Origin of the sequence: Sphingomonas sp., from assembly GCF_019746665.1 — a bacterium.
In the GTDB taxonomy this organism is placed as follows: domain Bacteria; phylum Pseudomonadota; class Alphaproteobacteria; order Sphingomonadales; family Sphingomonadaceae; genus Sphingomonas.
In genome coordinates this window covers 1-54,548 of record NZ_JAIERS010000006.1, presented here as the reverse complement: position 1 = coordinate 54,548, position 54,548 = coordinate 1, and the positions used below count along the sequence as shown (strand labels likewise).

The following is a 54,548-nucleotide window of genomic DNA, read 5'->3' as shown; positions in this document are numbered from 1 at the left end:
GCGCCTGTTTGCCGCCCGCATAGGTTTTGGACAAGCCCTGGATCGAAATCGCTGCATCGGCGGGAGCGTCGGTCATGCCCGCCGCTTAAGCCGCAAACGCGGTGCCGCCAATTATTTTTGTCCCGGCGGTGCCGGGGCGGGGCCATGCCCGATGAGCGCCGAAGGCCAGCCGACCCGGACCAGCAGGCCGTCCGGCCCGGCGATGCCGACTTCATAGAGCCCCCATTCGCGGTGGCGCAGCACGCCGCCGGGCCGAATGATCAGATCGTCGACCCGCGCCGCGATCGCCTCCACCTCGGGCGTGCGGATGAAGACGCCGAACGGATTATGGTCCGCCGGCACTCGCCATGGCCCGCTCCCCGCCTGGATCAGATGCACTTCGCATCCCCAGCCGGTCATGATGACATACTCGTGCGATCCGCCGGTGATGGCGAAGCCCATGCGCCGCCAGAACGGAAGCGCGTTTGGCAGATCATTGCTCGGGACGATCGCGAAGGCGCCGACGGATGGTGTGGCCGACATGGGAAGGCTTGCTCCTGCGTTGGCTTCGCGGTGAAGGGCGGCCCGTCTCGCGTCGATCCGGGCGGCGCCAAAGTCAACTTGCCTCGGTCGCGCCATCATTGCTATCGCCGCGCGCATGAGCCTTCCGCCGCCCCAGATCACGCGCGTCACCGCGTCCCGCGTCAGCTGCGACGGCGCGCATGACGGTATCCCGACCGCGCTCGGCCATCCGCGCGTCTATCTGCAGATCGACGAGCATGGCTATGTCGATTGCGGCTATTGCGACCGGCGCTTCATTCTGGTGGGCGGGCCGGCCGATCTGCCCGACGGCGCGGCCGGCACGGATATCGCCTCGGGCGCGAGCCGTTAAGGTGGCACGGCGCCAGGCTTTGGCGCTGGCGCTGCTCGTCACCTTGACCGCGGCGGCACCGCAAAGGAGAAGCCCCGTGCACCACGCAACCGGCACGTTCGAGGTCAGCATCACCCCCGAGGCTCAGGCGCCCGCCACCGAGGGCGCGTTGCCGACCAGCCGGATGGGGCTGGTGAAGCATTTCTCCGGCGGGCTGACCGGCACCGCGCATGGCACGATGCTCGCCGCCGGCGCGCCCAAGCCGGGGGCGGCCGCCGCCTATGTCGCGATCGACCAGTTCCAGGGCAGCGTCGATGGCAAGGCGGGCGGCTTCGTGCTGCTCCACCAGGGCACGATGACCAAGGCGGGGGGTGGCGATCTGACGATCACCGTCGCGCCCGATACCGGCACCGGCGCGCTCGCGGGCATCGCGGGCACGCTCGGCATCACGGTGGAAGGCGGCGTCCACCGTTATGATTTCGCCTATACGCTGCCCGAATAGACCGCGCGAGTTTACATCGCCGCCGCGCGCCCTACCTTGGTGGGATGACCGTTGATCCCCGCGCGTTCCTCTACGCCAGCCTCGACCCTCAAGAAGCCCAGCGCCTGACCGCCGCCGCGCTCGCCCGCGCCGACGACGGCGAGCTCTACCTGCAATATCGCAAGGCCGAGGCGTTCGGCTTCGACGATGGCCGGCTGAAGACCGCGAGCTATGATACGCACGCCGGTTTCGGCCTGCGCGCGGTGGCGGGCGAGACCACCGCCTTCGCCCATTCGAGCGAACTGACCCCCGCCGCGATCACCCGCGCCGCGCAGACGATGGCGCTGATCGACCCGAGCGCCGCCGCCAAGGCACCGCCGCCGGTCGGCACCAACCGCCATCTCTATACCGGCAGCGATCCGCTCGATCTGATGCCGTTCGCCGACAAGGTGGCGCTGTGCCAGACGATCGACGCCGCCGCGCGCGCGCGCGATCCGCGCGTGGCGCAGGTGTCGGTGTCGCTGTCGGGATCGTGGAGCGTGGTCGAGATCGTGCGCGCCGATGGGTTCGTCGCGACCGATGTGCGGCCGCTGGTGCGCCTGAACGTCTCGATCGTGGCCGAGCAGAACGGCCGGCGCGAGACCGGCAGCTTCGGCATTGGCGGCCGCTATCTCTATGATCGCATCACCAGCCCCGAGGTGTGGAGCCGCGCGATCGACGAGGCGCTGGCCCAGGCGCTGGTCAATCTGGAGTCGGTCGCCGCGCCCGCCGGCGAGATGACCGTGCTGCTCGGCCCCGGCTGGCCGGGCATCCTGCTCCACGAAGCGATCGGCCACGGGCTGGAGGGCGACTTCAACCGCAAGGGCACCAGCGCCTTTTCGGGGCGGATCGGCGAGCGCGTCGCGGCACCCGGGGTGACGGTGATCGACGATGGTTCGCTGCTCGATCGGCGCGGCTCGCTCTCGATCGATGACGAGGGCACGCCCACCCAGGAAAATATCCTGATCGAGGACGGTATCCTCGCCGGCTATATGCAGGACCGGCTCAACGCCCGGCTGATGGGGGTGGCGCCCACCGGCAATGGCCGGCGCGAGAGCTTCGCCCATGCGCCGATGCCGCGCATGACCAACACGTTCATGCGCGCCGGCAATGATGATCCGGCCGAGTTGCTCGCCCGCGTGAAGAACGGCATCTTCGCCAAGAGCTTCGGCGGCGGGCAGGTCGATATCGTGTCGGGCAAGTTCGTGTTTTCCTGCACCGAGGCCTATCGGGTGGAGAATGGCCGGCTCGGCGCCCCGATCAAGGGCGCGACGCTGATCGGCGACGGCCCGAGCGTGCTCACCCGCGTCGCCGGCATCGGCCACGACTTCGCGCTCGACGAGGGCGTCGGCATGTGCGGCAAGGGGGGGCAGAGCGTGCCGGCGGGCGTGGGCCAGCCGACCTTGCTGGTCGAAGGACTCACGGTGGGCGGGACGGCGGTGTAAGGGGTTTGGGCTTGGTTCAGCTTCGCTGAAAAAAACCCTAAAAGCCGCTGATCAGTATGTCGAGCGCGGCTTTGATCATAAAATCGTAGTCGCGGAGCATCATTTCCGTCGGGCCGATTTGGCGAGCGGGCACGGTGGCGGCAAGATGAACGGCGATCAAATATTGCCGGCCGTCGATCGTCACGATCGGATTGAGCCGATCGACCTTGCTTGGCGCCTCATCGATCGGAACGAGCGGCGCGACAAGGCGAGTCGGCAGATAATCGACCAAATCGGATTGCAGTACGACCACGAATTCGCCGCTACGCAGCTTCACGGCATCGAATTGCGCCATGGTCCTTCAAAACATCCGATATTTTTCAAGCGGCAAACCGTTTTTGTCGATCCAGTCGTTCCAAGCCTCCATAGCGTGGCGATTCTCGGCGCGCCAACGCTCCTTAAGAACCTGCTTGGTCGCTTGCTGTATTGCCGCCTCGCACACCTGGCTAAGGTTCAGCTCGACGTCCCGCGCCGCCTGGACGATGCCGGTGTCGAGCGATAGGTTGACCGCCTTGCGCTTGCCCGAGGCGATGGTTTCTTGTTTCATGCGCATATGATATGCGCATGATCATTGCGCGTCAATGATGGGGACAGGGAATGGCCGAATTCTTCCCCACCCTTACCGACGACCACATCGCCTTCATCGCGCGCCAGCCGATGTTCTTCGTCGCGACAGCGGCGGCGGAGCTGCACGCAAGGGGGATGACGTGATGCGCGTGCCAACGACTCTGTCGGTAGTCGCGCTATGACCCTGGTCGAGCTGGGGCGCTATTCCCGCAACGAGGCGCATATCATCGTCGGCGCGCTCGAGGCGGCGGGCATTCCGGCGGTCGCGTTCGATGGCGGCGCGTCGCTCGCCGATGGCAGCCAGTTCCTGATTCCGGTGCGGGTGATGGTCGATGACGAGGATCTCGCCGAGGCCCGCGCGCTGATCGGCCCTGCCTAAATTTCGGGCAGTTGTTCGCGGGTGCACAAAAACCAAGCGGCGAATGCAACGATCAATCGCCACGACCCCATGAATTAAAGCTTCGTTACCTCTGGCACGCCTTTTGCGATGCAACATTGCAGGGGGTCCGCCAATGAAGCTCATCATCGCGATCATCAAACCGTTCAAGCTCGACGAGGTGCGCGAGGCGCTCAACACGCTGGGCGTGACCGGGATGACGGTAAGCGAGGTGCGCGGCTTCGGCCGGCAAAAGGGGCAGACCGAAATCTATCGCGGCGCCGAATATGAAACCTCGATGGTGCCCAAGGTGCAGCTGGAGATCGCCTGCGCCGACGATCTCGCGCCGCGCGTCGTCGAGACGATCCAGGCCGCGGCGCAGACCGGGCAGATCGGCGACGGCAAGATTTTCACCATGACCATCGATTCCGCCGTGCGCATCCGCACCGGCGAACAAGACGATCACGCGCTGTGACCAGAAGGGGGGAGACCGTGCGCATCCTGACTTATTCGTTCGCCGCCGGGCTCGCCGCGCTGGCGCTTGCCGATCCGGCGCTCGCCGCGCCCGCGCTGGTGAAGGCGCCCAGCGCCGAACAGGCGGCGGCGATGATCAACAAGGGCGACACCGCCTGGATGCTCGTCTCCTCGGCGTTGGTGCTGCTGATGTCGGTGCCGGGTCTCGCGCTCTTCTACGGCGGGCTGGTGCGCACCAAGAACATGCTCAGCGTGCTGATGCAGGTGTTCATGATCGTCAGCATCGCCGCGCTCGTGTGGGTATGCTGGGGCTATTCGCTCGCCTTCACCGGCGGCTCGCCCTATATCGGCGGCTTCGGCAAGGCATTCCTGATCGGGGTGACGGCGGCGAGCCCGGCGGCGACCTTCTCGAACAATGTCTATATCCCCGAACTCGCTTATTGCGCGTTCCAGATGACCTTCGCGTGCATCACCCCGGCGCTGATCGTGGGGGCGTTCGCCGAGCGGGTGAAGTTCACGCCGCTGATGCTGTTCGTCGTCGCTTGGCTGACGCTGGTCTATTTCCCGATCGCCCACATGGTCTGGTACTGGGCGGGACCGGACTTCCTGCCCGACGCGCCGACCGATGGCGGCTATCTGTTCAACCTGGGCGCGCTCGATTTCGCGGGCGGCACGGTGGTTCACATCAATGCCGGGATCGCCGGGTTGGTCGGCTGCCTCGTCATCGGCCCGCGGCGCGGCTTCCTGAAGGACGCGATGCCGCCGCATTCGCTGACGATGACGATGATCGGCGCCTCGCTGCTGTGGGTCGGCTGGTTCGGCTTCAACGCGGGCTCGAACCTGGAGGCGAACGGGGTGACCGCGGTCGCCTTCATGAACACCTTCGTCGCGACGGCGGCGGCGGCGGTGAGCTGGGCGCTGTGCGACCAGGTGATGCACGGCAAGCCCTCGCTGCTCGGCGCGGTGACCGGTGCGGTGGCGGGCCTCGTCGCGATCACCCCGGCGAGCGGCTATGCCGCGCCGATGACCTCGCTGGTGCTGGGGCTGATCGTCTCGCCGATCTGTTTCATCTTCGTCAGCCGGGTGAAGAACGCGCTGAAATATGATGACTCGCTCGACGTGTTCGGCGTTCACTGCGTCGGCGGGATCGTCGGCGCGCTGGCGACGGCGGTGTGCGCCGATCCCAAGCTCGGCGGGCAGGGCTATTTCGATTACACGAAGTTCCCCGCCGTCGCGGTGACGCCCGAAGGCTATTCGATCGCCGAGCAACTGGTGAAGCAGGCGACGGCGGTCGGGATCACCCTCGTCTGGTCGGGCCTGATCTCGGCGGTGCTGTTCTTCGCGCTCAAGGCGACGCTGGGCCTGCGCCCGAGCGCCGATGTCGAAGCCGAGGGGCTCGACATCAACGAGCATGGCGAGCGCGCGTACAACTACTGATTTTGCAGAGGCTTGCCCTCTGACACGGTGTTCCTCCTGCGGAGCTACTAGGCCGGTACAGCGATGTACCGGCCTATTTTTGTGGCATCGGCATCGCGCCGCGACAACTTGCACCAGCCATGTCATTATGATCTGCTCGTTCCGCTTTCGCACCGAAAGCTGTGGGAGGATCGTGATGAAGCTGATTCGCACCGCACTCGCCGCCGCGCTGCTCGCCGGCACTGGTTTCGCCGCCCCCGCGCTTGCCCAGCAGGCATCGGCGCCCCGCAATTATGAACTCGGTCCGGTGGTCGAAATCCGCACCGTGAAGGTCGAGCCCGGCCAGTTGAACAATTACATGGCGCTGCTCAACGGCGTCTGGCGCAAGCAGCAGGAGGAGCGCAAGAAAGCTGGCGAAGTGCTCGATTACGGCATCTATCAGCCGATGGCGGGCAATGACGGCGACGGCAATCTGCAGCTGGTCGTCGTGTACAAGAACGCGGCGGCGATGGACACCTCGCTCGATATTCTCGACAAGCGGCTGAACGCGCTGGCGGGCGGCCCCGAGGCGCAGGCGCGCGGGATCGTCGAGCGCAACAAGCTGCGCACCTTTGTCGGCACCACGCTGCTGCGCGAACTGCGCTTCACCCAGCCGCCGCAATAAGCCGGCGACGGCGCGGCCGGCGGCGTGGGTCGCGGGTCGCGCCAGTTCGCCTTAGGCTTGAGGGTCGGGCGCCATCGCCACCGCCAGCGCCTCGAACTCGGCGGGGGCGAACACGGCGATCCCGTGCGCGCGGAGCAGCGCGGTGGTGACGCCCATCCCCTTGTGCCGCGTCCCCGAAAAGCTGCCGTCATAAACGAAGCCCGAGCCGCAGGACGGGCTGCCATCGGTCAGCAGGGCGAGGCGGCAGCCTTCGCGACGCGCGAGATCGAGCGCGGCCTCGGCGCCGGCGCGATAGGCGGCGGTCACGTCGCGTCCGTCGGGCTCGATGATAGCCGCCCGTCCGTCGAGCACCGCCACGCCATCCGCGCCGTTCGTGATCTCGGCGGGCGGGCGCGGTGTCGGCAGGCCGGCGGCGACTTCCGGGCAAAAGCCGATCGCCCGCCCTTGCGCGACCCAATCGGCGAGCCGCGCGCTATCGAACGCACGGTGGCCGCCATCATAGCGCACCGGCCGCCCGAGCAGGCACGCGCTCACCAGCAGCCGGGGCGGTGCGCTCAAGCCGCCAGGTCCGCCGCGACGAATTCGGCGGCGCGCTCGCCGATCATGATCGACGGTGCGTTGGTGTTGCCGGAGATGAGCTTGGGCATGATCGAGGCGTCGGCGACATACAGCCCGTCCACCCCGCGCACCCGCAGCCTCGGATCGCATACCGCCGCATCGTCCGACCCCATCCGCGCGGTGCCGACCGGGTGGTAGATGGTGTCCGACCGGGCGCGGATCAGCGCTTCGATCGCGGCGTCGTCGTCCAGGTTCACGGGATGACGGTCGCGGCCCCGATAATCGCTCATCGGCGGGGTTTCGAGGATGCGGTACATCGCCCGCACCCCCTTCTTCATCAGCGCGAGATCGCGCGGGTCGCTCAGGAATCGCGGGTCGATCAGCGGCATCGCGCGCGGATCGGCGCTCGCGAGCGTCACCCGGCCCTTGCTCTCCGGGCGCAGCACGCAGACATGCCCCGAATAGCCGTGCGCGCGCACTTTCACCCGGCCGTGATCCTCGAGCGCGGCGATCACGAAATGCAGCTGGACATCGGGGCAGGGCGCGTCCGGCTCCAGCTTCAGAAAGGCGCCGCTTTCGGCATAGGGCGTCGTCATCACCCCTTCGCGCCGGCGGAACCATTGGACCATCGCCTTCAGCGCGTTGAGCGAACCGGCGAGGTTGGTGCCCAGGAAGCGCGGATCGTCGCATTCATAGGCGGCGACATAATCGAGATGATCCTGCAGATTTTCGCCCACCGCCGCGCGATCGACCCGCACCGCGATGCCATGCTCGGCGAGATGCGCGGCGGGGCCGATGCCGGAGAGCATCAGCAGCTGCGGCGTGCCGAACACCCCCGCGCTCAGCACCACCGCGCGCGCGCGCAGCTCGGTCCGCTTGCCGCCGCGCAGATAGCTGACGCCCACCGCGCGGCCGCCGTCGAACAACAATCGCTCGGCGGTGACGCCGGTGATCACGCGCAGCTTGTCGTCACCCTGCTTGGGATCGAGATAGGCGCGCGCCGCGCTCCAGCGCTCGCCGCCCTTCTGCGTTACCTGGTAGAGGCCGATGCCCTCCTGACGCTCGCCGTTGAAATCATCGTTGCGCGGGATCTGGAGCGAGGCGCCCGCCTCCACGAAAGCGATCGAGCCCGGGTTGGGATGGCGCTGGTCGCTCACCCATAGCGGCCCCGCCCCGCCATGATAATCGTCGCCGCCGCGTTCGTTATGCTCGGCGCGTTTGAAATAGGGGAGGACCTCGGCATAGGACCAGCCGGGGCAGCCCATTGCTTCCCAATTATCATAGTCCCAGGCGTTGCCGCGAATGTAGATCATCGCGTTGATCGCCGAGGAGCCGCCCAGCCCACGCCCGCGCGGCTGGAAGCCCCGCCGCCCGTTGAGCCCGGCCTGGGGGACCGTCTCGTACCGCCAGTTGGTCGCCCCGGTCTGCATCGCCAGCGCGCCGGGCATCCGGGTGCGCCAGCCCTGATTCTTGCCCCCCGCCTCGAGCAGGCAGACCTTATAGCCGCGCTCGACTAGCCGGCCGGCGACCGCGCTCCCGCCCGAGCCGCCGCCGATGACGATGATGTCGGCCTGTTCCACGCTAACTCTCCCTGTTCTTGGCCCTCGGCCCGGGTCTCCGCCCAGCGTTGTTTGATCATTTCGGATGTCTCGCGGCTGCCGTCATGGCTCCAGCCCGGCGGCATCAGCAGATAGCCGAGCTTGTTGCGCAAGCCGGGTGCCGCCCACATGTCCCGCGCGATCCCCACCCATTCGTGGAACGCCGCCCAGAGCAGGTTGAAGCTGCCGAGCTGCTTGACGATGCCGTAGCGGATCGCCTCGTCATCACGCTCGGGCTCGAAGGTGCCGAACAGCCGGTCCCAGACGATGAACACGCCGGCATAATTCTTGTCGAGATAGCGCGGGTTGGTCGCGTGGTGGACGCGGTGGTGGCTGGGGGTGTTCATCACCCCCTCGAACCAGGCGGGCATCCGCCCCACCGCCTCGGTATGGATCCAGAATTGATAGACGAGGTTCAGCCCCGCCACGAAGAACACCATCGCCGGCGGAAAGCCGATCAGGAACAGTGGCAGGCGGAAGATGAAGCCCGCGCTGAAGAACCCGGTCCAGGTCTGCCGCAGCGCCGTCGACAGGTTATAGTGCTGCGAGCTGTGGTGGATGACATGGCTCGCCCAGAACCAGCGCACCCGGTGCGCCGAGCGGTGGAAGACATAATAAGCCAGATCGTCGAGCACGAAGGCGACGGCGAACCAGTACCAGGCATAGCCGATGTCGAAGAGGCGATACTGGTGCACCCACATCGCCATGCCGAACACCAGCCCACCCGAAAGCAGGCCCGCGACCGTGCTCCCCAGCCCGAGCGCGAGCGAGGTGAGCGTGTCGCGCGGTTCATAGCGCCGCCGGTCACGCGCGCGCCACACCAGCATCTCCGCCAGGATCAGCAGGACGAAGCCGGGAATCGCGTAATCGACCGGATTGGGCAGTTCCATATAGCCTTACTTACACGGCTGTCAGCGTCGCACCAAGACGGTGCCGAACCGCGCGTCGCCGGTTTCGACGCGCGTTCCTTCCGCCGTTTGGCGCAGCTGGTCCGGCGTCACGCGGCGACCGGCGGGGTGGACGCCGTGGCGCTTGAGGATGACGAAGCTGCCATCGGTTCCTTCGACCAGCGCCGATGCGCCGTCGCTGGAGAGCGTCGCGCGCGCGGCGCGGAACCCCGCGAAGCTCGCCTCGGCCTCGGCGCGGGCCTGGTCCTCGCTCGCGATCCAGCCGCCGGCGCCAAACCCCAGCCAGCGCGCGAGCCCGGCGAGCACCAGGATCGCGATCAGCGAGCCGACCAGTTTCAGGATCATGGCTGCAGCGACTGGAGCAGGCCGTAAACCGGCGACAGATCATAGCCCGCCTGCGCGGCCGTCTGGGCGAGCGCTTGCGGATCGTCGCCCCGCGCGGCGCGGGTGAGCGCCCAGAGGAACGTGCTGCGCGTGCCCGATCGGCAGAAGGCGAGCACCGGCTCGCCGCGATCGAGCACCACGCCCAGCGCTTCGATCTGCGCGTGCGAGAAGCCCGCGTGCGTTACCGGAATCTCGACGAAATCGAGCCCCGCCGCCTCTGCCGCCGCGCGGAGATCGGCATTGGCCGGCTGGCCCCATTCCTCGCCATCGGGGCGGTTGCAGACGATGGTCTTCACGCCCTGCGCGGCGATGGCGGGAATGTCGGATGCGTCGATCTGCGGCGCGACGGCGAAGTCGGGGGTGAGCGGGTACATGCGGGGAGGCTAGCGGGTGTGGCGAGGCAAACAAGCCCCTCCCCCTTGGGGGAGGGGTGGGGGTGGGGGCTTCAGGAGCCCAGCGTTGCTCCCGGATCATCCCCGCCCCAACCCCTCCCCTGAAGGGGAGGGGCTTAGAGAGGGGTCAAACCCCCTCCCGGATCACCGCCAGGAAGGCATCGCCATAAGCCTCCATTTTCCGCGCCCCGATGCCGCTGATCTGCGCGAGCGCGGCGCGGTTCTGGGGCTTCAGCGCGGCCATTTCGCGCAGCACCGAATCGTGGAAGATCACATAGGGCGGCACCCCCGCCTCCTGCGCCAGCGCGCGCCGCTTGGCGCGCAGGGCGTCGAACAGCGGATCGTCCGGCATTGCCTCGGCGCGGCGGCGTTCGCGGCGCTTGGGCGGGGGCGGGGCGACGATCGCCACCGCCTCCTCGCCGCGCAGCACCGCGCGCGCGCTGCCAGCGAGCTGGAGCGCGCCATGCTCGTTGCTGGTGAGCACCCCGCGCGCCTGCAAAGCGCGGGCGAGCGGGCGCAGCAGTTTCGCCTCCTCGCCCTCGACGATGCCGAACACCGACAGGCCGTCATGCCCCAGCTTCTCGATCCGCTCGTCGCGCGCGCCGGTGAGCACCTTCTCCAGATGGCCGACGCCGAAGCTCTGCCCGGTGCGGTACACCGCGCTCAGCAATTTGCGGGCGAGTTCGGTCGCGTCGAGCACCGCCGGGCGGGCGAGGCAATTGTCGCAATTGCCGCAAAACGCTTCCGGCTGCTCGCCGAAATGCTTGAGCAGCACCGCGCGGCGGCACCCCGGCGTCTCGACCAGATTTTGCATCGCCTGAAGCTGGGCGCGCACCGTCTTTTGCCGATCGGGCTCGGCCTCGCTCACCCGGCGCCACCCTTGCGCGAAATCCTCGGCGCCCCAGAAGAGATGCGCGACGCTCGGGTCGCCGTCGCGGCCCGCGCGGCCTGTTTCCTGGTAATAGGCCTCGATCGATTTGGGGAGCGCGGCGTGCGCGACGAAGCGGACATCGGGCTTGTCGATGCCCATGCCGAAGGCAATCGTCGCGCAGATCACCATATCCTCGCTCGCGACGAAATCGGCCTGGGCGCGGGCGCGGATCGCGGGATCGAGCCCGGCGTGATAGGCGCGCGTCGGCCGCCCGGTGCGCACCAGTTGCTCGGCGAGCCGCTCGGTCGCGGCGCGGGTGGGGGCATAGACGATGCCCGGACCCGGGTTCGCGCGCACCAGCTCGGCCAGCTGGCGCCCGATCGTCTCGCGCGGCGAAATCGCGTAGCGGATATTGGGTCGATCGAACCCCGCGACGATCAACCCCGCGCGCGGGATGCCGAGCTGCTCCAGGATATCGGCGCGGGTATGCGCGTCGGCGGTGGCGGTGAGCGCGAGGCGCGGCACTTCGGGAAAGCGATCGAGCAGCGGTTTCAGCAGCCGGTAATCGGGGCGGAAATCATGCCCCCATTCGCTGACGCAGTGCGCCTCGTCGATCGCGAACAAGGCGAGCGGCGCCTGCCCCAGCAGCGCGCGAAACCCCTCGTTCGAGGCGCGTTCGGGCGCGACATAAAGCAGATCGAGCGCCCCCGAGCGGAAGCGCGCCACCGTCTCGGCCTGGTTGGTATCGACCGAGGTGAGCGTCGCCGCCTTGAGGCCAATCGCCTCCGCGGAGCGCAGCTGATCGTGCATCAAGGCGATCAGCGGCGAGACGACGACGCACGTTCCCGGCAGCGCCACCGCCGGCAGCTGATAGCAGAGCGACTTGCCCGCCCCCGTCGGCATCACCGCGAGCGTGCCCTCGCCGCCGAGCACCCGGTCGATCACTTGGCGCTGAACGCCCCGAAAATCGGGAAAGCCAAACGTCTGGCGCAGAATGGCGAGCGGGTCGGTCACCCGCGCTCGCCTAGAGCGCATGGGCGGCAATTGGAACCCGGGCGCGCCTAGCGATCGATCACCGCCGAGCGCGATCGTTCCGGCGCGAAACCACTAGCGCCGCTTGGCATCGGCGGGGTAGCTGATCGCGACGTGGGAGGAGAGAGCCCGATGAAGCGCCGCCTGATGCTGGCCTGCCTGCCGCTGCTGATCGGGGCCACGCCCGATCCGGTGTTCGTCGTGCGCGGCGACGGGGTGGTGCCCGTGCGGCTCGGCGGGGCGCAGGGCAAGCTATTGTTGAGCCCCTGGGCGCCCGCCGCGCCGACGCTCAACCCCGGCTTTCGCGAGCGCAGCGGCCTCCATGCTGGGCTGTTCGGGTTCAGCGTGAAGGTTGGTCCGGTGAAGGTGCGCGGCGATACCTCGGTCGCGCGGCTCGATTTCGAGGGGCTGAGCTATCGCCGCCGCGTGGTGTGGTTCGAGCGCGATTATGCCCAGGGCGCCGACGCCGCGATCGGACCCGGTGGTATCCCCGCCCGGATCGTCCGCTTCGATCTGCGCCCGGCGCGCGGCGGCGAGCGGGTGACGACGCTGCCGCTGGTGCAGCAGGCGTTTCGCCCCAGCTATGCCCGGGTGATGCTCGGCAAGCGGCCGCTGATCCTGCTGTTCGATCCGCAGCACCCGCGCTCGCTCGCGACCGCCGGCGCGGGCGCCGCGCTCGCCGAATTCCTGGGCGGGACGTTGCAAGGCGCGCCCATCCCGGCCCATGTTGCGTTTGGCATCAACCGGCCGGCGCGTGTGTTGCGATTCGCCCGGCCGCTGGTGTTTGGCGGGATACAACTCGACGAGGTGCTGGTGCGGATTTCGGACAATGGCTCGGTCGCCGGCATCCAGGACGCGGACGCCGATCCCGAGGAAGTGGTGGTGAGCGCCAAGCGAGAGGGCGAGCGGCGCGACGTGGTGATCATCGGCCGCGATGTGCTCGATCGCTGCGCCGCGATCACCTTCGACAAGCCCGCCAAGCAAATTCGCCTCGCTTGCGTGTGAAGCCGCTCTGGCCGGTCCTCGCGCTGCTTGCCACGCCAGCCGGCGCGCAGTCGCCCGAGAGCGCACGGTCGCTGATCGTGCCGATGACGCTCGCCGAGCGCCCCGTGCGCGTGCGGATCGACCCCGCCGCCACCGCCCAGCTCACCTGCAACCCCAATCTCGTCAAGAAGCTGGGCCTCGCGACCGAGCCCGGGCAGATCGACTTTGGCGGGGTGGTGAAGACCGTGCTCCAGGCGTGGGCGCCGGTGCGCGGCGGCACGCGCGACGGGTGGCAATGGATCGTGTTCGCCGATCGCGACGGGCGGGACGGCGCCGAGTGCGAGATCGGCCCCGATGCCTTCGCCGATCGCGTGCTCGATTTCCCGCTGCGCCCCGCCGAGCCCGGCGAGCGCGAGGTCGCGCTGCCCTGGACGCCGGGCAAGGACCCGCGCCTGGCCGACTATAGCTTCGGGGCGCTGCCGCTCGGCGGCGAGATGCTGCGCGTGCGCTTCGATCCGCGCGCGGCGGAAAGCTTCGCGACCGCCGCCGCCGCGCGCATCATCGCCGCGAGCAATGGCGGGGAAATGAGCGGCGCACGGCGCGACGTGATGATCGCTTATGGCGTCACCCGCCCGGTGCGCGAGCTGCGCCTGGCGACCCCGCTTTCGATCGGGCCGCTCGCGATCGATCATCTGCCGGTGCGGGTGCAGGATTGGGGGAGCACGGTGCGCATCCCCGAAGCGGGCAAGGCCGCCGAGCCCGATGACGATGGCGGCGGCGAAGTGCAGGTGACCGCGCGCACCAAGCCGCGCCGGCTCTATTTCCTGCGGATCGGCCGCGATTGGCTCGATCGCTGCTCGCGGCTCACCTATGACGGGCCGCGCGGCGAGATCCGGCTCAGCTGTCGCTGACGGGCGGGGCTAGCGGCGCCTCGTCGGCTGGTCGCTCCGCGGCCTTGGCCCGCGCATGGGCCTTGCGCTTGCGCAGATTGTCGCGCAACGCCTGGGCGAGCCGCTGGGCGCGTTCCTGGTCCATCGCGCACGCCTAGGCGCGCCACGCGCTGCTTGACAAGGGGGGCGGGTGCGGACATAGGCGCGCTCTCCGCGGACCCGTCCGTATGCTGCCGTAGCTCAGTGGTAGAGCGCATCCTTGGTAAGGCTGAGGTCGCGAGTTCAATCCTCGCCGGCAGCACCATTTTCCTTTTAAGACAACGCGTCATGTTTCCGCTGCCCGGCACATCTGCGGCCTGGGCCGTGAGCAGCCCCGCCGGTCACGGGTAGGAACAGCAAGTCCTGACCGCTGTTTGCATTTCCGCGGCGACGTCCACGACATTTTTTAAGCGCATCAACCGCGGGTCCGAGGGTAAATCCTTCGCGGCTGTCGGCATGGATCGGAATCGGCGGACCTGTCCGCGATAAGATAAGGTCCGCTCTCCACTGCGCCGATGGATAGGGTGGAAATCGCGCTGCCGCACGGCCGCGCGGCGCCTTGCACCACTAGGTCAAATGCCGTTTCGGCCCGCAGGGTGACCCCGGGGGGTCACCCTGCGGCAAAGTCACAACGCGCCTTGTTCGGGGAACAGCGTCCGGGTCGGGTTCATCGCGTCGGTGTCGACCAGCCTTTGCTGCACGCGACCATTGACCAGCTCGACGATATAGACCGAACCCGCCTTGCGCGCGCGCAGCACCAGCTGCCCCAGGCGCGGATCGATCGTCACCCGTACGTCGCGGTCGAGCCCGGTATTCGCCCAGGCGGTGACCAGCCAACGATCGGCACCACGCATCTTGCGGGCAAGCACCCGCGCGGTGTGATATTTGGAATCGGGGTTCCAGGGATCGTTGACCTTGGTTTCGCCCGCCACGTCGAACTCCATCGCCGGGGTGGTGATGTCCCACGAATGGAAGGCGTGGTTGCCGTCTCCGGGCAGCAGGTCGCCGTTGCGCAGGAACGGCTCCAGATAAGTGAACAGCGCGTGGACCTTGGCGGTGTTGATCAGCCCGCGCACCTGGGTGGGGACCTGTGCGCCGACGACGCCGTTGGTCCGCATCGCCTGGAACGGCGCGCCGTCGCAGGTGAAATAGCCGACCACCGCGCCGGCGGCGCCCGACGTGTAGATCGCCTTCATCGCGCCGATGAACATGTCATCGTCGGAGATGCCGCCCGAATCGCCGCCGTCCCAGCCCTGGCTTACCCAGGGCAGGATAAGGCTCTGGCCAAGCGTGCGGATGCCCCCGGCATTGCGGAGCAACAGCGTCAACCCATCATAGGGAATGCCCTGCTGGCCGTGCAGGCCCGACCAGCCGCTGTTGTGGAAGCTGTAATACATTTCGGGGGAGGCATAGTCCGAGACCTGCGGCCGGCCGTTGCCGTCGATATATTCTTCCCACAGGAAGTTGTACCACGGCCAGCCGGCCCAGCGGCCGCGTTCGGTGCCAAAGCCCTCCCCATACCAGCTATAGGTGCGCGGCTGGCCGAGCTGGAGCGAGGCATAGGCGGTTTCCTTAATGATCCGTTCCTGCCGCGCCTTGTTGCGCGCCAGGAATTTCCACCAATCGCCTTCCCGGGTGGGATCGAGCCCCGCCGCTCGCAGCGCCTGCGTCACCTTGGGGTCGCGCCCCCATTTATCCCACGGCCAGCGGTCGATCGTGAGCCACAGCCCCGATTCACCGTTGTTGATCACCAGGTCGGTCTTCTGCCCGGTGCGCTCCTCGACCTGTCGCATCGCCTTACCCATGTAAGCGCCGATCTGGCGGAAGGCGGCATCGGGCGCGATCGGGCTGACGATCGGGTTGCCGCCTTCCAGGATGATCTGACCATTGGCATCATGCAGATAGGTATCTGCCGGCAGCACCGGATAGCCGGCGTTATGCCCATCATAATTGTTATAGATGCCGTAGAAACTCGCCTGGCTGAAGACGAGCGGATATTTGCCGGGATTGTTCTTCACCTCGGCGAAGACCAGATCCTCGCCATAGTTGGTGCCCTCATTGAACTGGGCGCCGAAGCCCCAGTTGCGCACAAGTTCGCGGGTGACGGAGCTCGAGACGGCGCAGCTCGACATGCTGAGCGGCACCATCGTGTTGCCCGCGCGCATCGCCGGCCGGTTGAAGCTCAGCACATGATCGAGCGGGGTCGAGGCGCTGCCGATTACCGTCGGATTGGCCGCCACCCGCACCACCACCGTGTCCGAGGTGAGCACCTTGCCGTTCGCGTTGTTGACGGCGAGGCGCAGCTTATAAGTGCCGGGCTTGTCCGCCATCACCGGGGTCGAGGGGTTGTTGGTGGCCAGAAACACCACCTTCGCGGGGCCGCTCAGCTGGGTCCATTGCGCGGTGCCCCCGCGCACGCTGCCTAACAGCGTCACTCGGGTATTGGGCAGCTTAACCGTCAAATCCGGCCCGGCATTGGCCGCGAAGGCCGGCGCCGGCTTGGACGTCGCCTGGCCGGTGACGATGCTGACCGTGCTGGCGAGCGTGGTCAGCACACTCGATCCGCCTCCGCTCGCCGCCAGCACCACGCCGCCGGCCAACAGGGCAGTCGCCGAACCGGTCGCGATCAGTCGCGATTTACCCCGTGCTAAGCTTACCATGTCATGCTTCTCCCTGCTGTTGTCGGCTCGGGTTAAGCAAAGTTTGTTAACCGGGGACGCAGGGGCATCGCTTGAACGGCGTTAACCTGTCCCATCACGCCGAGCGTCAGCGGGATGGACTCCGGGACACCTGCGGACGGTGGGCGGCTGGGGTATGGTCGTGCCGCTGGTCGGGAAAACAGGTGATAACCCTTTTCCCCGCGCCCCCGCCCAGAGTGGTCCCCGCCGCCGCTTGTGCCGGCTGGGGGGATTGGTTAGACCCGTAACATCGGGGATAAAACGCATCAGCCATGCTGCGGGAGCGATGACGGGCAGCGGGGACGGGGTTTCGGGACGGTGCCGACCATAAAGCCTGTCATCTAGCGTGCCAGCGCTCACCGGGTCGGTAACGGGTGCGTCGTGCCACCCCAGCTAAATTGAGGATCGATGCCGCACGTTATGATTCGCCGAGCCTTCGCCTTTACTCACGCGGCGCTGTTCCTGGCCCTTGCAGCGGCCCCGGGTCGAGCGCAAAGCTATGCCGATCCGGCCGGCTCCGGGCCGATCGTTGGCGCGGTCAATTGGCTGCAGGGCACGCTGCTCGGCACGGTCGCGACCGTGGTCGCGGTGATCGCGGTCGCCTCGGTCGGGTTCCTGATGCTCACCGGGCGGCTCAACTGGCGCTATGGCGCGACGGTGATCCTGGGCTGCTTCATCCTGTTCGGCGCGGCGAGCATCGTCGGCGGCATCCAATCGACCGCCGCGCTCGGCAATTGAGATGAGCACGCTCGATCGCGATCCGCTGTTCGTCGCGCTCACTCGGCCGCAGATGTTCGCCGGCGTCACCTACAGCTATTTCGTGATCAACGCGGTGGTCACCACCGAGCTGTTCCTGATCTTCAAAAGCACGTGGGTGCTGCTGGCCGCGCTGGTCGTCCATGCGGTGGGCTATCTCGCTTGCCTCGGCGAGCCGCGCTTCTTCGATCTGTGGCTGGTGAAGGCGTCGCGCTGCCCGCGCGGGCGCAACCATGCGATCTGGCGATGCAACTCCTACCGCGCCTGAGCGCGGACCCGCGCGCCTTCGCCCGCGAACGAAGCGCCGGCAGCCGCCTGCCTTATGCCGCGCAGATCGACGATCGCACGATCCTGCTGCGCGACGGCAGCCTCTGCCAGATGGTGCGACTTGGCGGGCTGATGTTCGAAACCGCCGACACCGACGCGCTGAATTATCGCAAGGCGCTGCGCGACGCGATGCTGCAGGCGATCGGCGGCTCGCGCTTCGCGGTGTATCACCACATCATCCGTCGCCGGGTCGAGCCGCTGATCGAGGCCGAGTTTCCCGACGGTTTCAGCGCGCGGCTCGATGCGCGGTGGCGCGCGCGGCTGGCGGGCAAGGCGCTCTACGCCAACGAACTGTTCCTGACGATCGTGCGCCGACCGCTGCAGGGGCGCGGCGGCCTGGCCGAGCGGCTCGCAAGCCTGATCGGGCGCGGGGTAGGCGCGGGCGAGCGCGCCGCCGCCTTCGCCGCCGAACGCCGCGCGCTTGATGCCGCCACCGAGCAGGTGCTCGCGGCGCTCGGCCATTATGATGCGCGTGTCCTGAAGGTATACGAAACCCCGCACGGGCCTTGTTCGGAACCGCTCGAATTCCTCTCGGCGCTCTACAATGGCGAATTGCGCCCGGTGCGCCTGCCGCAGGGCGATGTTGGTGAATATCTGCCCTATCGGCGGGTGAGTTTCGGACAGGAGGCGCTGGAGCTGGCGTCCGCCGGCGCGCTGCCGCGCTCGTTCGCGGCGATCGTGTCGATCAAGGATTATCCGGGCCGCACCACGCCGGGCATGTTCGACGATCTGCTGCGGCTGCCCTGCGAGCTGGTGGTGAGCCAGAGCTTCGGCTTCGTTGATCGCCAGGCGGGGCTTGGCCGGATGAACCTGGCGATCCGGCGGATGCGCGCGGCGGACGACGAAGCGGTGAGCCTGCGCGCCGACCTTGCCGCCGCCAAGGACGAGCTGGCAGCGGGCCGCGCCACCTTCGGCGAGCATCACATGACGATCACCATCCGCGGCGAGACGCCGGCGCAGGTGGATAACGGTGTCGCGGAGGTGCAGGCCGCGCTCACCGATCTCGGCATCATCGCGGTGCGCGAGGAGATCGGGCTGGAGCCGGCCTTCTGGGCGCAATTCCCCGGCAATTTCCCGTTCATCGCCCGCCGCGCGCTGGTATCCAGCCGCAATTTCGCGAGCCTTGCGAGCGGGCATAATTTCCCGATCGGTCGCGCCGAGGGCAACCATTGGGGCCAGGCGGTCACCATCCTGGAAACGACCGCCGCCGGCCCCTATCATTTCAATTTCCACCAGGGCGATCTGGGTAATTTCACCGTCATCGGCCCGTCGGGCTCGGGCAAGACGGTGGTGCTGAACTTCCTGCTCGCCCAGGCGCGCAAATTCCACCCGCGCATCATCTTCTTCGACAAGGATCGCGGGGCCGAGCTGTTCATCCGCGCGATCGGCGGCAGCTACGACATGCTGCGCCCCGGCGCGCCGTCGGGGCTCAACCCGCTGCGGCTGGACGATACCCCCGACAACCGCCGCTTCCTGATCGATTGGGTCGCGCGGCTGGCGAGCAGCGGCGGCGAGGCGCTGTCGGCGGAGGAACTCGGGCGCATCAAGGACGCGGTCGACGCCAATTTCGTCGCGCCCCCGGCCTATCGCCGGCTGCGGCATTTCGTCGAGCTGTTCCGTGGCCAGGCACGGCCCCATGCGGGCGATCTCTGGTCGCGGCTGCGCCCCTGGTGGGGCGATGGCGAATGGGCCTGGCTGTTCGACAATGCCGAGGACCGCACCGATCTGGCCGCCGCCACGATCGGCTTCGACATGACGCGCATCCTCGATGCGCCGACATTGCGCACCCCGGCGATGATGTACCTGTTCCACCGCGTCGAAGAGCGGCTGGACGGCACCCCCTCGATCATCGTGATCGACGAGGGGTGGAAGGCGCTGGACGACGACGTGTTCGTGCAGCGCATCAAGGACTGGGAAAAGACGATTCGCAAGCGCAACGGCATCGTCGGCTTCGCGACGCAGAGCGCCGAGGACGCGCTTTCGAGCCGTATCGCCTCGGCGATCGTCGAACAGGCGGCGACGCAGATCTTCATGGCCAACCCCAAGGCGCAGGCCCGCGATTACATCGAAGGCTTCGGGCTGACGCCGCATGAATATGAGCTGGTCCGCACCCTGCCCGACAATGCTCACGCCTTCCTGATCAAGCACGGCAACGACAGCGTCGTCGCGCGGCTCAATCTGTCGGGCGAGGCGGAGCTGTTGACGATCCTGTCGGGCCGCGAGCGCACGGTGCGGCTGCTCGACGAAATCCGCGAGCGCACCGGAGACGACCCCGCCGATTGGCTCAGCGAACTACTGAAGGTCGCCTGATGCCGGCCTGCCCCGCCTTCGATCCGCTCGGCCCCTATGTCACCGGACTGACACGCCTGGTCGATTGCCATGCCCGTGCCTTGGGGGAAGAGGGCTATCGCGCGCTGGGCTATGGCTCCCCGATCGCGCTGGCGCTTACCGGGCTACTCGTGATCTACGTCGCGCTGGTCGGCTACCGGATGCTGCTGGGGGATATGCTCAGCTTGCGCGAAAGCGTGGTCGGCGCGGTTCGCATCGGCTTCGTGCTCGCGCTGGCGAGCCAATGGCCGGCCTATCAGACGCTTGTCTATAACGTCGTGATCGACGGCCCGGGCGAGATCGCCGCGCGGGTGCTGGCGCCGGGCGGGCTGGGCGGTGGTGACCCCAATCTGATCGACCGGATACAGGCAGCCTACACCGCGATCGAACGCGCGGCGCGGCCCGAGCCGGTCACACCGCCAGCGGCTGGGGGGGCACCCGCGCCCGTGCCCGCGACCCCGCCGGGTGCGACCCAGCAACCAGCCACCCCCGCGCCGATCACCCCCACGCTGGGCGACTCGGGCGTCAATCCCACGATCAGTCGGGCGGGGCAGGTGATGCTGGTCGCGACGCTTGCCGGGGTGCTGTCGGTGCGGATCGTCGCGGGGCTGATGCTTGCGCTCGGGCCAATCGCGATCGCGTGTCTGCTGTTCGGTGCTTTGCGCGGGGTGTTCGAGGGTTGGGTGCGGGTGCTCGCCGGGGCGGCGCTGGGGGCGATCGGGGTGGCGGCGGTGCTGGCGTTCGAACTGGCGATCGTTGAGCCGCAGGTCGGTGCGCTGCTCGCCGCGCGCACGGCGGCGGACCCGGTGCCCGCGCCGCTGCTGCCCGGCCAATTGTTCGCGACGACCGCGCTGTTCGCGCTGGTGCTGTTGGCGATGCTGCTCGCGACCACGCGGATGGCGGCGGGCTTTCGCCTGCCCGACACGCTGCTGCGCGCGGCGCGGGACTGGATCGCGCGGGCCGGGACGGGCACGCCCCCGGTGCTCGCGCTACCGGCCCCGCGTGCCGATGCCGACCCGCGCGACGAGCGGCCGCGCGCGCTCGCCATCGCCGATGCGATCAGCGCGCGCGTGCGCCAGGAACAGCGTGGCGGTAGCGGTGCGCCCGCGTCCGTCGGACGGGGGGTGGCGTCGGCCGGCGCGCTGGATGGGCAAGCGGGAATCGCGGCGAGCGCCCCGCTCGGCCAAAGCTATCGCCGCACCGCCAGCCAACGTCGATCCGCCAGCGCCGGCCGGCGCGACGCAGCAGGATAAGTGATGAACAAGCAGACCGACGCCTATTTCGCACAAGCCGCCAGCTGGGCGGAGGACCGGCAGGCGGCGCTGCGCGCCTCGCGCCGCACCGCCTGGATCGTGGCGGGCGTGGCGGCCGGCGTCGCCGCGCTCGAGGCGGTGGCGCTGGTCGCGCTCGCGCCGCTCAAGACCGTGGTTCCCTACACGCTGCTGGTCGATCGTCATACCGGCTATGTACAAGCGCTAAAAGGCACCGGCGCCAACGACATCACCCCCGATGACGCGCTCACCCAGTCGCTGCTCGCGCAATATGTGATCGCGCGCGAAAGCTTCGAGATCAGCGGGATCAACGCCAATTATCGCAAGGTCGCCTTGTGGTCGGCCGACGCTGCGCGGCGCGACTATCTGGCGCTGATCCCTGCGTCTAACCCCAACAGCCCGCTCAACCGGCTGCCGCGCACCAGCACATTGGCGGTGACGGTGAAGAGCGTCTCGCCGATCGGCCCCGGCGCCGCGCTGGTGCGGTTCGAAACGCAGCGGATCGACCAAGGGCAGACCGGCGGGCCGCGCGCCGCCTTCGTGGCGGTGATCCGCTATCGCTTTTCGGGCGCGCCGATGGCGGTCGAGGATCGGCTGGTCAATCCGCTCGGGTTCCAGGTGGTGCGGTATCGGCGCGATCAAGAGGCGGTGACGCCGGCCGATCCACCCGCGCCCGCCACCGTAGCCGCGCCCGTCGCCGCATCGCCGGTCGTGGCGACGGCGCCCGTTGCGACGGCTCCCGCCGTTGCGGCGCCCGCCGTCGCGCCCGCCTTGCCAACGGGTCGCGCGGCGCCGACCACGGTGCCGGGCGCCCGGTCGACAAATGCGCCGGGACGGGCGCCGGGCGCTACGCTTTCGCCACCGGGAGGGCGGCAATGAAACGCGCGCTCGCGCTGCTCTGCCTGCTCGCCGCGCCGGCGGCGGCGGACGTGACGCCCCGGCCCGGATCGGGCGATCCGCATATCCAGTCGGTGGAATATGACGCCGAGCAGGTCGTGACGCTGCGCGTCGCGACCGGTTTCGCGGTGACGATCGAATTCTCCCAGGATGAGCGGATCGAAAATGTAGCGGTCGGCAACAGCGCCGCCTGGCAGGCCACCCCCAACCGCCGCGCCGATCACCTGTTCGTGAAGCCGATGCAGGGCGGCACCGCGACCAACATGACCGTGATCACCGATACCCGCCGCTATAACTTCGCGCTGGTGCCGGCCTATGGTGGCGAGCCGGACCTGCCCTATTCGGTGCGCTTCACTTATCCCGGGGTCGATCGCGCGCCCGATGTCACGGTCGAGGCGCAGGCGACCACTTATCGGCTGAGCGGTGATCAGACGCTGTGGCCCACCGCCATGTCGGATGATGGCACCTTCACCTCGATCATGTGGGCGCCCGAGGTGACGATGCCGGCGGTCTATAAGGTCGATGCGCGTGGCAAGGAGGCGATCGTCAACGGCACGGTGCGTGACGGGGTTTATGTGATCGAGGGGACGGCGCAGCGCTTCGTATTCCGGCTGGGCAAGGCAGTCGCGGTGGCGCGGCGCAAGGACAGCCGATGAGCGCGCCCGGCGAGGATCCCCGCGCCACCCTGCCACCGCCCGAGGATGTGCGGCCGGTCGTCGCGCTGCCCCGCGGCGGCCCGCCGGGGATCGTGATCGCGATCGGCTTCGCGCTGTTGGGGGTGCTGCTGTTCGTAGTGCTCGACGCCCGGCGGCGCGCGCTCACCGCGCCCGAGCGCGACCGGCCCGCCGTCGCCGCGACCGGCGCCTTCGCCCCCGCGCCGCCGCTCTCGCTGCCGCCGCCCCCGCCGCCGCCCGCGCCAGTCGTGATCGAACGCGTGATCCGTGCGCCCGCCGCGCCCGCGCCGGCGCCGCTGCCGGTCTATCGCCCGCCGCCCGCGCCGGTCGCCTTGCCGGTGACGCCGCCCGCCCCGCCGCGCCCGACGAGCGGCGGCAACGAGCCGGCGATGGTCGTCGACCTCTCGCCCGCCGACAATACCGGCGCCGCGAGCGGCGGGACCGCCACCGCCAGCGACGATACCGCCGTCCGCGCGACGATCATCCGCAATCGCGGCTCGCTGGTGCCGCAGGGGACGCTGATCGCGGCGGTGCTCGAGACTCCGATCGACAGCAACAAGCCGGGCCTCGCGCGCGCGATCGTCTCGCGCGATGCGCGCGGGTTTGATGGTTCGCGGGTGCTGATCCCGCGCGGCAGCCGGCTGATCGGCGAATATCGTTCCGATGTCGCGCCCGGCCAGCGCCGCGTGCTCGTCACCTGGACGCGGCTGATCCGGCCCGACGGCGTCGCCATCCGCATCGGCTCGCCGGGGGCGGACGCGCTCGGCGGATCGGGGCTGGCGGGCCGGGTGAACACGCATTTCTTCGAACGCTTCACCAACGCGGTGCTGCAATCGGCGCTGACCGTGGGCGTCAATCTGGCATCACAGCCGCGTTCGGGTTCGGTCTATGTCGGGCTACCGGCGCAAGCGGCCAATGTCGGCCAGTCGCTGCTCCCCAATGTAAGCCCCAATCCGACGATCAAGGTGCGGCAGGGCGCCGAAATCGCGATCTTCGTCGCGCGCGATCTCGATTTCGGCGGCGCACCCTCACGCGAATGAGCGACGCCGCCAACGATCCCGCCGGGGCGCCGCCGCGTTATCTCGACGCTTATCTCGGTCCGCTGCTGCCCGTGCTGGCGCGCGGCGACGTGACCGACATCTATATCAATCGCCCCGGCGAATTGTGGATCGAGACGCTCGGCGGCGCGCTCGAGCATCATCTCGCGCCCGAGCTGACCGAGGCTCAGCTGTGGCGGCTCGCGCGGCAGATCGCGGCGCTCGCGCATCAGGGCATCAGCCGCGAGCATCCGTTGCTGTCCGCGACGCTGCCCGATGGTTCGCGCGTGCAGGTGGTCGCGCCACCGGCGACGCGGGGCGATATGGCGATCGCGATCCGCAAGCATGTCGTCGCTGACCTGCGGCTGAGCGACTATGCAGCGGGCGGCGCTTTCGCGGGGACGCGAACCGACGCCGGCGCAGCGCTCGCTCCCACCGTGCCGAGCGATCCCGCGATGCTTGACCGCTTTCTCGCCGAAGCGGTGCGCGCCCGGCGTAACATCCTGGTGTCGGGCGGCACCTCCACCGGCAAGACGACGTTCCTGAACGCGCTGATCAAGGAAATTCCGCCGACCGAGCGACTGCTGCTGATCGAGGATACGCCCGAGCTTCAGCTCACCCATGCCAATGCTGTCGGACTGGTCGCGGTGCGCGGCGAATTGCGCGAGGCGCGGGTGACGCAGGAGGCGCTGCTCCAGGCGAGCCTGCGGATGCGCCCCGATCGCATCATCCTGGGCGAGCTGCGCGGGGCGGAGGCCTATACCTTCCTGCGCGCAGTCAACACCGGCCATCCCGGATCGCTTACCACGCTCCATGCCGACAGTCCGGAGGGCGCGATCGAGCAACTGGCGCTGCTGATCCTGCAATCGGGCGCGCAACTGCGGCGCGAGGACATCGTCCATTACGTGCTGAGCGTGATCGACATTTTCGTCCAGCTCGATCGTGTCGCGGGACGGCGCGTCATCAGCCGGATCACCACGCCCGCGCAGCTGCGGCGCGACGGCGCGCGATAAGCTAGCAGCCAACGAAAAAGCCGCCGGGCAGCCATCGCGGCCCGGCGGCTTTTCATCGTCTCGATCGCCGCGCCAATCCCCCGCGCGGCGGGGGATTGGCCGGCTGATCGTTACATCTGCTCGATCTGGCTGACGACCGAGCGCATCGCGGTGATGATGTCACCAACCCGCGCGCTGTTGCCAACCCGGCTTTGCAACGCCTGCGCCCGGGTGATCAGGCCAAGCAGCGCCTGACGGTACGCGGCACGCCCGGCGGCCGACATATTGTCGCGCAGCCACGGCCGGCCCCGGTCGTAGAAGTTGTAATAAGCCTCGACCAGCGAGTTCTCCGAATAGGCGTTGTTGAAGTACGCGTTTTCGGAGTCGATGAAGAGGTTGCGCAGCTCGTCGAGCGCGACGCTATCCACTGGCGCGTAGGTCTCGGTAAGGAACGCGTTCAGGTTCGCGGTCATGTCGCTCGCCGGATTGCGCTCATATTCCAGGAACATCGCCACCGAGATTTCATCGCCGGGATTGGCGAGCATGCGCATGAAGTTCTCGGCCGCGCGCCCGCCATCGGCATAGAGCCGCTTCAGGTTGGCGACGGTGCGCTGGAAGGTGGGCAGGAACCAGGACAGGCGATCGAAATGGACCGGCGCGATCGGCCCCGGATCGGCCTGCTGGCCGAGCAGTGCCGGAGCGATCGCGCGCACCAGCCGCGCACGATAGCCCGCGCCACCGCCAACCGCGGTGTCATTGATGTCGACCACGTAATCGATGTTGCGCGTGAATTGCTGCACGCCCGGCAGATCGTCGGGGTTGCTAAAGCCCGCGCCATAATTGGCGCTGCCGATGATCGCGCCCGGATACTTGCTGCGGATATAGGCACCGATCCGCTCGACGATAGCGGCGTGGTAGCGCACGTCGCTGAGGCCATTGGGATTGCCTTCGGCGCAGGTGCCCTGGTCGGCTGGCTGGACGGTGATGCCGTCGACCCCCAGGCTCATCAGATAATCGATGATCCGGTTCTGATAGGTCCACGAAAGCTCGACCGTGGGGTTCGCGACATAGGGGCTGTTCGAGCACCGCATCGAGGGGTTGGCCTGGACGATCTGGTCAAAGCCCCACGACATACCGCCCATGCCGGCCACGACCTTCAGCCCCTTGGCATGGAGGCCGTCGACGATCTGGCGGATCTGCTCGCGCCGCTGTGGGGTGATCGTGTTCTCGACATCGACCGAATAGCCCGGCGATCCCTCCGTACCGCCTGCGGCGAGACCCCAAATCTCCATCGAGGTACCACCATGCTTCGCCACGAAGGCGCCGGCCCGATCATAATCGCGGATCAGATCGTCGTCGATCGAGATGTCCGGCCAGCGGACATCGGGCGCCGAGGGACGGCTCGCGAGATCGCGGATCCAGCCCAGATAGCCACGCACCGCCCAGGGTTCGGTCGACGTCGGAGTCGGCGTGGGCGTTGGCGTGGGCGTCGGGGTAGGCGTGGGCGTTGGCGTTGGCGTCGGCGTGCCGCCGACAATGTCGATCGCCGCCGGCGGCGTCAGCGAATTGCCGGGGCGGAAGGCGACATCGCGGAAATAGTTGCTCGCCTGATAGGTCGAGGTCGGGAACTGGCCGATCTCGCCGTACAGCCCGTTCTGCCCGTCATTCGGCGCGGCCAGCCACGGCGAGGTGACCGGCGCGTTGTCGAACACGTGATAGCTGATCGGGAAGAAGCCGTTGCTGTTGACCGAGATCACATAGGTCTGGCCCGCGCGCACCGCGAATGGCGTCGGCAGGCGGACGGCGCGCCAGCCTTCGCCGGCTTCGCCGGTGAAATCGGCGGTGATCAGCTTTTCGCCGCTGCTGCTCCACAGGGTGGCGCGGTGCGATCCGGTCTCGCTCGGCGCGTTCCAGAAGCGGAAGCCGGTGATCATGCCATCGACCTGCGGGACGAAGCGCAGCCCGAGTTCATAGGCGGTGCCATTGTCCGACGCGTTGCTGAGCGTCGGCTCCTTGGTGCCGAACAGCGTCGATTCGGCGCGATAGGCCAGATCGACGAAATAATTGGAGTTCTGATAGCTGTTCGTCGGCAGCGTGCCCGGGGCGCCGAAGACTCCGGCGGCGCGATCGGTCGCGGTCGTCAGATAGCCGCGCGCGACCGGCTGAGCGAGATCACCCACCGCGATCGGGAAGTGGCTGTTGCTGTTGACCGAGACGACGACGCTTTGCCCGGCTTGCAGATCAAGCGGCGTGTCGAGCGTCGCGACCTGCCAGCCCGACGCCGTCTCGTTCTGGAAGGTCACGCTCGCCAGCTGGGTGCCGGTCGCGAGCGACCAGATGCGCCCGGTATGGGCGCCGCCTTCCGAGGGCGCCTTGAAATAGCGGATCTGCGTCACCTGCCCATCGGACGTGGGGGTGACGATCGTGCCCAGTTCATAGGGCTGGTTGTCGGTCGCATCGGCATTGGCGGGGGTGCGATCGCCGAACAGCGTCGAGATTTCGACCGCGCCCACCGGATTGGTGATGCAGCCCGGGGTGCTGGTGGTCACCGGAGCGGCGGCGTTGCTGTTGCCGGCGCGGAACACCGCGTCGACGAAATAGTTCGACTGGCCAAAGCTCTGCGCGGGCGCCACGCCCTGCGGCCCGAACAGACTGCCGACTGAAGTCAGCCCACCGCGCGAGATCGGCTCGGCGAGCCCGCCGACGCTGATCGGGAAGCGGATGTTGCTGTTGACCGAGACGATCACGCGTTGGCCGCTGCGCAACGCGAGCGGGGTGCGCAGCGTCGCCACCTGCCAGCCCGCGCTACCCTCGCGATAGAATTCAACCTGCGTCAGCTCCTGGCCGGTATTGGCATCCCAAACCCGGCCGATATGGCTGCCGGTCTCGGAAGGCGCGCGATAGAAGCGCAAATGAGTGATGATGCCGTCGCTTTGCGCCTCGACCAGCGTGCCGAGCTCATATGGCTTTTCGTCCGACGCGTCGGGGTTGGCCGGCGTCAGCCCGTCGAACAGCGCGGCCGGTGCGGCCCAGTTGGCATATTGGCTCGGGCAGCTTTGCGCCAAGGCAGGGAATGCCGTCGATGCGAGAAAGAGAAAAACAGCTTTTTTCATATTCTTATCTCCTAGACGCGCACAATGACCGTCGTTAGTGGCACCACGGGTTACAAAGCCGCCCTGTAAAACCTTGGTAAAAACACGACGATGGGCGGCAAAGGCTGTTTACGCTATGATTTCGATGCCGATTGCTATCTGTATCGACCGCTACGTTCTTTCGCTACACCGTTTTGGCACCGATACAAAGGTTTGAGAGCACCATCTGTGCCCCGATTTGGGCTCTGATCATGCTCTATGAGAATGAGCTGCCTCTTCACTTCTCTTTTGCATTCCCTATCGGCATGGCTTGGGCGAGCTACTGGTTAACGGTCGCCGGGAAAAAGGTCGTCCGCAGCAACAAATCGACAGACGAATCGAGCAGTTGGTTTTGTCGGTGCAACGACTCAGACGGCGGTATCATCAGCGCGCTCGCGCGGCGCACGATCGGCCTGCCACCCTCGCCTTCCGAACCGTCGATCTCGATGAGGGTCGCTCTCCGCGACGCCGGCACCTGATGCCCACAGGCATCATAGACTTTGCTTGTTACCGCGCGCACCCCGCGCAATAGGCGCGACCCCTGCGAATGACCGTCGCTGGTTCGGAAAGGCACGCTATCGTGACTGGCGAGCAGCCAGATCACGCCGCCTAAATCGCCGAGGCGGGCTTCGTGTCCTCCAGCAGCGCCATGAGCGCTTGCGCTTGCGCGACCGTCAAAGGATCGAGATCGAGCGGCGGCTCACCCTCGAAGATCGCTTTGCAGCGGGCGGCATCGATGATGATCAGCCGTTCCGTCCGCGCCGGGTAGGTCGGGGGAAAATGGGCGCGACCCAGCCGCCCATGGAATGGCCCACCAGAACGGCCTTTTCGCTGCCGGCATCGCTAGGCAACACATCCAGCTGACCAACGCCCTGCGCCGGCACCCTGCTGATTTTGCGCTGGTCGTCGCTCAGGGACCGACGGGCGTGAAGGCCATCGCTGGCAGCACTGTTTTCCCGCGCCACAGCTCACGCTCGCCATCGGCCATGAGCTTAGCCCGGTCCCCACGGCTACTCCCGCTTCGCCCGCCGCGTCGGAGCGTGAAAATCCGGTTCCTTCTTCGCGATCCACTGCACGAAGCGCGCGATCTCGGGCTGGGCGCGCAGCGCCACCATGTCATGGTAAGCCCGCGCGATCTCCGCGTTGGTGAGGCACGCATGGATCGTGCGGTGGCAGATCGGGTGGAGCGGCACGGTGTCCTTCCCGCCCTCGCTGCGGGGGAGGACGTGATGCCATTCGATCCGCTTGCCGAGCGGCCGTTCGCATAACGCGCAATCGCGCACCACCGCCCGCGCCGCCTCCGCCGCTTCCATCGCCGCGACCACCGCGCGGCGGCGCAGCTTGCCCGCCATCAGGCAGCGACGTCGAAGATGCGCTCGGCCATGTGCTTCACACCCCAATCGCGCATCGCGATCAACACGGGGGCAAGGCTGCGGCCGTGCGCGGTGAGCCGGTAATCGACGCGCGGCGGCACCTCGGCGTAAACCCGCCGCTCGACCACCCCGTCCGCCTCCAACTCGCGCAATTGCTGGGTCAGCATCTTTTGCGTGATGGCGCTCGGCAGGATGCGGCGCAGCTCGTTGAAGCGGAGATGATCGGCTTCCATCAGCCTGAACAGGATAACCGGCTTCCACCGGCCGCCGATAACCGACAGCGTCGCCTCGACCGAGCAGCCAAAGGGGCGATGGATCAGTTCTTCGGTATCCATAAGGATACTACCCTTCAAAATAGTGCGTACTAGCGCTGGCTGGCATTAGCGCCAAATGGGGGCGGGCAACAACAGCGGAGATTTTCCATGCAGCGCCTGGTTCTCGATTCCCTTGGCCCCGATGCGCCGTTTCGCCTGGAGGAAGCGCCGTCAGCGCCGCTTGGGCCGAACGAGGTGCGCATCGCGGTGCGCGCGGCGGGGATCAACCCGATCGACACCAAGATCCGCGGTGGCGCCTATGGCGACATCGCCAATACCCCGGTCGTGCTGGGCTGCGACCTGGCGGGGGAGATCACCGAGATCGGCGCCGCCGTGCCAGGCTTCGCGCCGGGCGACCATGTCTATGGCTGCGCGGGCGGCCTGATCGGGCGCGATGGCAGCTATGCGAGCGAGATGCGCGCCGATCACCGGCTGCTCGCCCGGATGCCCGCCAATCTTTCCTTTCGCGAGGCGGCGGCGCTGCCGCTCGTCACCATCACCGCCTGGGAAGCACTGATCGAGCGCGCCAAGGTTCAGCCGGGGGAGCGGGTGCTGGTGCATGGCGCGGCCGGCGGCGTCGGCCATGTTGGCGTGCAACTCGCGCACTTGGCCGGGGCGATCGTCGACGCGACCGCTTCCTCCCCCGACAAAGCCTTAATCGCGCGCGAGCTGGGGGCGGCGCACGCGATCGAATATCGCAGCACCCCGGTCGCGGACTATGTCGCCGCCCGCACAGGCGGGGCGGGCTATGACGTGGTGTTCGATACGATCGGCAACGCGAACATCGCCACATCGATCGCGGCGGTCGCGACCAATGGGCGAGTGGCGACGATCCTCGCACGCGATACGGCGCTCGATCTCGGTCCGTTGATGCCGCACAACGCGACGCTCCACGTCGTGTTCATGCTCGTGCCGATGCTGCGCGACCGCGACCTGGAGCGGCACGGCGACATCCTGACGCGCGCGGCGCGGCTGGTGGAGGCGGGGCGGTTGAAGCCGTTGCTTGATCCCGAGCGGTTCACACTGGCCGATGCCGGCGCGGCGCACGCCAAGCTTGCGAGTGGCAAGGCGGTGGGCAAGCTGGTGCTCGATATCGGCTGAAGGCTTTCCAGCCGGGGGCGGCTTGGCTAAGCCCTGGCGATGCCCGCCGCCCCCGTTCGCCTCGCGCTTTTCGATTGTGACGGTACGCTGGTCGATAGCCAGCATCACATTTGCACAGCCATGGAGCGGGCCTTTGGCGATGTCGGCCTCGCGCCGCCGCCGCGGGCGATTATCCGCCGCCAGGTGGGGCTGAGCCTGGCCGAGGTGATCCGATCGCTGCTGCCCGATGCCGATGGCGCGCTGCACGAGCGGCTGGTCGCCCAATATCGCGCCGCATTCTTCGAGCTGCGCAGCGCCGGCACGATCGGCGCCGAGCCACTTTATCCGGGCATCGCCAAGCTGCTGGAGACGCTCACGACGCAAGGCTGGCAGCTGGGGGTGGCGACTGGCAAGTCCGATCGCGGCCTCGCGCATATCCTCGCCCACCACGGCATCGCTCGCCATTTCGTGACGCTGCAAACCGCCGACCGCCACCCCAGCAAGCCGCATCCGGCGATGATCGAGGCCGCTCTCGTCGAGGCCGGGGCTGCCGCGCAGGATGCGGTAATGATCGGCGACACCAGCTTCGACATGGCGATGGCGGTGAGCGCCGGGGTGCGCGCGATCGGCGTCGGCTGGGGCTATCACCCAAATGACGAGCTGGTCGCCGCTGGCGCGATCGCGGTGGCCGAGGATGTCGGCGAGCTTTCGGCGATGCTGGCATGAGGGATCCGGCGCGGGGGCGCTTCCTGCTAATCTCGCTCGTCCAGATCGGCGCGCTGGTGGGCGCGTGCCTGGGGCTGGTCCTCGCGGCGCGGGCGGAGGAGACGCTGGGCAAGGTGGTGGGTATCGCGCTGGTGATCGCCGCCCTGTGGGTGCTGGGGGTGGTGCCGCGTGCGCTCGCGCGGCGCTGGCGCAGCGAACAATGAAGCGTTTTTGGCGCGAGGTTCATGTCGTGGAAGGTGGCATCCGGCTCGACGATAAGCCGGTGCGCACCCCAGGCCGGGCGGCGCTGATGCTGCCGACCCCCGCGCTCGCCGAGGCGGTGGCGGACGAATGGCGCGGCGTGGGCGAGACGCTCGACCCGCGCGCGATGCCGCTGACCGGGCTCGCCAACGCGGCAATCGACCGGGTCGCGGCCGATCCCGCCGGGTTCGCCGTGGGCCTGGCGGTCTATGGCGAGAGCGACCTGCTCTATTACCGCGCCGATGGCCCCGCCGAGCTTGTCGCGCGCCAGGCAGCGGCGTGGGATCCGCTGCTGGATTGGGCGCGGCGAGCGTTCGGCGTCGATTTCGTCGTGACTTCGGGCGTGATGCACCGCGCGCAGCCGGCGGAGACGGTGGCCCGGCTCGGCGCGGCGCTGGCCGCTTACCCGCCCTTCGCGCTCGCCGCGCTCTCCCCGATCGTGACGATCACCGGCACTTTAGTGGGCGCCCTCGCGCTCGCGGACGGGGCGGCGGGGGCGGAGCAGCTCTGGCTTGCCGCCACGCTCGACGAGGAGTGGCAGGCCGAGCAATGGGGCGACGACGATCTCGCGCTCCAGGCCAAGGCAGCGCGGCGGCGCGATTATGAGGCGGCGGTGCGGTTCCTCACTCTGGCCCGTTAGCGCTTAGGCGTGCTCGCCGCGCTTCATCAGCCCGCGGACGAAGCCGATCAGCCCGGTCTGGCGGGAGCGCTTCAACCGCTCCGCGGCGAGAATGTTCTTCACCTGCGCGTAGCAGGCCTGCACATCGTCGTTGACCAGCACATAGTCATAGCCGTCCCAATGGCTGATCTCGGCGGCCGCGCGCTGCATCCGCGCGTCGATCACCTCGGGCGAATCGGTCGCACGCCGTTCCAACCGGCCGCGCAATTCCTCCATCGACGGCGGCAGGATGAACACGCGCACCACGTCGCCGCCGGCGATCTGGAACAATTGCTGCGCGCCCTGCCAGTCGATGTCGAACAGTACATCCTTGCCCTGGCTCAGCATCGCCTCCACCTGCGCGCGTGGGGTGCCATAGCGATGGCCGAAGACGTGCGCCCATTCGAGGAACTCATTCGCCGCGACCATCGCGCGGAAGCGATCGAGCGAGACGAAGTGATAGTCCACGCCGTCCTCCTCGCCCGGCCGGATCGGGCGGGTGGTGGCGGACACCGACATGGCGAGGTTGGGCTCTTCCTCGAGCATCTTGCGCGCGATGGTGGATTTGCCCGCCCCCGAAGGCGAGGAGAGCACGAACAGCACGCCGCGGCGCTTGAAGCCATGAGGGTCGAGATCAGCCATGCGCGCTAGTGGCGCGGGGGGCGGGTACTCGTCAAGGCAGGCAACTGCCCGATCGATGCGGCATCGATCATGTCTGCCATACCGCCGAGAAAAGAAAGCCGCCCTGGCGGCGCCAGGGCGACCCGATCGATCACGACGCCGATCCGCCGCCGCTTATTTGATCGCCGCGAGCCCTTGGCCGATCTTCTTCAGCGTCTCATCGCTCAACTGGCCGTTGGAGAGTGGCTGGATCTGGTTGAAGCTCATCACCTTGATCTGCTCGTAAAACGGGTTCTGGGTGATGTCCGCTTGCAGCACCTGGTCGAGCACCGCCTTGGCTTTCGGGTTGGCGACCAAAGCTTCGAGCGGGGTGTCGAGCGTCAGCGTCGCGGCGGGCGCTGTCGTCGTCGCCGTGCCGTCGCTGCCGGCATTGGCCGAAGGCGTCACCGCCCCCGCCTGTTGCGCCGCCGCGGGAACGGCCAGAATTGCGATAATTGCAGCGGTGACGAACAGCTTCATGCGCAGCCTCGATCATTCCGACGACTTGAGTCGACGGCAGGAGCTTGACCGATGTCGTTGACAAGCAACAGTGATTAAGTGTCGCAGTGTGTAACGGCCGCGCCGAACCGAATTAGTTGGGGCGCCCGATTCCGGCGATCGCGCGGTCGACGAGCGTCTTGTCGGCCTCGGCGCCATAGCGGGCGCCGATCAGCTCGGCCGCCGCGCGGGTCGCCGCCTGCGCCGCCTGGGCGCGCACCTCGGCCAGCGCGCCGCGTTCGGCGGCGGCGATCTTATCCTCGGCCATCTTGCTGCGGCGCGCGATCAGCTCGGCTGCGTCGCTTTCGGCCTTGGCGAGCATCGCCTTGGCGTCGGCCTCGGCCTGGGCGACGATCGCCGCGGCGTCGCCGGCGCTCGCCTGAGTGCGGCTGCGCGCTTCGCTCAGCAGCGCCTCGGCCTCGGCGCGGATCGCCTTGGCCTCGTCCAGCTGCCGGCGCGTCTCGGCGATGCGCCCGTCAAGCGCCTCGACGATCTTCTGCGGCGCCTTGCCGACGAAAATCGCGAGCAGCAGGAAAATGGTGAGCCCGACATAGACCCAGCCTTCGGAATCGAGCCCGAGCAAGGTCGCCTTGGCGTGGCCGCCTTCGACCGCGACGGTCAGCGCATAAAGCATCGTGCGTCTCCCTCAGGCCGCGAGCGCCGCGCGGGTGGCGGCTTCGGCTTCGGCCGGGGCGGGGCGCGCGCCGGTCAGCTTTTCGACGATCGCCGCCGCGGCTTCGGCGGCGACGCCTTCGATCTCGCCGAGCGCCTTCGCGCGCGCGGCGTCGAGCTCGGCCTGTGCCGCCGCCGCCTTGGCCTCGATCGCGGCGCCCGCCTCGGCGAGCCGCGTTTCGAGCGCCTTGGCGGCATCGCCGCGCGCCGTGCCCAGCGTCGCGCGCGCCCGATCCTGGGCGGCGGCGACGCCGCTATCATAGTCGGCCTTCAGCTTGTCGGCCTCGGCCTTGGCGCTTTCGGCGGTGACGAGATCGCCCTTCACCTGATCCTCGCGCGCGTTCATCACCTTGCCGAGCTTGGGCAAGGTGAGCTGGACAACGCCGAAATAGAGGATCGCGAAAAAGATCGCGAGCCAGATCAGCTGCGGCCAGAAGACGTTCGCAAAATCAAATTGAGGCATGATCCCGCCACTTCACCGAATGCGAAAGGAAAGCCTTACGAGAAGGCGAGCGCGAGCGCGACGACCGCCGCGATCAGGCCGAGCGCTTCGGTCACCGCGAAGCCGAAGATCAGGCGACCGCCCATCTTGGCATCGGCTTCCGGGTTGCGGAGCGCGCCGTTCAGATATTGGCCGAAGATCGAGCCCACGCCGATCGCGGCGAGGCCCGCGCCCATCGCGGCAAGGCCCGCACCGATCTTAGCAGCAGTTGCGACGTCCATGAGAAAACCCTTTCCGTTTTAAAAGTTAGTGGAGGTTGATCGCGTCGTTCAGATAGATCGAGGCGAGCAGCGCGAAGACATAGGCCTGCACCACCGCGATCAGCACCTCGAGCGCCGACAGCGCGATGTTCACGCCCAGCGGCAGCAGCCCGAACACGAACGGCAGCGCCCCGAACGAGCCCAATGCGACGACGAAGGTGCCGAACACCTGCAGCAGCACGTGCCCCGCGGTCATATTCGCGAACAACCGGATCGCGAGCGTGAACGGGCGCGACAGGAACGAGAGGAACTCGATCACGAACACGAAGGCGCCGAGCACGACATTGGTGCCATGGGGCCAGAACAGCGAGAAGAAGTGCAGCCCGTGGCGCAGGAAGCCGACCACGACCACCGTGACGAACACGATCATCGCGAGCCCGAACGTCACCGCGACATGGCTCGTCGGCGTGAACGCACCGACCCAGGGGATGAGGCCCAGCAGATTGCACGCGAGCACGAACAGGAAGATCGAGAAGATCAGCGGGGCGTAGGCGCGCCCTTCCGGCCCGACATTGGTGTCGAGCATATTCCTGACGAAATCATAGATATATTCGACCGCCGCTTGCCAGCGGCTGGGCACCAGCTGCGGCCGGGCGGTGCCGACGAACAGGAAGATCGAGACGGCGGCCAGCGCGACCAGCATCCACAGCGACGAGTTGGTGAACGACGCGTCGAAGCCCCCGATGTTGATCGGGTGAAGCTTGTTGACCGTGAACTGATGCATTGGGCTGGCCAAGGCTTACCTCTTATCCTCGCTGGTGTCGGCGTCGAACTGCGCCGAGGTTTGCATCGCGCGGCGGGTGCCGGCGGCGAAGCCGAGCAGCAGCAGCACCACCATCGCCCAGGGGCGCGTGCCGAGCCCGGCATAGGTATCGATCGCCCAGCCGAGCGCCGCCGAAACCAGCACCGCGCCGACGAATTCGATCCCGATCGCCCAGCCGCGCCCTTCGGCGCGGGCGGCGTTGTTGGTCACGCCGATACCGGCCTCGGTCTTGGCGCGCGCAATACGGGCGTCAAGCTCGTCGGGTCGGTTCTGGCGATCGTCAGCCAACGCGCGCATTCTCTTCCTGGTATAAAAACGCCGCCCGGCTGATGCCTGGGCGGGCGCCTCGTCATGCGACGTTTGTGTGACTACCCCCGTCGCGGCGCCCGTTTAGAAAGGGTGACAGAGCGAGTCAACCGGGGCGGGTTGGAGCACGGTTTGGGGCTGGCGTTGCCAGGGCGGCGCGCTGCCTCGACCCACCCCCGGCCCCTCCCTTCCAGGGAGGGGAGAGGGCCGGTCATTCCTCTATGAGCCCCTCCCTGATAGGGAGGGGTTGGGGTGGGTCGGGTCAGCGCGCGCCCTCACAAGCAGCGCGGGTCGCGCTCCGGCGGGGCGGCGGTGCGCGTCTTCCACTCGCCACCAGGTGTGCGGTATTTCTCGCCCGGCGCGGTCTTCGCGATCAGGTTGCACCCCGAGACGAAGGCGAATTGCTCGACTGTCGAGCCGTCCTTGGCGCTCTCGGCATAGGCCGACTTGCGCTGTAGATTGATGTCCGCGACCATCCGCCGCAGCGCGTCGCTGGGTGCGCCGACGATCCCCAGATAACCATCGGGCTGCTCGCCCACCTGCCCGGCGGCGCGCGCGGCGGCATAGGCCGGGTCGCGCTGGGCGAGCGCGGGGGTGGCGGCGGCGAGGCCGGCGATCGTCAGGAAGGCGATTGTCTTGCGCATCAAAAAATTCCCGGTTTCTGCTGGATCAGTTCCTTGGCCTGGCCATCAAGCCGATACACCACCTGCTGGGTGATGTTGATGTTGAGGTTGATCACGATCGGCTTGTCGGGCGCGGCCACGTTCACGCAGCCACCCGTAACCCCGCTGATCATCAAACCCAGCACCATCACCCGTTTTCTCACTTCGGTTCTCCTTGTGGCACGGTGCCGCTTGCGGGCGGCTGAACGGGGGCACCTGGCTGAGCTTCGATCAGCTGGTTGAGATTGCGCTCGACCAGCCGGCTGGGATCGTACAGATCCGCCACGCTGCCGAGCAACTGCCGAAACGGTGCCTGCACACGGACGTTGAACAGGATCGGCAGACGTTGCAGCCGGCGGATAAGGAAATTGCTCTTGGCGCCCTTGCCCTGGCGTACGCCGGCGAAGCGGATCTCGGTGATCATCTCGCCTTCGAGCGGGCCGTTCATCGTCACTTCCAGCTCGCGATAGGCAAGCGCCTTGAGCGACTGGAACGCCAGATTGCCCCAGAAACCCAGGTCACGCTGCGAGAGTTCGCCGACATAAGCGATCGTCCCGCCGCCGGGGCGCATCTTCAAATGCCCGTCGATGATCCTACCCCCTTGCGCATCGAACAGCATTGGCAGCGTGCCGTCGACCACCCCGGTCGCGTTCAGATTCTTGAAGTCGAAGCTTTGCAGGAACTGGGCGGCGTCGACGCCTTCGACATGGAAGGTCAGCCGGCGTTCGGCGCGCTCGGCGAAATCGAGCGTGGTCGGATCGAGCACTAGCACGCCGCCCGCGAACGGCCAGCGCCCGCCCTCGATGTGCACTCGCTCGCCCTCCAGCGTCTGATAGCGCACCTCGCCGCCGGTCACCGGCACACCGGGGTTCACGCTTGCGATGGTAACGCGCTGCCCGGGGGCGCTTTCCAGCTTGAGCAGATCGGTGAAGTGAACCTCGCCGCTCAAGCCCTGCACCGGGCCAAACGCCGCGGCGAGGCTCGCGCCCTGGGTGCGGAAAGTGCCGGCGCTGATGACCTTGTCGCCGTGCCAGCTGAGCTGCCCCTCGCCGCGCACCGTGCCGTTCACCGCCGAGATCACGCCATAGGTAAGGGGGGTGAGCGCGTCAGGCTGAAGCGTGGGGCCGAAGGCGACGCCGGGCACCGACAGTTCGGCATGGCCGCTCGCCTTGCCGAGATCGTGGGTGAGCGTCACCTCGGCGACGCGCACGCCGGCGCCCGGGGTTTGCAGCGTCCCGCTCGCGGTGATGCGATTATCCGCCAGGCTGAGCGTCACCCCGCGTGCCTGGAGTTGGCAGAAGCGCGGGCGATCGTCGCCGTCGGCGGTGAAATGGCCGTTTTCGGGGCACAAGGCGGCGCTCGCCCGATCGGAGACGCGCAGGCCGCCCTGCGCATGGAGTACGGCATCGGCGAAGCGCCAGTCGCCGTTGCTCTGGTCGAGCCGGAGCGGCACGGTGCCAATCTGCGCGCCACCGCCCGTGAAATCGCCGCGCGCGCCGTCCTTGTCGAGTGTGCCCGCGAGCGTCTGGAAGGCGAGCAGGGTCGCGCCCTCGCCCGCGCCGAAGCGAGCATTCGCGCCGGAGAGCGTGAAGGCGCGTGCCGCGAGATCGAGCCGGGCGTTGTCGGCGGCGAGCGCGAGCGGGGTGTCGCCGATCGTCCCGCCGAGCGCCGGCGCCGCGATCCGCGCCGCGCCGCGCAGCCGTCCGCCGGTCAGCTGCACCAGCCCCGGCCCCTCGGCGCACAAGGTGAGGCGCGGCGCGACGAGCGTCATCCGCGCGACCGCCAGGCGATCGGCGGCGAGCGGGGTGCAGCCGGGGTTAAGCAGCAGCGTTCCCCCACGCCAGCGCGCCGCGAGCGGGGCGACCAGCCCTTCGACCCGGCCACCGGCGATGGGGCCGGACAGCGTCGCGCGGCTGGTGAGGCGGGTGCCGCCGCGCGCGGTGGTGAAGTCGAGCCCCTCCAGCGCCAGTCGCGCGTCCCCGCTCGCGTAGGGCCGGACATATCCCGTACCGCGCAAAGCCCCTCCGGGGACGCTCTGGCGCAGCTTCAGCGCCGCCTCGGGCAGTCCCCCGCCCGATAAAGCCAGGAGCCCGTCGAGCCGCCACCCGGCGCGCGAGATCAGCACGCCCTGGCCGCCGCTGAGCGTCGCCCGCGCCCCGCTCGCGCTGGTCAGCCGGCCATGGGCGAAGCCGAGGTCGAAGCCCTGGGCGTCGCTCACCAGGTTTACATCGCTCGCCACGTCGAAGCGCCGCGCCGCCGCGTTCGCCGCCGAAACCGCGCGCGCGACGAGCGGGCCGATGGGTGTACCCGCCGCCGCCGCCCGCTGCTGGCCAAGCGCCGCGCGCCAGGCGGGGGCGAGCGTCGCGCCTTGCGCGCTCATCCGCCCGTCGAACCCCGCGCCGCTGCGGCCCACGTGATAATCGCCGGTCAGCTGCACCGCCGCCGCGCTCGCCTGGCGCGTGGCGAGCGCGTCGCCGCGCAGATCGAGCTGGCCATGGGTGCGCGCCAGCCCGCCGTCGAAATCGATCCGCCCGCTCACCGCGCGCAGCTTCGCGGCGGGGTGGGCGAGCGCGTCGAGGCTCACCAGGCTCGTCCCCTGCCAGCGATCGAGCCGTTGATCGAGCTGCACGGTCGTTTCCGCCACCACCCCTCGCGCCGCCGCGCCGCCGCAGGCGAGCGACCCCGCGCGCACCGGCCCCTGCAGGCTCGGCTGCGCCTGGGCGATGCTGAGCGCGAGCGTCCCCGCCAGCCGCTCGGCGCGGCACGCCCCGCTACCAAGCTGGTCGGCGATCAGCGCCAGCCGCCCGGTAAAGCCGTCGGCGAGCCCGCCGCGTCCGCTCAGCCGCAGCCCGATCACCCCGGCGGGCGTCTCCAGCCGCATCCGCGCGTCGTTCAGCGTCACGTCGAGCGCGGGCAGCGCGAACGGCTTGCCGGTGGGCGGCGGCAGCAGCCGGTCGATCGCGCCGAGCGACAGCTTGCCCTCGACCAGCCGCCCGCGCAGCCGCACCTGCCCGGCGCGCGCGCCGATCAGCCGGACGCCGTCCAGCCCCAGATCGGTTGCAAGCTCCACCCAATCCGCCACCAGATCGGGATGGCGGGGATCGCCGATGACGAGGTTTTCGAGCCGGGTGCCATGCACCCCCAGCTGCGCGATCCGGTAGCGCGCGGGCACGCCGCGTTCGGCCAGGCTATCGTCGATGAAGCGCGTGGCGATCGGGGTGCGCGCGCTCCACACGCCCACCGCGAGCAAGGCGAGCGCCAGCGCGCCGCCGGTCGCCGCTTGCGCCAGCCCCCCACGCGACCGGGCGATGGCCGGCGGCGCTTGCTCGTGATCCGCCACACAGACTCCGCGTTACCCCCGCTGCCGGGGTTCCCCCTAGTAACCGCACGCACGGCAATTGCCACCCCGCGCGACCCGCCTTAATCCTTGAGACACGATGAATGTTCCCGCCGATCATGCCGGCCACCGCGCGCGGCTGCGCCAGCGGCTGCTGGGCGCGGGCGGCGAGGCGCTCGCCGATTACGAACTGCTCGAATATCTGCTCGCGCTCGCCATCCCCCGGCGCGACACCAAACCGCTCGCCAAGCGGCTGCTGAGCGAGTTCGGCGGGCTAGGCGCGGTGATGGCGGCGAGCCCCGAGGCGCTGGCGACGATGGAGGGGCTGGGCGAAACCTCGATCGCGGCGATCAAGATCGTCCAGGCGACCGCCTTGCGGATGCTGCGGGTGGAGGCGCAGGCGGCGCCCGTGCTCGGCAACTGGCAGGCGCTGCTCGATTATCTGCAGGCCGACATGGCGCACCACAGCATCGAGCGGGTGCGGGTGCTCCACCTCAACACCCGCAACATCCTGATCCGCGACGAGCTGGTGAGCGAGGGGTCGATCGACGAGGCGGCGGTGCATGTGCGCGAAGTGGTGAAGCGCGCGATGCAGCTCGGATCGGCGGCGATCATCCTGGTCCACAACCATCCCGGCGGCGACCCGAGCCCCAGCCGCGCCGATATCGACCTCACGCGTCGCATCGCCGAGGCCGCGAAGAAGCTGGGGATCGCGGTGCACGATCACCTGATCATCGGGCGCCAGGGGCATGTGAGTTTGAGGGCGCAGGGGTTGATTTGAGGGGGGCTAGCCGGAACCGCTTGATAGGTTGACCGTCTCAGCGGGGCATCAATATCGCCGGGAGACGGACCATGTTGCCTGCCTTGCTGCCGCTCGCGCTAATCGCGTTACAGGTTTCGAGCAAGGAGATCGTTTTGGACGGTGGCATCCTTCCTGACCGGACAACACTCAGGCTGACGGCGGAGTGTTTGGGTAACCAAGTCGAAATTGCCCTAGCCAGCGATCGCGAAGGTCCTTCAACCGTCACGCGCATCACAGTAAACGGCGTCGATCAGACCCCGTTACATGAATATCAGGACTTAGATGCCTATCTGGAAGATGTTCGCCTTCCCTACATTACGAGGGTCATTTGCAATAAAGACCGGATCGATATTTCGCTCGCCGGGCATGGAAAAGAGGGGGAGGGATCGTTTTATCGCGTAAGCTTACCAGTGCCAGTAAAAGCCCGGGCTCCGCGCTAAGCAGAACCCGGGCTTGGCATTACTTCGCCGGTTGCGCCAGGAAGCCCTTCAGCTCCTCCTTGCTCACCGAGCCGTTCTTGTCGGTGTCGGTCTGGGCGAAGGCCGAGTCGTTCCACTTCTTCATTTCGGCGGCGCCACCCTTGGCCGAGGGATCGTTCGCGCGCAGCGAGCTCATCCAGGCGGCGAATTCCTTCTTGTTGAGCTTGCCGTCGCCATTGGCGTCATAGCTCGCCCATTGGCTGTCGACCGTTTGCGTCACCTGATCGGCGGCATTGGTCGCCGGCGTTTCGGTCGTCTGCGTGGTGCTCGCGTCAGGTTGCTGCTGGGTCGGCGTCGTCGAGGATGCCGGCGGAATCTGGCTCGGCGAAGGCGAGGTCATGTCACTCGGCATCGCCTGGCCCTGATTGGGCTGGGTGACCGGCGGGGTCTGCGGCGGGGGCGCGCCCGGCGGCTGCTGCGCCAACGACGGCGCGGCGACGAGAGCGGTGCCCGCGATCAGCAAAGTCTTCAGCATCGTTTTTCTCCGTTCATCTAGAATTAATCTAGCTGACAGCGGCATCGTTTCTGCCACCATCATGCGAAAGCCAACGCGTTACTTGTTGGTTGGTCGCATGATGACGCGATTTGGCGGCGCGGTTCGTCCCTGCTAACGCCCGCCTCATCCCGCTTTGTCAGCCGAAGGCCCGCCCGATGGTTCCCCGCTATTCCCGCCCGCAAATGGCCGCGCTCTGGACGCCCGAGGCGCGCTATTCGATCTGGTTCGAGATCGAGGCGCACGCGACCGAGGCGCTCGCCGCACTGGGCGTGGTGCCCCGGGCCGCCGCCGACGCGCTGTGGCGCTGGTGGGCGACCAAGCCCCCAATCGACGTCGCCGCGATCGACGCGATCGAGGCGGTGACCAAGCATGACGTGATCGCTTTCCTTACCTGGGTCGCCGAGCAGGTGGGCGAGGAAGCGCGCTTCATGCACCAGGGGATGACGAGTTCGGACGTGCTCGACACGGCCCTCGCGGTGCAATTGGCGCGCGCGGCTGACCTGCTGATCGCCGATGTCGACGGCCTGCTCTCCGCCCTCAAAGCGCGCGCGCGCGAGCACAAGCACACGCCTACCATTGGCCGCAGCCACGGCATCCATGCCGAGCCGGTGACCTTCGGGCTGAAGCTCGCGGGATTCCACGCCGAATTCCAGCGCGCCCGCGCCCGCCTGATCGCCGCCCGCGCGGAGATCGCGACTTGCGCGATTTCGGGCGCGGTCGGCACCTTCGCCAATGTCGATCCGCGGGTCGAAGCGCATGTCGCCGAGAAACTGGGGCTGACGGTCGAGCCCGTTTCCACCCAGGTGATCCCGCGTGATCGCCACGCGATGTTCTTCGCGACCCTGGGCGTCGTCGCCAGCTCGCTCGAACGGCTCGCGGTCGAGGTACGGCATCTGCAGCGCACCGAAGTGCTGGAGGCGGAGGAATATTTCTCGCCCGGCCAGAAGGGCAGCAGCGCGATGCCGCACAAGCGCAACCCGGTGCTGACCGAGAACTTGACCGGCCTCGCACGGATGGTGCGCGGCTATGTGACCCCGGCGCTGGAGAATGTCGCGCTGTGGCATGAGCGCGACATCAGCCATTCCTCGGTCGAGCGATACATCGCGCCCGACGCGTGCATCACGCTCGATTTCGCGTTGGCGCGCGCGACCGGGGTGGTCGAGAAGCTGGTGGTGTATCCCGAGCGGATGCGGCGCAACCTCGATCGTATGGGCGGGCTGGTGCATTCGCAGCGGGTGCTGCTCGCGCTCACCCAGGCCGGGCTGAGTCGGGAGGAGTCCTATGCGCTGGTCCAGCGCAACGCGATGAAGGTGTGGGAATCGGACGGCGCGCTATCGCTGCTCGCGCTGCTCCAGGCCGATCCGCAGGTGAGCGCGGCGCTCAGCCCCGCCGAGCTCGACGCGCTGTTCGACCTCGATTATCATTTCAAGCATGTCGACACGGTGTTCGCGCGGGTGTTCGGCGCGGCCTGACCGCCTCACCCCCGCCCGCGATAGCCGGGGACGCCCTGATCGGGAACCCACACCCCCTCGGGCGGAACGCCGGTCTGCCAGAACACGTCGATCGGGATGCCGCCGCGCGGATACCAATAGCCACCGATCCTGAGCCATAGCGGCTGCATCTCCGCGACCAGCCGCTCGCCGATGCCGACCGTGCAATCCTCGTGGAACGCCTGGTGGTTGCGGAACGAGCCCAAGAACAATTTCAGCGATTTCGATTCGACGATGCTCTCGCCGGGCACGTAATCGATCACCAGATGCGCGAAATCGGGCTGCGCGGTCACCGGGCAGAGCGAGGTGAACTCGGGCGCCACGAAGCGCACCAAATATGGACGCCCCGGGCGCGGATTGGGAACATAGTCGAGCACCGCTTCGTCTGGCGAGGCGGGCAGGGCACTCGTTTGGCCGAGATATTTGGGGGTATGGCTCATGCGCGCCGATGTAGTCGTTCGGGAAATGATGTGAAGCGCGCGTTGATCCCGATCCTGGGCGATCAGCTGTCGCTGGGGCTGGCGTCGCTCGAAGGGGCCGATCCGGCGCGCGACGTGCTGCTGATGATGGAAGTGGCCGAGGAAGCCGGTTACGTCCGCCACCACCGGCGGAAAATCGCCTTCCTTTTCGCGGCGATGCGCCATCACGCCGCCGCTTTGCGCGCCGCGGGCTGGCGGGTCGATTATGTCACGCTCGACGATCCGGCCAACACCGGCAGCTTCACCGACGAGGTCGCGCGGGCGATCGCTCGTCACGCGCCAGAGCGGATCATCGTCACCGAGGCCGGCGAATGGCGCGTCGCGGGGATGGTCGACCAGTGGGAAACGCTGTTCGGGCTCCCGGTCGAGGTGCGCGCCGACACCCGCTTCCTGTGCGGCCATGCCGAGTTCGACGCCTGGGCGCATGGCCGGAAAGCACTGCGGATGGAGTTTTTCTATCGCGAAATGCGCCGCAAGACCGGGCTGCTGATGGCGGGCGACCAGCCCGAAGGCGGGCAATGGAATTACGACCAGGAGAACCGCAAACCCGCCGAGCGCGACCTGACGATGCCGCGCCCCTTGAGCTTTTCGCCCGATGCCGACACGCAGGCCGTGCTTGCGCTGGTCGCCGAACGCTTCACCGATCATCCCGGGCGGCTGGAGAGCTTCGATTTCGCCGTCACGCGCGAGGACGCGCTGAAACAGCAGGCGCATTTCCTGAAATACGCCCTGCCGCGTTTCGGCGATTACCAGGACGCGATGCTCACCGGCGAGCCCTTCCTGTGGCATTCGATCCTATCGCCCTACATCAACGCCGGGCTGCTCGATCCGCTGGACCTGTGCCGCGCGGTCGAGGCCGAATATCGCGCCGGGCGCGTGCCGCTCAATTCGGCCGAGGGGTTCATCCGCCAGATCATCGGCTGGCGCGAATTTGTCCGTGGCATCTATTGGCGCGAGGGGCCGGATTATCCGCGCCGCAACTTCCTGGAAGCACACCGCCCGCTCCCCGCCTGGTTCTGGACCGGCGAGACCGAGATGCGCTGTCTGGCGGAGGCGATCGGCCAGACGCTCGATCATGCCTATGCCCATCACATCCAGCGACTGATGATCACCGGCAATTTCGCGCTGCTGATCGGTGCCGACCCCTATCAGGTCCATCTCTGGTATCTGGAGGTCTATGCCGATGCCTATGAATGGGTGGAGGCGCCCAACACCGTCGGCATGAGCCAGTTCGCCGATGGCGGGTTGTTGGGATCGAAGCCCTATGCGGCCTCGGGCGCGTATATCAACCGCATGTCGGACTATTGCCGCCATTGCCGCTATGACGTGAAGGCGCGCACCGGCGCGGACGCCTGCCCGTTCAACGCTCTCTATTGGGATTTCCTGGCGCGGCACGAGGATAAGCTCGGGCGCAACCAGCGGCTCGCCATGCCGTATCGCAATTGGGCCAAGATGTCGGCGGCGACGCGCGCCGAAATCCGCGCCCAGGCCAAGGCGTTTCTTGATGGCCTCGACGCGTCCGGCCCGAGCCGCTACTGAAAATCCACCCCAAGTTGCGGAGACGATGATGGACCTGCTGGTGACGACCGAATGGCTGGCGAACGAACTCCAGGCGAACGACCTGCGTGTCGTCGATGCGAGCTATTTCCTGGCCGAACATGGTCGCGATGCGCTCGCCGAATATGAGGCGGAGCATATCCCCGGTGCGGTGTTCATGGACCTGGCGGAGATCGCCGATCTCTCCAGCCCGCTCCCCAACATGCTGCCCGCGCCCGAAAAATTCGCGAGCCGGATGCAGTCGCTGGGGCTGGGCGATGGCAGCCGGGTGGTACTGTACGACAATTCGCCGCTCCATACCTCCGCGCGCGCCTGGTGGATGCTGAAGGTGTTCGGCGCGCATGATGTCGCGATTCTCGATGGCGGGCTCGCCAAGTGGAAGGCGGAGGGGCGCGATCTGGCGAGCGGCAAGGAATCGCTGCGCCACCGCCACTTCACCGTCTGGGCCGATGATAGCCGGGTCCGCAATCTGGAGCAGATGAAGGCCAATCTCGAATCGAGCGCGGAGCAGGTGGTCGACGCGCGCAGCCCGGCGCGCTTCACCGGCGAGGAGCCCGATCCGCGCCCGGCGACCCATGCCGGCCACATCCCGGGCTCGGCCAACATCCATTATCCGCAGCTGTTCAACGTCGATGGCAGCTGGAAGCGCGGCGACGCGCTGCGTGCGGTGTATGAAGGCGCGGGGATCGACCTCAGCAAGCCGATCGTCGCGACCTGCGGTTCGGGCATCACCGCCGCGATCCTGGTGTTCGGCGCGCAGCTGCTCGGCAACACCGCCTCGCTCTATGACGGCAGCTGGGCGGAGTGGGGCGCCGATCGCACCACCCCCAAGGCGATGGGCGCCGCCACGGTGAGCGCGGCTTGAGCGACGACAAGGACCGCCGCCCGCGCACGCGCGTCGTGACGGGCGGGCGGCGGCCCGAATGGACGCAAGGCATCGTCAACCCGCCGCTGTGGCGCGCCTCGACGCATCTCTACGAATCGGTCGCGGAGATGCGGGCTCGCGGGCGCGACACGCACCACAAGCTGTTCTACGGCCGGCGCGGCGCGCCAACCCAGTGGTCGCTTGCCGAGGCGCTGACCGAGCTTGAACCAGGCGCGGGGGGCACTTTCCTCTACCCGAGCGGCGTCGCCGCGATCGCCGCGGCACTGCTGAGCGTGCTCTCGCCCGGTGACGAACTCCTCTGCACCGATTCGGCCTATGACCCGACGCGCAGCTTCGCGACGGGGTTCCTCGCGCGCTTCGGCGTCCAGACACGCTTCTACGATCCGCTGATCGGCGCCGGCATCGCCGAGCTGATCGCGCCCAACACCCGCGCGATCCTGATGGAATGCCCCGGAAGTCTCACCTTCGAGGTGCAGGACGTGCCCGCGATCGTCGCCGCCGCCCGTGCGCGCGGCGTGGTGACATTGCTCGACAATACCTGGGCGACGCCCTTGCTGTTCCCGGCGATGGCCCACGGCGTCGACCTGAGCATCCTGGCCGGCACCAAATATGTGAGCGGCCATTCGGACGTGATGATCGGTTCGGTCACCGCCGCGCCCGATCGCTGGGCGGCGCTGCGCGACACCAGCCTTCAGCTCGGCCAGGTGGCGAGCCCCGACGATGCCTGGCTCGCGGCGCGAGGCCTCAGGACGATGGCGGTGCGGCTGGAGGCGCAAGGGGCGAGCGCGCTGGCGATCGCCGAGTGGCTCGCCGCCCAGCCCGAGGTCGTCCGCGTCCTCCATCCCGCGCTCCCCGATTTTCCGGGCCATGCGCTGTTCGCGCGCGACTTCCTGGGTGCCTCCGGGTTGTTCGGGGTGGTGCTGAAGGGCGGCGACAAGGGGCGCGTCGCGCTGCTCGACGGGCTGGAGCTGTTCGGGCTCGGTTATAGCTGGGGCGGGTTCGAGAGCCTGGCGATCGCCGCCGATCCCGCGCGCTATCGCACCGCGACGGTTTGTGATCTGGGCGGGCAGCTGGTGCGCCTGTCGATCGGCCTGGAAGACCCCGCCGACCTCATCGCCGATCTGCGCGCCGGGCTCGATCGGCTGCGCGCGGCGGAGGGCTGGTAGCCGATCCGGCGAATTGGTGCTCAAAACGGGTAGCTCGTGCTTTTCCTATTGTGCAGCGCGGCAAAATCCGGCACCTTTCCTTAACGAAGAAATGACCATCCTGCGGAATCGGCGAGGTTCTGACTGTGGTGGCAGCAACAGCAGGCGGGACATCGCTCTTGGATAGGGGGGTGTACCATGCGACTGATAACTTCCTTGGCAGGCCTGGGCCTGCTCGCCGCCGCCGCGCCGGCGCTTGCCGATCCCACCGACCCGCCGCCGGCGATCACTGTGACGGGCAATATCGCGATCGTCAGCGATTACCGCCTGCGCGGCGTCTCGCAATCCGATACCAAGCCGGCGATCCAGGGCGGCATCACGGTCGCGCACAAGAGTGGCCTTTATGCCGGTATCTGGGGATCGAACCTGGCCGGTTGGGGTACGTTCGGCGGCCCGAACCTGGAACTCGACGGGATCGTCGGCTTCAAGCACCAATTGTTCAAGGGCACCGCCGATGTCGGGCTCACCTGGTATAACTATCCGGGTGGCGCGACGCTGACCGACTATGTCGAATTCTACGGCAAATATAGCGGCACCAAAGGCCCGGTGACGCTCACCGGCAGCGTCTATTACGCGCCGCCGCAGCGCGCGCTGGCCAATTATTCGAACACGCCGTTCAGCCGCCAGCAGCTGTACGACAATCTGTATCTGGCGAGCGACGCGGCGGTGGGTATTCCCAAGACCCCGTTCACGCTGAAGGGCCATCTTGGCTATTCGGTGGGCAATCCCGGGCTCGGCCCCAACGGCACCAGCGTCGCGCCGACGGGGAAATACTGGGACTATGGGATCGGCAGCGACGTCACCTGGCGCAACCTGACGTTCAACATCAGCTATGTCGGCACCGACATCTCGGCCGCCGACGCCGCCCGGCTCGCGCCGCAATTCACGCGGGGGCAGAATGGCCGGGGATCGATCTCGAACGGCACCGCGGTGCTCTCGCTGACGGCGGCGTTCTAGGAGATTTCGAGGGCGGCGGCTTCCGCGGCCCGCGTGAAAATCCGGGTCCGTCAAAGACCTGGCGCGGCGAGCCGATGGATCGGGTCGCCGCGCCCGGGACCATGTTCTTGGCCCTGGCCTTGAAGGGTGATCGGCCGGGCGGGCCGCCCGTCTCAGCCCTTCGCCTGCGCCGCGCGCTCGATCGCTTCCATCACGATGCGCCGCGCATCATCGGCGCCTGCCCAATGGCCGACGCGCACCCACTTCTTGGCTTCCAAATCCTTGTAGTGGGTGAAGAAATGCTCGATCTGCTGCATGATGATCTCGGGCAGATCGCCATGCTCGTCGACCTTTGAATAATAGGGGAACACCCCGTCGGTCGGCACCGTCAGCAGCTTCTCGTCGCCGCCCGCCTCGTCCTCCAGGTGCAGCACCGCGATAGGGCGTACACGCACCACGCAGCCCGGGATGAAGGGCGAGCGTGCGACAACCAGCGCGTCGAGCGGATCGCCATCGGGCGACAAGGTGTGCGGGATGAAACCGTAATTCGCCGGATAGCGCATCGGCGTGTGCAGGATGCGATCGACGAACAGCGCGCCCGATTTCTTGTCGAACTCATATTTCACCGGCTCGCCACCCACCGGCACTTCGATGATGCAGTTCAGGCTGTTCGGCGGATCGTCGCCGACCGGCACCATATCGATACGCATATCGCTTCCTTGTTTCAAAAAAGGGGTTTCGACCCGCCGTTCGTCCCGAGCGAAGTCGAGAGGCGCGATGACGGACGCGAAGTTCGCATCACGCGTTTCGACGGCGCTCTATACGAACGGCGATTGGGTCGACTGGGTTGCCCCTAGCGGGGGGCGAGCAGCCGGTCGAGTCCCGCCTCGCCCGCGGCCGTTTTCTCCAGCCGGGGGTAACGCAGCCCCCCATTATACTCGATCCGCCGTTCGGCCAGCCGATCGCCCTTCTTGGTGCCAAGGACGATCGGCGCGCCGTTCTTGGCGGCGGTGATCGCCTCCTTCAGCCGATCGGGCGAGAAGGCAAAGCCGTTCACGCTCTCGATCGAATCGCCCACGTCGATCCCGGCCTTGAACGCCGGGCTGTCCCACACCACCGTCGAGACTTTCCCGGTGCCCGCGACCACGATCCCGATCGAATAGGACAGGTTGCTGTTCTTCCCCGCCTTCTCGCCGGCCTTGTAGAAGGGCGTCGGCTCCTCGGTGAAGATCAGGCGATAGCCATTGCCCTCGAACCCCTGGAGCGGGGCGGGGGCGCCGACCGCGTCGAGCCGTTCGGTGAGCAGCTTGTTCCAGTCATAGGGCTGGATCGTGTTCAAGGTGCTGACGACATCCTCGAAGCGATAGGTCAGCTCGCCCCAGTCACCGTCGCGCACGCCGAAAAAGGCGCGGGCGAAATCGTCGATCGACTTGGTGCCCTTCGATTCGCGGCGCAGGATCGAATCGACTTCCATCCACACCAGCAGGCCCTCGTTGTAATAATCCTCGGGCCGCTGCCAGTTGCGCCACGGTTCGGGGCGGCGCTGGCTGATGATCGGTTCGTTGGTGGTGTCGGACAGGGGCCGCCAGCGGCGCCCATATTGAATGTCGAGCGAAGCCATGATCGCGGCATAGGCGTCGAGCGTGTCCTGTTTGCTCACCAGCCCCGATCGCGCGCCGAGCACATAGCCCCAGAACTGGGTCTGGCCTTCATACACCCACAGCAGCGAGTTGCGCATCGGGGTGCGATAATCGGGAGTGTAGAGATCGGCGCCGCGGCGGAACTTGCCGTTCCAGCTATGGGTGAATTCGTGCGGCAACAGGTTGCGTGCCGGAGTGCTCGTCGCCCAATCGGTGAAATAGCCGGGCTTCACCCCGTTCTCCGAGGAGCGGTGATGCTCGAGGCCGATCCCGGCCATCTCGTCCGAAATCGCGAACAGGAATTCGTACGTGTCGTAATGCTGCGCGCCGAAGGTTTTCACCGCCTGCTCGGCGAGGCGAACATGCGCCGCCAGCTGATCGTCCTTCGCCGCCAGCTCCTTATCGTTATCGGCGAAGATGTTGAGGTTGACGCGCGGGCTTAGCGGCACGCGCTTGTAATGCGCGCCGGCGAAGACGGGCGAATCGACCAGGGTTTCGTAATCGGTGCGCTGGTAGCGATAGACCGCGCCCTCGCGCGTCGCGGGCAGGCCCGAGGCAGCGGTCCAGCCTTCGGGATAGCGCGCGCGCGCCTCGATCGGGATCTGCCGGGTGAAATAGCCCGCCGGATAGAGGCTCGTCAGGTTCCATTGCAGGTTGAGGAGCGCTGGCGTCATCACCACCCGGCCCTGATTGCCGTCGGTCGGCGACAGATAGTCGAAGCGCGCCTCGATCGCCTTCACGCCGGCGGGGACGCGGACGTGGAAGGCGAACATGTCGACCGGATCGCGCTTCCACGCCAGGGTCTGGCCGCCGGCGGTGAAGCGCAGCCCGGCGAGCTTGTCGATCTGCCCGGTCGGCGAGTGGTTGCCCGGCAGCCACTTGGGGAAGAGCAGCACCATGTCGCCGTTTGGATCGCGCGCGCCGGCGGCGACGGGGATCGTTTCGACCACGCGGAAGACATTGCGATCGAGATCGGTCGCGTCGACCTCCAGCTTCAACGTGCCGGGATAGGGCGTGTCACGCGCGGCCGGGATCGTCTCGACGATCGGCAGCGGCTGGGGCTTGGTGTTCTCCGCCAGCGCCGCGCCCGAGGCGAGTAGCAGCGCGGTGAGCGACAGCGTGCGAAACATGGTGATCCTCCCTTTTTCCATCGCTCTAGGCGGATGATGGGCGGAAGGTCCACATCCTTCTTCCCCGGCGAAGGCCGGGGAAGAGCAGGTGTTCTCGCCGAGGGGGCTATCACCCCGATCCGCCGATCACGTTGATCGTGAACGCCAGCACGCCCAGATTGAAGACGAACGCCGCGAGGCAATGTCCCGTCACCACCTGGCGCATCGTGGTGTTAGTGATCGCGGTGTCGCTCGTCTGGAAGGTCATGCCGAGCGTGAAGGCGAAATAGATGAAGTCCCAATAGGTCGGCTCATCACACTCGGGAAAGCCCAACCCGCCCCGGTCGCCGCCATCCTTGCCGCCTTGATAATAGAGATTGGCATAGTGGAGCGCATAGACGACGTTCGAGAACAACCAGGCAAGCGGCAGCGTCGCCAGCACCAGCGCGAGCGTCAGCGGCCGGGTGCGGCCGTGCATCTCGCTCGCCACCGCGACCAGGATCACCAGGGTCACGACGAAGGTGATCACCAGCAGCAGCGTGCGGTTGGCGTCATTGTCGCGCGCGGCTCGGCGCATCTGTTCGCTGGGATTGTCGAGCAGCGGATAGACGCTCGCCAGGAAGACGATCGCGGCGGCGTCGAACGCGGTCAGCAGTCCGCGCGACCAGCCGAGCGGCGGCACCGCGGCCAAGGCGCCGAGCGCGAGCACCGCGCAGAACACGATGAAGCGCAACGGCGCGGCGCGGGTGACGAGGCGGTGGGCCATCGCCGCTTAATGCCCCAAGCAGCGGCGCGCTCCAACCGCCCCCTTCCCTAGGGCGCCCGCGTCTCTTATGGCGAGCCGCCTATGGCGCGCATCGAAACGCCGCGGCCGATCCGCGGCACCCAGGATATTTTCGGCGAGGATCAACGCCGCTTCCAACGGGTGGTGGAGGCGTTCGATCATGTCCGCCGGCTCTATTGCTTCCAGCGGGTCGAGCTGCCGGTGTTCGAGGCGACGGCGGTGTTCAGCCGCTCGCTCGGCGAGACGACCGATGTGGTCTCGAAGGAAATGTACACGTTCGAGGATCGCGGCGGCGATTCGCTGACGCTACGCCCCGAATTCACCGCCGGCATCGCGCGGGCCTACTTGACCGAGGGCTGGCAGCAATACGCGCCACTGAAAGTGGTGAGCCACGGCCCCGTCTTCCGCTACGAACGCCCGCAAAAGGGGCGCTACCGCCAGTTCCACCAGATCGACGCCGAAGTGATCGGCGCCGCCGAGCCGCTCGCCGATGTCGAGCTGCTGGTGATGGCCGATCAGCTGCTGCGCGAGCTGGGGATCGAGGGCGTGAGCCTCCAGCTCAACACGCTGGGCGACGCCGAGACGCGCGACGCCTGGCGCGCGGCCTTGGTCGCCCATTTCGAGGCGCATCGGGGGGAATTGAGCGAGGACAGCCTCGCGCGGCTGGCGAAGAACCCGCTGCGGATATTGGACTCGAAGGACCCGAGCGACCGCCCGATCGCCGACGCCGCGCCGGGGATCGATGATTTCCTGACGAGCGAGGCCGGCGCGTTTTTCGAGAGTGTGACCAAGGGGCTGGGCGCGGCGGGCGTGGCCTGGACGCGCAACGCCCGGCTGGTGCGCGGGCTGGACTATTATCGCCACACCGCGTTCGAATTCGTGACCGACCGGCTCGGCGCACAGGGCACGGTGCTGGCAGGCGGCCGCTATGACGGGCTGATCGAGGCCCTGGGCGGCCCGAGCACGCCCGGTGTCGGCTGGGCGGCGGGGATCGAGCGGCTGGCGATGTTGCTGGGGGAGGTCAATACTGACCGGCAGCCCGCATTAACGACCGAAACACCGGGCCAAGACTTCAACCTTGTCCGGCTTGCGTCAGAACTTCGGAAAAAGGGTATGGCGTGTAACTTGGTCACTGACGGGGCGCTGAAGAAGCGATTCGAGAAGGCCGCCAAGAGATCAAATGGGGCCGTCATCATGCTTTTTGATGATAAAGATGATCCCGGGTCGGTTGGACTGATCGTGAAAACGCCGAATTTGATCGGCAATGAGGCCGGGAAACTTGAGAGTGAAGTTACGTCAGCTTTGAAGGCGCGGTTGGAAGTTCAAGACGGTTACATGCCGCTCAAAGTGCGGCTGCCATGACCACCATCTCCCCCGAACGGATCGCGCAGATCGCGGCGCGGCATGATGAGTTGCAGGCGCTGATGGCCTCGGGCGATCTGGCGGGGGAGCGCTTCGTCCAGGTCTCCAAGGAATATGCCGAGCTCGAACCCGTGGTCGGCGCCGCGAACGAAGTGCGCCGGCTGCGCGCCGAGCTGGAGGTGCTCACGCAATTGCTCGAGGGCGATGAGGAGCCCGACATCCGCGATATCGCCCGCGAGGAGATCGCCGCGATCAAGGCGCGGCTGCCCGATGCCGAGCGGGGCCTCGCGCTCGCGCTGCTGCCGCGCGACGCCGCGGACGAGCGCGCGGCGATGCTCGAAATTCGCGCCGGCACCGGCGGTGATGAGGCGGCGCTGTTCGCGGGCGATCTTTTCCGCATGTATCAGCGCTATGCCGATGCGCGCGGCTGGCGGGTCGAGCTGATCTCGGCGAGCGTGGCCGAACTGGGCGGCTATAAGGAAGTCGTCGCCAGCGTCTCCGGCCAGGGGGTGTTCGCAAGGCTGAAGTTCGAAAGCGGCGTCCACCGCGTCCAGCGCGTGCCCGCGACCGAGAGCGGCGGGCGCATCCACACCAGCGCCGCCACCGTCGCGGTGCTGCCCGAGGCCGAGGAAGTCGATGTGCAGATCGACGACAAGGATCTGCGGATCGACATTTACCGCTCGTCCGGCCCCGGCGGCCAATCGGTCAACACCACCGATTCGGCGGTGCGGATCGTGCACTTGCCGACCGGGCTCACCGTGATCCAGCAGGACGAAAAGTCGCAGCACAAGAACAAGGCCAAGGCGCTGAAGGTGCTGCGCACGCGCCTTTATGAGATGGAGCGTGAGCGGCTCCATGCCGAGCGCGCCGGCGCGCGCAAATCGATGGTCGGCTCGGGTGATCGTTCGGAGCGCATCCGTACCTATAATTTCCCGCAGGGCCGGGTGACCGACCACCGCATCAACCTGACGCTTCACCGCCTCCCCGAAATCATGGAGGGCGAGATGGAGGAACTGATCGGCGCGCTGATCGCCGAGGATGAGGCCGAGCGGCTGGCGTCGCTGGATGGGTGAGGAGCCCGGCAATAGCCCTTTCCCCTTCAGGGGAGAGGGTTGGGAGAGGGGGCTGCCGCGAGAGCGCTCAATCGACGACGGACAACTCCCGGACCGGGGGG

61 protein-coding genes and 1 tRNA gene (1 of these 62 running past the window's edge) are annotated in these 54,548 nt (G+C 67.7%); 31 read left to right on the top strand and 31 right to left on the bottom strand.

Annotated features, from left to right (window positions below):
* Positions 1-76 carry the 5' portion of an ABC transporter ATP-binding protein gene (locus tag K2X73_RS05210; RefSeq protein WP_294109064.1) on the bottom strand. Its footprint begins 857 nt before the window's first position, so the window shows 76 of its 933 coding nt (coding positions 1-76); it begins with the start codon at positions 74-76; the stop codon falls past the left edge of the window.
* Positions 77-111: 35 nt separating this feature from the next.
* Entirely contained in the window at positions 112-522 is a 411-nt protein-coding gene (locus tag K2X73_RS05205; RefSeq protein WP_294109063.1) for a glyoxalase, read from the bottom strand.
* Positions 523-637: 115 nt separating this feature from the next.
* Here K2X73_RS05205 and K2X73_RS05200 point away from each other — a divergent pair, with 115 nt between their 5' ends.
* The 3 genes from K2X73_RS05200 to tldD all read left to right on the top strand — a co-directional run bounded on the left by K2X73_RS05200 (position 638) and on the right by tldD (position 2,815).
* Positions 638-871, top strand: coding sequence for a zinc-finger domain-containing protein (locus tag K2X73_RS05200; RefSeq protein ID WP_294109061.1), 234 nt, complete (start codon positions 638-640; stop codon positions 869-871).
* A 76-nt stretch (positions 872-947) separates the two neighbouring features.
* The gene (locus tag K2X73_RS05195) at positions 948-1,352 is read left to right on the top strand and encodes a DUF3224 domain-containing protein (RefSeq protein ID WP_294109060.1); all 405 of its coding nucleotides are present in this window, start codon (positions 948-950) and stop codon (positions 1,350-1,352) included.
* Positions 1,353-1,396: 44 nt separating this feature from the next.
* On the top strand, positions 1,397-2,815 hold the full coding sequence (tldD, locus tag K2X73_RS05190) for a metalloprotease TldD (RefSeq protein ID WP_294109059.1): 1,419 nt from the start codon (positions 1,397-1,399) through the stop codon (positions 2,813-2,815).
* Between the two features lie 37 nt (positions 2,816-2,852).
* Here tldD and K2X73_RS05185 read toward each other — a convergent pair whose 3' ends face one another.
* The gene (locus K2X73_RS05185; RefSeq protein ID WP_294109058.1) at positions 2,853-3,149 is read right to left on the bottom strand and encodes a CcdB family protein; all 297 of its coding nucleotides are present in this window, start codon (positions 3,147-3,149) and stop codon (positions 2,853-2,855) included.
* 6 nt (positions 3,150-3,155) lie between these two features.
* Complete coding sequence (locus K2X73_RS05180; protein ID WP_294109057.1) at positions 3,156-3,401, bottom strand: type II toxin-antitoxin system CcdA family antitoxin; 246 nt, start codon at positions 3,399-3,401, stop codon at positions 3,156-3,158.
* Positions 3,402-3,599: 198 nt separating this feature from the next.
* Between K2X73_RS05180 and K2X73_RS05170 the strand changes: the two genes are divergently transcribed.
* The 4 genes from K2X73_RS05170 (at position 3,600) to K2X73_RS05155 (ending at position 6,351) form a co-directional block, all read left to right on the top strand.
* Positions 3,600-3,800, top strand: a complete 201-nt coding sequence (locus K2X73_RS05170) for a DUF2007 domain-containing protein (RefSeq protein WP_294109056.1) — start codon at positions 3,600-3,602, stop codon at positions 3,798-3,800.
* A gap of 133 nt (positions 3,801-3,933) precedes the next feature.
* Complete coding sequence (locus K2X73_RS05165) at positions 3,934-4,272, top strand: P-II family nitrogen regulator (RefSeq protein ID WP_294109055.1); 339 nt, start codon at positions 3,934-3,936, stop codon at positions 4,270-4,272.
* A 59-nt stretch (positions 4,273-4,331) separates the two neighbouring features.
* On the top strand, positions 4,332-5,708 hold the full coding sequence (locus K2X73_RS05160) for an ammonium transporter (protein ID WP_294109301.1): 1,377 nt from the start codon (positions 4,332-4,334) through the stop codon (positions 5,706-5,708).
* A 175-nt stretch (positions 5,709-5,883) separates the two neighbouring features.
* A complete protein-coding gene (locus K2X73_RS05155; protein ID WP_294109054.1) occupies positions 5,884-6,351 on the top strand; it encodes a hypothetical protein in 468 nt (155 codons plus the stop codon).
* Positions 6,352-6,402: 51 nt separating this feature from the next.
* Here K2X73_RS05155 and K2X73_RS05150 read toward each other — a convergent pair whose 3' ends face one another.
* The 6 genes from K2X73_RS05150 to recQ all read right to left on the bottom strand — a co-directional run bounded on the left by K2X73_RS05150 (position 6,403) and on the right by recQ (position 12,076).
* The gene (locus K2X73_RS05150) at positions 6,403-6,909 is read right to left on the bottom strand and encodes a DUF523 domain-containing protein (RefSeq protein WP_294109053.1); all 507 of its coding nucleotides are present in this window, start codon (positions 6,907-6,909) and stop codon (positions 6,403-6,405) included.
* A complete protein-coding gene (locus K2X73_RS05145; protein WP_294109051.1) occupies positions 6,906-8,489 on the bottom strand; it encodes a GMC family oxidoreductase N-terminal domain-containing protein in 1,584 nt (527 codons plus the stop codon). The genes K2X73_RS05150 and K2X73_RS05145 overlap by 4 nt, the downstream gene beginning before the upstream one ends.
* On the bottom strand, positions 8,423-9,397 hold the full coding sequence (locus K2X73_RS05140; RefSeq protein WP_294109050.1) for a sterol desaturase family protein: 975 nt from the start codon (positions 9,395-9,397) through the stop codon (positions 8,423-8,425). Before K2X73_RS05140 ends, K2X73_RS05145 begins: the two co-directional genes overlap by 67 nt.
* 21 nt (positions 9,398-9,418) lie before the next feature.
* Complete coding sequence (locus K2X73_RS05135) at positions 9,419-9,760, bottom strand: hypothetical protein (RefSeq protein WP_294109049.1); 342 nt, start codon at positions 9,758-9,760, stop codon at positions 9,419-9,421.
* Entirely contained in the window at positions 9,757-10,173 is a 417-nt protein-coding gene (locus tag K2X73_RS05130) for a TIGR01244 family sulfur transferase (protein WP_294109048.1), read from the bottom strand. Before K2X73_RS05130 ends, K2X73_RS05135 begins: the two co-directional genes overlap by 4 nt.
* A gap of 145 nt (positions 10,174-10,318) precedes the next feature.
* A complete protein-coding gene (gene recQ, locus K2X73_RS05125; protein WP_294109047.1) occupies positions 10,319-12,076 on the bottom strand; it encodes a DNA helicase RecQ in 1,758 nt (585 codons plus the stop codon).
* A 150-nt stretch (positions 12,077-12,226) separates the two neighbouring features.
* Here recQ and K2X73_RS05120 point away from each other — a divergent pair, with 150 nt between their 5' ends.
* Positions 12,227-13,099 (top strand): hypothetical protein, encoded by an 873-nt coding sequence (locus K2X73_RS05120; RefSeq protein WP_294109046.1) that lies wholly within the window; start codon positions 12,227-12,229, stop codon positions 13,097-13,099.
* Positions 13,096-13,989, top strand: coding sequence for a hypothetical protein (locus K2X73_RS05115; protein WP_294109045.1), 894 nt, complete (start codon positions 13,096-13,098; stop codon positions 13,987-13,989). The genes K2X73_RS05120 and K2X73_RS05115 overlap by 4 nt, the downstream gene beginning before the upstream one ends.
* Here the strand turns inward: K2X73_RS05115 and K2X73_RS05110 are convergent.
* Entirely contained in the window at positions 13,976-14,113 is a 138-nt protein-coding gene (locus K2X73_RS05110; RefSeq protein ID WP_294109044.1) for a hypothetical protein, read from the bottom strand. The two genes, K2X73_RS05115 and K2X73_RS05110, sit on opposite strands and share 14 nt — an antisense overlap.
* An 84-nt stretch (positions 14,114-14,197) precedes the next feature.
* Between K2X73_RS05110 and K2X73_RS05105 the strand changes: the two genes are divergently transcribed.
* Positions 14,198-14,272 (top strand) — tRNA-Thr (locus tag K2X73_RS05105).
* A gap of 361 nt (positions 14,273-14,633) precedes the next feature.
* Here K2X73_RS05105 and K2X73_RS05100 read toward each other — a convergent pair.
* Positions 14,634-16,667 carry a hypothetical protein gene (locus tag K2X73_RS05100; protein WP_294109043.1) on the bottom strand — a complete coding sequence of 678 codons (2,034 nt, stop codon included), beginning with the start codon at positions 16,665-16,667 and terminating at the stop codon, positions 14,634-14,636.
* Between the two features lie 438 nt (positions 16,668-17,105).
* On the opposite strand from K2X73_RS05100, the gene K2X73_RS05095 reads away from it, so the two are divergent.
* Genes K2X73_RS05095 through virB11 form a run of 8 tightly spaced genes read left to right on the top strand, consistent with a single transcriptional unit; the run spans position 17,106 to position 24,988 of the window.
* Positions 17,106-17,423, top strand: a complete 318-nt coding sequence (locus K2X73_RS05095) for a TrbC/VirB2 family protein (RefSeq protein ID WP_294109042.1) — start codon at positions 17,106-17,108, stop codon at positions 17,421-17,423.
* Between the two features lies 1 nt (position 17,424).
* On the top strand, positions 17,425-17,709 hold the full coding sequence (locus tag K2X73_RS05090) for a type IV secretion system protein VirB3 (protein WP_294109040.1): 285 nt from the start codon (positions 17,425-17,427) through the stop codon (positions 17,707-17,709).
* Positions 17,688-20,078 (top strand): VirB4 family type IV secretion/conjugal transfer ATPase, encoded by a 2,391-nt coding sequence (locus K2X73_RS05085; protein ID WP_294109039.1) that lies wholly within the window; start codon positions 17,688-17,690, stop codon positions 20,076-20,078. Before K2X73_RS05090 ends, K2X73_RS05085 begins: the two co-directional genes overlap by 22 nt.
* On the top strand, positions 20,078-21,349 hold the full coding sequence (locus K2X73_RS05080; RefSeq protein WP_294109038.1) for a type IV secretion system protein: 1,272 nt from the start codon (positions 20,078-20,080) through the stop codon (positions 21,347-21,349). Before K2X73_RS05085 ends, K2X73_RS05080 begins: the two co-directional genes overlap by 1 nt.
* A gap of 3 nt (positions 21,350-21,352) precedes the next feature.
* The gene (locus tag K2X73_RS05075; RefSeq protein ID WP_294109037.1) at positions 21,353-22,246 is read left to right on the top strand and encodes a type IV secretion system protein; all 894 of its coding nucleotides are present in this window, start codon (positions 21,353-21,355) and stop codon (positions 22,244-22,246) included.
* Positions 22,243-22,920, top strand: coding sequence for a TrbG/VirB9 family P-type conjugative transfer protein (locus K2X73_RS05070; RefSeq protein ID WP_294109036.1), 678 nt, complete (start codon positions 22,243-22,245; stop codon positions 22,918-22,920). The genes K2X73_RS05075 and K2X73_RS05070 overlap by 4 nt, the downstream gene beginning before the upstream one ends.
* Positions 22,917-23,978: a TrbI/VirB10 family protein gene (locus K2X73_RS05065; protein WP_294109035.1), complete on the top strand. Its 1,062-nt coding sequence runs from the start codon at positions 22,917-22,919 to the stop codon at positions 23,976-23,978. Before K2X73_RS05070 ends, K2X73_RS05065 begins: the two co-directional genes overlap by 4 nt.
* Complete coding sequence (virB11, locus tag K2X73_RS05060) at positions 23,975-24,988, top strand: P-type DNA transfer ATPase VirB11 (RefSeq protein ID WP_294109034.1); 1,014 nt, start codon at positions 23,975-23,977, stop codon at positions 24,986-24,988. The genes K2X73_RS05065 and virB11 overlap by 4 nt, the downstream gene beginning before the upstream one ends.
* A gap of 110 nt (positions 24,989-25,098) precedes the next feature.
* Here the strand turns inward: virB11 and K2X73_RS05055 are convergent, their stop codons facing one another.
* The 4 genes from K2X73_RS05055 to K2X73_RS05040 form a co-directional block, all read right to left on the bottom strand.
* Positions 25,099-28,032: a DUF4082 domain-containing protein gene (locus tag K2X73_RS05055; RefSeq protein WP_294109033.1), complete on the bottom strand. Its 2,934-nt coding sequence runs from the start codon at positions 28,030-28,032 to the stop codon at positions 25,099-25,101.
* A 346-nt stretch (positions 28,033-28,378) separates the two neighbouring features.
* Entirely contained in the window at positions 28,379-28,702 is a 324-nt protein-coding gene (locus K2X73_RS05050) for a hypothetical protein (protein ID WP_294109032.1), read from the bottom strand.
* A 406-nt stretch (positions 28,703-29,108) separates the two neighbouring features.
* A complete protein-coding gene (locus K2X73_RS05045) occupies positions 29,109-29,411 on the bottom strand; it encodes an HNH endonuclease (protein ID WP_294109300.1) in 303 nt (100 codons plus the stop codon).
* Positions 29,412-29,449: 38 nt separating this feature from the next.
* The gene (locus K2X73_RS05040) at positions 29,450-29,806 is read right to left on the bottom strand and encodes a helix-turn-helix domain-containing protein (RefSeq protein WP_294109031.1); all 357 of its coding nucleotides are present in this window, start codon (positions 29,804-29,806) and stop codon (positions 29,450-29,452) included.
* A gap of 87 nt (positions 29,807-29,893) precedes the next feature.
* On the opposite strand from K2X73_RS05040, the gene K2X73_RS05035 reads away from it, so the two are divergent.
* The 4 genes from K2X73_RS05035 to K2X73_RS05020 are packed head-to-tail and all read left to right on the top strand — an operon-like array spanning position 29,894 to position 32,471.
* Entirely contained in the window at positions 29,894-30,886 is a 993-nt protein-coding gene (locus K2X73_RS05035; protein WP_294109030.1) for a zinc-binding dehydrogenase, read from the top strand.
* Between the two features lie 39 nt (positions 30,887-30,925).
* Positions 30,926-31,591 (top strand): HAD-IA family hydrolase, encoded by a 666-nt coding sequence (locus K2X73_RS05030; protein ID WP_294109029.1) that lies wholly within the window; start codon positions 30,926-30,928, stop codon positions 31,589-31,591.
* Positions 31,588-31,794, top strand: coding sequence for a hypothetical protein (locus K2X73_RS05025; protein WP_294109028.1), 207 nt, complete (start codon positions 31,588-31,590; stop codon positions 31,792-31,794). The genes K2X73_RS05030 and K2X73_RS05025 overlap by 4 nt, the downstream gene beginning before the upstream one ends.
* Positions 31,791-32,471 carry an ATP12 family protein gene (locus K2X73_RS05020; protein ID WP_294109027.1) on the top strand — a complete coding sequence of 227 codons (681 nt, stop codon included), beginning with the start codon at positions 31,791-31,793 and terminating at the stop codon, positions 32,469-32,471. The genes K2X73_RS05025 and K2X73_RS05020 overlap by 4 nt, the downstream gene beginning before the upstream one ends.
* 3 nt (positions 32,472-32,474) lie before the next feature.
* Here the strand turns inward: K2X73_RS05020 and gmk are convergent, their stop codons facing one another.
* The 10 genes from gmk to K2X73_RS04970 all read right to left on the bottom strand — a co-directional run bounded on the left by gmk (position 32,475) and on the right by K2X73_RS04970 (position 40,152).
* Positions 32,475-33,131: a guanylate kinase gene (gene gmk, locus K2X73_RS05015; protein WP_294109026.1), complete on the bottom strand. Its 657-nt coding sequence runs from the start codon at positions 33,129-33,131 to the stop codon at positions 32,475-32,477.
* Between the two features lie 153 nt (positions 33,132-33,284).
* On the bottom strand, positions 33,285-33,629 hold the full coding sequence (locus K2X73_RS05010; RefSeq protein ID WP_294109025.1) for a hypothetical protein: 345 nt from the start codon (positions 33,627-33,629) through the stop codon (positions 33,285-33,287).
* Between the two features lie 112 nt (positions 33,630-33,741).
* Entirely contained in the window at positions 33,742-34,281 is a 540-nt protein-coding gene (locus K2X73_RS05005) for a hypothetical protein (protein ID WP_294109024.1), read from the bottom strand.
* Between the two features lie 12 nt (positions 34,282-34,293).
* A complete protein-coding gene (locus K2X73_RS05000; protein WP_294109023.1) occupies positions 34,294-34,782 on the bottom strand; it encodes an ATPase in 489 nt (162 codons plus the stop codon).
* 35 nt (positions 34,783-34,817) lie between these two features.
* Positions 34,818-35,042, bottom strand: coding sequence for a F0F1 ATP synthase subunit C (locus K2X73_RS04995; protein WP_294109022.1), 225 nt, complete (start codon positions 35,040-35,042; stop codon positions 34,818-34,820).
* A gap of 25 nt (positions 35,043-35,067) precedes the next feature.
* A complete protein-coding gene (locus tag K2X73_RS04990) occupies positions 35,068-35,805 on the bottom strand; it encodes a F0F1 ATP synthase subunit A (protein WP_294109020.1) in 738 nt (245 codons plus the stop codon).
* A gap of 15 nt (positions 35,806-35,820) precedes the next feature.
* Positions 35,821-36,141, bottom strand: a complete 321-nt coding sequence (locus K2X73_RS04985; protein WP_294109019.1) for an AtpZ/AtpI family protein — start codon at positions 36,139-36,141, stop codon at positions 35,821-35,823.
* Positions 36,142-36,425: 284 nt separating this feature from the next.
* Positions 36,426-36,794 (bottom strand): YdbL family protein, encoded by a 369-nt coding sequence (locus K2X73_RS04980; RefSeq protein ID WP_294109018.1) that lies wholly within the window; start codon positions 36,792-36,794, stop codon positions 36,426-36,428.
* Positions 36,794-36,976 carry a YnbE family lipoprotein gene (locus K2X73_RS04975; protein ID WP_365980339.1) on the bottom strand — a complete coding sequence of 61 codons (183 nt, stop codon included), beginning with the start codon at positions 36,974-36,976 and terminating at the stop codon, positions 36,794-36,796. The genes K2X73_RS04980 and K2X73_RS04975 overlap by 1 nt, the downstream gene beginning before the upstream one ends.
* The gene (locus tag K2X73_RS04970) at positions 36,973-40,152 is read right to left on the bottom strand and encodes a YdbH domain-containing protein (RefSeq protein WP_294109017.1); all 3,180 of its coding nucleotides are present in this window, start codon (positions 40,150-40,152) and stop codon (positions 36,973-36,975) included. The genes K2X73_RS04975 and K2X73_RS04970 overlap by 4 nt, the downstream gene beginning before the upstream one ends.
* A 97-nt stretch (positions 40,153-40,249) precedes the next feature.
* On the opposite strand from K2X73_RS04970, the gene radC reads away from it, so the two are divergent.
* Both radC and K2X73_RS04960 read left to right on the top strand, forming a co-directional pair.
* Positions 40,250-40,930, top strand: a complete 681-nt coding sequence (gene radC, locus K2X73_RS04965; RefSeq protein ID WP_294109016.1) for a DNA repair protein RadC — start codon at positions 40,250-40,252, stop codon at positions 40,928-40,930.
* A gap of 71 nt (positions 40,931-41,001) precedes the next feature.
* Complete coding sequence (locus K2X73_RS04960) at positions 41,002-41,391, top strand: hypothetical protein (RefSeq protein WP_294109015.1); 390 nt, start codon at positions 41,002-41,004, stop codon at positions 41,389-41,391.
* A 19-nt stretch (positions 41,392-41,410) separates the two neighbouring features.
* Here the strand turns inward: K2X73_RS04960 and K2X73_RS04955 are convergent, their stop codons facing one another.
* Positions 41,411-41,905 (bottom strand): EF-hand domain-containing protein, encoded by a 495-nt coding sequence (locus K2X73_RS04955; protein ID WP_294109014.1) that lies wholly within the window; start codon positions 41,903-41,905, stop codon positions 41,411-41,413.
* A 176-nt stretch (positions 41,906-42,081) separates the two neighbouring features.
* Between K2X73_RS04955 and purB the strand changes: the two genes are divergently transcribed.
* Complete coding sequence (gene purB, locus K2X73_RS04950; protein WP_294109012.1) at positions 42,082-43,398, top strand: adenylosuccinate lyase; 1,317 nt, start codon at positions 42,082-42,084, stop codon at positions 43,396-43,398.
* Between the two features lie 5 nt (positions 43,399-43,403).
* Here purB and queF read toward each other — a convergent pair whose 3' ends face one another.
* Complete coding sequence (gene queF / locus K2X73_RS04945; protein ID WP_294109011.1) at positions 43,404-43,856, bottom strand: preQ(1) synthase; 453 nt, start codon at positions 43,854-43,856, stop codon at positions 43,404-43,406.
* Positions 43,857-43,886: 30 nt separating this feature from the next.
* On the opposite strand from queF, the gene K2X73_RS04940 reads away from it, so the two are divergent.
* The 4 genes from K2X73_RS04940 to K2X73_RS04925 all read left to right on the top strand — a co-directional run bounded on the left by K2X73_RS04940 (position 43,887) and on the right by K2X73_RS04925 (position 48,500).
* Positions 43,887-45,434 carry a cryptochrome/photolyase family protein gene (locus tag K2X73_RS04940; protein WP_294109010.1) on the top strand — a complete coding sequence of 516 codons (1,548 nt, stop codon included), beginning with the start codon at positions 43,887-43,889 and terminating at the stop codon, positions 45,432-45,434.
* Between the two features lie 28 nt (positions 45,435-45,462).
* On the top strand, positions 45,463-46,317 hold the full coding sequence (sseA, locus tag K2X73_RS04935) for a 3-mercaptopyruvate sulfurtransferase (RefSeq protein WP_294109009.1): 855 nt from the start codon (positions 45,463-45,465) through the stop codon (positions 46,315-46,317).
* Positions 46,314-47,504: a cystathionine beta-lyase gene (gene metC, locus K2X73_RS04930; RefSeq protein WP_294109008.1), complete on the top strand. Its 1,191-nt coding sequence runs from the start codon at positions 46,314-46,316 to the stop codon at positions 47,502-47,504. Before sseA ends, metC begins: the two co-directional genes overlap by 4 nt.
* Before the next feature lie 177 nt (positions 47,505-47,681).
* The gene (locus K2X73_RS04925; protein ID WP_294109007.1) at positions 47,682-48,500 is read left to right on the top strand and encodes a TorF family putative porin; all 819 of its coding nucleotides are present in this window, start codon (positions 47,682-47,684) and stop codon (positions 48,498-48,500) included.
* A 152-nt stretch (positions 48,501-48,652) separates the two neighbouring features.
* On the opposite strand, the gene ppa is transcribed toward K2X73_RS04925, so the two are convergent.
* The 3 genes from ppa to K2X73_RS04910 form a co-directional block, all read right to left on the bottom strand.
* Positions 48,653-49,189 carry an inorganic diphosphatase gene (gene ppa, locus K2X73_RS04920; protein ID WP_294109006.1) on the bottom strand — a complete coding sequence of 179 codons (537 nt, stop codon included), beginning with the start codon at positions 49,187-49,189 and terminating at the stop codon, positions 48,653-48,655.
* Between the two features lie 143 nt (positions 49,190-49,332).
* Entirely contained in the window at positions 49,333-51,249 is a 1,917-nt protein-coding gene (locus K2X73_RS04915; protein WP_294109005.1) for a peptidase M61, read from the bottom strand.
* Positions 51,250-51,358: 109 nt separating this feature from the next.
* On the bottom strand, positions 51,359-51,994 hold the full coding sequence (locus K2X73_RS04910) for a DUF1345 domain-containing protein (protein ID WP_294109004.1): 636 nt from the start codon (positions 51,992-51,994) through the stop codon (positions 51,359-51,361).
* Positions 51,995-52,075: 81 nt separating this feature from the next.
* On the opposite strand from K2X73_RS04910, the gene hisS reads away from it, so the two are divergent.
* A complete protein-coding gene (hisS, locus tag K2X73_RS04905) occupies positions 52,076-53,374 on the top strand; it encodes a histidine--tRNA ligase (protein WP_294109003.1) in 1,299 nt (432 codons plus the stop codon).
* A complete protein-coding gene (gene prfA / locus K2X73_RS04900; RefSeq protein ID WP_294109002.1) occupies positions 53,371-54,447 on the top strand; it encodes a peptide chain release factor 1 in 1,077 nt (358 codons plus the stop codon). Before hisS ends, prfA begins: the two co-directional genes overlap by 4 nt.
* Positions 54,448-54,548 lie beyond the last annotated feature (101 nt).

Bases quoted from the DNA above. Each gene is read 5' to 3' on its own strand.
- K2X73_RS05025 (WP_294109028.1), top strand. From the start codon at position 31,588: ATGAGGGATCCGGCGCGGGGGCGCTTCCTGCTAATCTCGCTCGTCCAG.
- K2X73_RS05005 (WP_294109024.1), bottom strand. From the start codon at position 34,281: ATGCTTTATGCGCTGACCGTCGCGGTCGAAGGCGGCCACGCCAAGGCG.
- K2X73_RS04960 (WP_294109015.1), top strand. From the start codon at position 41,002: ATGTTGCCTGCCTTGCTGCCGCTCGCGCTAATCGCGTTACAGGTTTCG.
- radC (WP_294109016.1), top strand. From the start codon at position 40,250: ATGAATGTTCCCGCCGATCATGCCGGCCACCGCGCGCGGCTGCGCCAG.
- K2X73_RS05030 (WP_294109029.1), top strand. From the start codon at position 30,926: ATGCCCGCCGCCCCCGTTCGCCTCGCGCTTTTCGATTGTGACGGTACG.
- K2X73_RS05165 (WP_294109055.1), top strand. From the start codon at position 3,934: ATGAAGCTCATCATCGCGATCATCAAACCGTTCAAGCTCGACGAGGTG.
- K2X73_RS05200 (WP_294109061.1), top strand. From the start codon at position 638: ATGAGCCTTCCGCCGCCCCAGATCACGCGCGTCACCGCGTCCCGCGTC.
- hisS (WP_294109003.1), top strand. From the start codon at position 52,076: ATGGCGCGCATCGAAACGCCGCGGCCGATCCGCGGCACCCAGGATATT.
- prfA (WP_294109002.1), top strand. From the start codon at position 53,371: ATGACCACCATCTCCCCCGAACGGATCGCGCAGATCGCGGCGCGGCAT.
- K2X73_RS05095 (WP_294109042.1), top strand. From the start codon at position 17,106: ATGATTCGCCGAGCCTTCGCCTTTACTCACGCGGCGCTGTTCCTGGCC.
- K2X73_RS05135 (WP_294109049.1), bottom strand. From the start codon at position 9,760: ATGATCCTGAAACTGGTCGGCTCGCTGATCGCGATCCTGGTGCTCGCC.
- K2X73_RS05110 (WP_294109044.1), bottom strand. From the start codon at position 14,113: ATGGACCAGGAACGCGCCCAGCGGCTCGCCCAGGCGTTGCGCGACAAT.
- K2X73_RS04990 (WP_294109020.1), bottom strand. From the start codon at position 35,805: ATGCATCAGTTCACGGTCAACAAGCTTCACCCGATCAACATCGGGGGC.
- K2X73_RS05075 (WP_294109037.1), top strand. From the start codon at position 21,353: ATGAACAAGCAGACCGACGCCTATTTCGCACAAGCCGCCAGCTGGGCG.
- K2X73_RS05090 (WP_294109040.1), top strand. From the start codon at position 17,425: ATGAGCACGCTCGATCGCGATCCGCTGTTCGTCGCGCTCACTCGGCCG.
- purB (WP_294109012.1), top strand. From the start codon at position 42,082: ATGGTTCCCCGCTATTCCCGCCCGCAAATGGCCGCGCTCTGGACGCCC.
- K2X73_RS04995 (WP_294109022.1), bottom strand. From the start codon at position 35,042: ATGGACGTCGCAACTGCTGCTAAGATCGGTGCGGGCCTTGCCGCGATG.
- K2X73_RS04980 (WP_294109018.1), bottom strand. From the start codon at position 36,794: ATGCGCAAGACAATCGCCTTCCTGACGATCGCCGGCCTCGCCGCCGCC.
- K2X73_RS05185 (WP_294109058.1), bottom strand. From the start codon at position 3,149: ATGGCGCAATTCGATGCCGTGAAGCTGCGTAGCGGCGAATTCGTGGTC.
- K2X73_RS05130 (WP_294109048.1), bottom strand. From the start codon at position 10,173: ATGTACCCGCTCACCCCCGACTTCGCCGTCGCGCCGCAGATCGACGCA.
- K2X73_RS05040 (WP_294109031.1), bottom strand. From the start codon at position 29,806: ATGGATACCGAAGAACTGATCCATCGCCCCTTTGGCTGCTCGGTCGAG.
- sseA (WP_294109009.1), top strand. From the start codon at position 45,463: ATGGACCTGCTGGTGACGACCGAATGGCTGGCGAACGAACTCCAGGCG.
- K2X73_RS05045 (WP_294109300.1), bottom strand. From the start codon at position 29,411: ATGGAAGCGGCGGAGGCGGCGCGGGCGGTGGTGCGCGATTGCGCGTTA.
- K2X73_RS05155 (WP_294109054.1), top strand. From the start codon at position 5,884: ATGAAGCTGATTCGCACCGCACTCGCCGCCGCGCTGCTCGCCGGCACT.
- queF (WP_294109011.1), bottom strand. From the start codon at position 43,856: ATGAGCCATACCCCCAAATATCTCGGCCAAACGAGTGCCCTGCCCGCC.
- tldD (WP_294109059.1), top strand. From the start codon at position 1,397: ATGACCGTTGATCCCCGCGCGTTCCTCTACGCCAGCCTCGACCCTCAA.
- K2X73_RS05100 (WP_294109043.1), bottom strand. From the start codon at position 16,667: ATGGTAAGCTTAGCACGGGGTAAATCGCGACTGATCGCGACCGGTTCG.
- K2X73_RS04910 (WP_294109004.1), bottom strand. From the start codon at position 51,994: ATGGCCCACCGCCTCGTCACCCGCGCCGCGCCGTTGCGCTTCATCGTG.
- K2X73_RS05070 (WP_294109036.1), top strand. From the start codon at position 22,243: ATGAAACGCGCGCTCGCGCTGCTCTGCCTGCTCGCCGCGCCGGCGGCG.
- K2X73_RS05170 (WP_294109056.1), top strand. From the start codon at position 3,600: ATGACCCTGGTCGAGCTGGGGCGCTATTCCCGCAACGAGGCGCATATC.
- K2X73_RS05140 (WP_294109050.1), bottom strand. From the start codon at position 9,397: ATGGAACTGCCCAATCCGGTCGATTACGCGATTCCCGGCTTCGTCCTG.
- K2X73_RS05085 (WP_294109039.1), top strand. From the start codon at position 17,688: ATGCAACTCCTACCGCGCCTGAGCGCGGACCCGCGCGCCTTCGCCCGC.
- K2X73_RS05120 (WP_294109046.1), top strand. From the start codon at position 12,227: ATGAAGCGCCGCCTGATGCTGGCCTGCCTGCCGCTGCTGATCGGGGCC.
- K2X73_RS04925 (WP_294109007.1), top strand. From the start codon at position 47,682: ATGCGACTGATAACTTCCTTGGCAGGCCTGGGCCTGCTCGCCGCCGCC.
- K2X73_RS05080 (WP_294109038.1), top strand. From the start codon at position 20,078: ATGCCGGCCTGCCCCGCCTTCGATCCGCTCGGCCCCTATGTCACCGGA.
- K2X73_RS04985 (WP_294109019.1), bottom strand. From the start codon at position 36,141: ATGCGCGCGTTGGCTGACGATCGCCAGAACCGACCCGACGAGCTTGAC.
- virB11 (WP_294109034.1), top strand. From the start codon at position 23,975: ATGAGCGACGCCGCCAACGATCCCGCCGGGGCGCCGCCGCGTTATCTC.
- K2X73_RS05035 (WP_294109030.1), top strand. From the start codon at position 29,894: ATGCAGCGCCTGGTTCTCGATTCCCTTGGCCCCGATGCGCCGTTTCGC.
- K2X73_RS05010 (WP_294109025.1), bottom strand. From the start codon at position 33,629: ATGAAGCTGTTCGTCACCGCTGCAATTATCGCAATTCTGGCCGTTCCC.
- K2X73_RS05020 (WP_294109027.1), top strand. From the start codon at position 31,791: ATGAAGCGTTTTTGGCGCGAGGTTCATGTCGTGGAAGGTGGCATCCGG.
- K2X73_RS05205 (WP_294109063.1), bottom strand. From the start codon at position 522: ATGTCGGCCACACCATCCGTCGGCGCCTTCGCGATCGTCCCGAGCAAT.
- K2X73_RS05065 (WP_294109035.1), top strand. From the start codon at position 22,917: ATGAGCGCGCCCGGCGAGGATCCCCGCGCCACCCTGCCACCGCCCGAG.
- ppa (WP_294109006.1), bottom strand. From the start codon at position 49,189: ATGCGTATCGATATGGTGCCGGTCGGCGACGATCCGCCGAACAGCCTG.
- K2X73_RS05180 (WP_294109057.1), bottom strand. From the start codon at position 3,401: ATGAAACAAGAAACCATCGCCTCGGGCAAGCGCAAGGCGGTCAACCTA.
- K2X73_RS04915 (WP_294109005.1), bottom strand. From the start codon at position 51,249: ATGTTTCGCACGCTGTCGCTCACCGCGCTGCTACTCGCCTCGGGCGCG.
- K2X73_RS05000 (WP_294109023.1), bottom strand. From the start codon at position 34,782: ATGCCTCAATTTGATTTTGCGAACGTCTTCTGGCCGCAGCTGATCTGG.
- K2X73_RS04955 (WP_294109014.1), bottom strand. From the start codon at position 41,905: ATGCTGAAGACTTTGCTGATCGCGGGCACCGCTCTCGTCGCCGCGCCG.
- gmk (WP_294109026.1), bottom strand. From the start codon at position 33,131: ATGGCTGATCTCGACCCTCATGGCTTCAAGCGCCGCGGCGTGCTGTTC.